Source organism: Stenotrophomonas sp. YJH_SMC_19 (assembly GCF_059367915.1).
Genome location: NZ_JCAFRI010000011.1, coordinates 1 through 56,174, shown reverse-complemented (window position 1 = coordinate 56,174; position 56,174 = coordinate 1). Strand labels below are relative to the sequence as shown.

The 56,174-nt window shown below is 67.1% G+C and carries 50 protein-coding genes and 1 riboswitch (1 of these 51 running past the window's edge); of the genes, 20 read left to right on the top strand and 30 right to left on the bottom strand.

From position 1 onward, the window contains the following. On the bottom strand, window positions 1-24 hold the beginning of the coding sequence (birA, locus tag AC5P5R_RS12760) for a bifunctional biotin--[acetyl-CoA-carboxylase] ligase/biotin operon repressor BirA (protein ID WP_100438270.1). The gene continues 942 nt to the left of window position 1, outside the view; only the first 24 of its 966 coding nucleotides appear in the window; the start codon lies at window positions 22-24; its stop codon lies off the left edge, out of view. 144 nt (window positions 25-168) lie between these two features. On the opposite strand from birA, the gene AC5P5R_RS12755 reads away from it, so the two are divergent. Next, window positions 169-447 (top strand): hypothetical protein, encoded by a 279-nt coding sequence (locus AC5P5R_RS12755; RefSeq protein ID WP_005411956.1) that lies wholly within the window; start codon window positions 169-171, stop codon window positions 445-447. Next, window positions 414-1,205: a M90 family metallopeptidase gene (locus AC5P5R_RS12750; protein WP_164281618.1), complete on the top strand. Its 792-nt coding sequence runs from the start codon at window positions 414-416 to the stop codon at window positions 1,203-1,205. Before AC5P5R_RS12755 ends, AC5P5R_RS12750 begins: the two co-directional genes overlap by 34 nt. Window positions 1,206-1,290: 85 nt before the next feature. On the opposite strand, the gene AC5P5R_RS12745 is transcribed toward AC5P5R_RS12750, so the two are convergent. The 4 genes from AC5P5R_RS12745 to dusA all read right to left on the bottom strand — a co-directional run bounded on the left by AC5P5R_RS12745 (window position 1,291) and on the right by dusA (window position 5,117). After that, window positions 1,291-2,715 carry an ATP-binding protein gene (locus AC5P5R_RS12745; RefSeq protein WP_032953760.1) on the bottom strand — a complete coding sequence of 475 codons (1,425 nt, stop codon included), beginning with the start codon at window positions 2,713-2,715 and terminating at the stop codon, window positions 1,291-1,293. A 25-nt stretch (window positions 2,716-2,740) separates the two neighbouring features. Beyond that, complete coding sequence (locus AC5P5R_RS12740; RefSeq protein ID WP_004136763.1) at window positions 2,741-3,424, bottom strand: response regulator transcription factor; 684 nt, start codon at window positions 3,422-3,424, stop codon at window positions 2,741-2,743. A 73-nt stretch (window positions 3,425-3,497) separates the two neighbouring features. Then, a complete protein-coding gene (locus tag AC5P5R_RS12735; RefSeq protein WP_005407693.1) occupies window positions 3,498-3,872 on the bottom strand; it encodes a hypothetical protein in 375 nt (124 codons plus the stop codon). A 213-nt stretch (window positions 3,873-4,085) separates the two neighbouring features. Then, window positions 4,086-5,117, bottom strand: coding sequence for a tRNA dihydrouridine(20/20a) synthase DusA (gene dusA, locus AC5P5R_RS12730; RefSeq protein ID WP_111189349.1), 1,032 nt, complete (start codon window positions 5,115-5,117; stop codon window positions 4,086-4,088). A 220-nt stretch (window positions 5,118-5,337) separates the two neighbouring features. On the opposite strand from dusA, the gene AC5P5R_RS12725 reads away from it, so the two are divergent. Continuing rightward, on the top strand, window positions 5,338-5,757 hold the full coding sequence (locus AC5P5R_RS12725; RefSeq protein ID WP_217279065.1) for a lysozyme inhibitor LprI family protein: 420 nt from the start codon (window positions 5,338-5,340) through the stop codon (window positions 5,755-5,757). Window positions 5,758-5,799: 42 nt separating this feature from the next. Further along, complete coding sequence (locus AC5P5R_RS12720) at window positions 5,800-7,581, top strand: peptidoglycan-binding domain-containing protein (protein ID WP_100438230.1); 1,782 nt, start codon at window positions 5,800-5,802, stop codon at window positions 7,579-7,581. A gap of 293 nt (window positions 7,582-7,874) precedes the next feature. Here the strand turns inward: AC5P5R_RS12720 and AC5P5R_RS12715 are convergent, their stop codons facing one another. Further along, window positions 7,875-8,063 carry a sulfate transporter gene (locus AC5P5R_RS12715; protein ID WP_224119324.1) on the bottom strand — a complete coding sequence of 63 codons (189 nt, stop codon included), beginning with the start codon at window positions 8,061-8,063 and terminating at the stop codon, window positions 7,875-7,877. A 95-nt stretch (window positions 8,064-8,158) separates the two neighbouring features. Here AC5P5R_RS12715 and AC5P5R_RS12710 point away from each other — a divergent pair, with 95 nt between their 5' ends. Next, window positions 8,159-9,139, top strand: coding sequence for a cation diffusion facilitator family transporter (locus tag AC5P5R_RS12710; protein ID WP_005407688.1), 981 nt, complete (start codon window positions 8,159-8,161; stop codon window positions 9,137-9,139). A gap of 111 nt (window positions 9,140-9,250) precedes the next feature. After that, on the top strand, window positions 9,251-9,676 hold the full coding sequence (locus AC5P5R_RS12705) for an organic hydroperoxide resistance protein (RefSeq protein WP_014035621.1): 426 nt from the start codon (window positions 9,251-9,253) through the stop codon (window positions 9,674-9,676). A 148-nt stretch (window positions 9,677-9,824) separates the two neighbouring features. On the opposite strand, the gene mmsB is transcribed toward AC5P5R_RS12705, so the two are convergent. The 5 genes from mmsB to AC5P5R_RS12680 are packed head-to-tail and all read right to left on the bottom strand — an operon-like array spanning window position 9,825 to window position 15,364. Further along, window positions 9,825-10,715, bottom strand: coding sequence for a 3-hydroxyisobutyrate dehydrogenase (gene mmsB / locus AC5P5R_RS12700; RefSeq protein ID WP_099484571.1), 891 nt, complete (start codon window positions 10,713-10,715; stop codon window positions 9,825-9,827). Then, entirely contained in the window at window positions 10,712-11,887 is a 1,176-nt protein-coding gene (locus tag AC5P5R_RS12695; protein WP_100438229.1) for an enoyl-CoA hydratase/isomerase family protein, read from the bottom strand. Before AC5P5R_RS12695 ends, mmsB begins: the two co-directional genes overlap by 4 nt. Then, window positions 11,884-12,681: an enoyl-CoA hydratase gene (locus AC5P5R_RS12690; protein WP_100438228.1), complete on the bottom strand. Its 798-nt coding sequence runs from the start codon at window positions 12,679-12,681 to the stop codon at window positions 11,884-11,886. The genes AC5P5R_RS12695 and AC5P5R_RS12690 overlap by 4 nt, the downstream gene beginning before the upstream one ends. Next, the gene (locus AC5P5R_RS12685; RefSeq protein ID WP_033833499.1) at window positions 12,678-13,844 is read right to left on the bottom strand and encodes an acyl-CoA dehydrogenase family protein; all 1,167 of its coding nucleotides are present in this window, start codon (window positions 13,842-13,844) and stop codon (window positions 12,678-12,680) included. Before AC5P5R_RS12685 ends, AC5P5R_RS12690 begins: the two co-directional genes overlap by 4 nt. A gap of 14 nt (window positions 13,845-13,858) precedes the next feature. Then, complete coding sequence (locus tag AC5P5R_RS12680; protein WP_012478809.1) at window positions 13,859-15,364, bottom strand: CoA-acylating methylmalonate-semialdehyde dehydrogenase; 1,506 nt, start codon at window positions 15,362-15,364, stop codon at window positions 13,859-13,861. A gap of 115 nt (window positions 15,365-15,479) precedes the next feature. On the opposite strand from AC5P5R_RS12680, the gene AC5P5R_RS12675 reads away from it, so the two are divergent. Continuing rightward, window positions 15,480-16,847 carry a helix-turn-helix domain-containing protein gene (locus AC5P5R_RS12675; RefSeq protein ID WP_012478808.1) on the top strand — a complete coding sequence of 456 codons (1,368 nt, stop codon included), beginning with the start codon at window positions 15,480-15,482 and terminating at the stop codon, window positions 16,845-16,847. 335 nt (window positions 16,848-17,182) lie between these two features. On the opposite strand, the gene AC5P5R_RS12670 is transcribed toward AC5P5R_RS12675, so the two are convergent. Beyond that, a complete protein-coding gene (locus AC5P5R_RS12670; RefSeq protein WP_164281619.1) occupies window positions 17,183-19,075 on the bottom strand; it encodes a patatin-like phospholipase family protein in 1,893 nt (630 codons plus the stop codon). A 193-nt stretch (window positions 19,076-19,268) separates the two neighbouring features. On the opposite strand from AC5P5R_RS12670, the gene AC5P5R_RS12665 reads away from it, so the two are divergent. From AC5P5R_RS12665 to pncA, 4 genes are all read left to right on the top strand, one after another. Next, complete coding sequence (locus AC5P5R_RS12665; RefSeq protein ID WP_005407680.1) at window positions 19,269-20,318, top strand: bifunctional nicotinamide-nucleotide adenylyltransferase/Nudix hydroxylase; 1,050 nt, start codon at window positions 19,269-19,271, stop codon at window positions 20,316-20,318. A 64-nt stretch (window positions 20,319-20,382) separates the two neighbouring features. Then, on the top strand, window positions 20,383-21,792 hold the full coding sequence (locus AC5P5R_RS12660) for a nicotinate phosphoribosyltransferase (protein ID WP_100438227.1): 1,410 nt from the start codon (window positions 20,383-20,385) through the stop codon (window positions 21,790-21,792). A 133-nt stretch (window positions 21,793-21,925) separates the two neighbouring features. After that, window positions 21,926-22,155: riboswitch (cobalamin riboswitch) on the top strand. Between the two features lie 161 nt (window positions 22,156-22,316). Then, window positions 22,317-23,003 (top strand): epoxyqueuosine reductase QueH, encoded by a 687-nt coding sequence (locus AC5P5R_RS12655; RefSeq protein ID WP_005407678.1) that lies wholly within the window; start codon window positions 22,317-22,319, stop codon window positions 23,001-23,003. 56 nt (window positions 23,004-23,059) lie between these two features. Next, window positions 23,060-23,686 (top strand): bifunctional nicotinamidase/pyrazinamidase, encoded by a 627-nt coding sequence (gene pncA / locus AC5P5R_RS12650; protein ID WP_005407677.1) that lies wholly within the window; start codon window positions 23,060-23,062, stop codon window positions 23,684-23,686. A 287-nt stretch (window positions 23,687-23,973) separates the two neighbouring features. On the opposite strand, the gene purU is transcribed toward pncA, so the two are convergent. Beyond that, window positions 23,974-24,825 (bottom strand): formyltetrahydrofolate deformylase, encoded by an 852-nt coding sequence (purU, locus tag AC5P5R_RS12645; protein ID WP_005411937.1) that lies wholly within the window; start codon window positions 24,823-24,825, stop codon window positions 23,974-23,976. Between the two features lie 114 nt (window positions 24,826-24,939). On the opposite strand from purU, the gene AC5P5R_RS12640 reads away from it, so the two are divergent. Further along, entirely contained in the window at window positions 24,940-25,851 is a 912-nt protein-coding gene (locus AC5P5R_RS12640) for a LysR family transcriptional regulator (RefSeq protein ID WP_012478804.1), read from the top strand. A gap of 3 nt (window positions 25,852-25,854) precedes the next feature. Here AC5P5R_RS12640 and AC5P5R_RS12635 read toward each other — a convergent pair whose 3' ends face one another. The 3 genes from AC5P5R_RS12635 to AC5P5R_RS12625 form a co-directional block, all read right to left on the bottom strand. Continuing rightward, window positions 25,855-26,955: an NADH:flavin oxidoreductase/NADH oxidase gene (locus tag AC5P5R_RS12635; protein WP_100438226.1), complete on the bottom strand. Its 1,101-nt coding sequence runs from the start codon at window positions 26,953-26,955 to the stop codon at window positions 25,855-25,857. Window positions 26,956-27,076: 121 nt separating this feature from the next. Then, complete coding sequence (locus AC5P5R_RS12630) at window positions 27,077-27,892, bottom strand: NAD-dependent protein deacetylase (RefSeq protein WP_100438225.1); 816 nt, start codon at window positions 27,890-27,892, stop codon at window positions 27,077-27,079. A gap of 55 nt (window positions 27,893-27,947) precedes the next feature. Next, window positions 27,948-28,349, bottom strand: a complete 402-nt coding sequence (locus tag AC5P5R_RS12625; protein WP_005407672.1) for an acyl-CoA thioesterase — start codon at window positions 28,347-28,349, stop codon at window positions 27,948-27,950. A gap of 152 nt (window positions 28,350-28,501) precedes the next feature. Between AC5P5R_RS12625 and AC5P5R_RS12620 the strand changes: the two genes are divergently transcribed. Continuing rightward, window positions 28,502-29,137, top strand: a complete 636-nt coding sequence (locus AC5P5R_RS12620; protein ID WP_005407671.1) for a LysE family translocator — start codon at window positions 28,502-28,504, stop codon at window positions 29,135-29,137. Between the two features lie 39 nt (window positions 29,138-29,176). On the opposite strand, the gene AC5P5R_RS12615 is transcribed toward AC5P5R_RS12620, so the two are convergent. The 5 genes from AC5P5R_RS12615 to AC5P5R_RS12595 form a co-directional block, all read right to left on the bottom strand. Further along, entirely contained in the window at window positions 29,177-29,434 is a 258-nt protein-coding gene (locus AC5P5R_RS12615; RefSeq protein WP_005411932.1) for a hypothetical protein, read from the bottom strand. A 360-nt stretch (window positions 29,435-29,794) separates the two neighbouring features. Further along, entirely contained in the window at window positions 29,795-30,814 is a 1,020-nt protein-coding gene (locus tag AC5P5R_RS12610; protein ID WP_005407669.1) for a ribonucleotide-diphosphate reductase subunit beta, read from the bottom strand. A 143-nt stretch (window positions 30,815-30,957) separates the two neighbouring features. Continuing rightward, a complete protein-coding gene (locus tag AC5P5R_RS12605; RefSeq protein WP_005407668.1) occupies window positions 30,958-33,360 on the bottom strand; it encodes a ribonucleoside-diphosphate reductase subunit alpha in 2,403 nt (800 codons plus the stop codon). Window positions 33,361-33,992: 632 nt separating this feature from the next. Next, window positions 33,993-35,093 carry a cell division protein ZapE gene (zapE, locus tag AC5P5R_RS12600; RefSeq protein ID WP_049403804.1) on the bottom strand — a complete coding sequence of 367 codons (1,101 nt, stop codon included), beginning with the start codon at window positions 35,091-35,093 and terminating at the stop codon, window positions 33,993-33,995. Continuing rightward, window positions 35,090-35,761, bottom strand: coding sequence for an alpha/beta hydrolase (locus AC5P5R_RS12595; RefSeq protein WP_043035413.1), 672 nt, complete (start codon window positions 35,759-35,761; stop codon window positions 35,090-35,092). The genes zapE and AC5P5R_RS12595 overlap by 4 nt, the downstream gene beginning before the upstream one ends. A 43-nt stretch (window positions 35,762-35,804) precedes the next feature. Here AC5P5R_RS12595 and AC5P5R_RS12590 point away from each other — a divergent pair, with 43 nt between their 5' ends. After that, a complete protein-coding gene (locus AC5P5R_RS12590) occupies window positions 35,805-36,662 on the top strand; it encodes an EamA family transporter (RefSeq protein ID WP_100438224.1) in 858 nt (285 codons plus the stop codon). Between the two features lie 42 nt (window positions 36,663-36,704). Here AC5P5R_RS12590 and AC5P5R_RS12585 read toward each other — a convergent pair whose 3' ends face one another. From AC5P5R_RS12585 to AC5P5R_RS12570, 4 genes are all read right to left on the bottom strand, one after another. Then, window positions 36,705-36,845 carry a hypothetical protein gene (locus AC5P5R_RS12585; RefSeq protein WP_157803237.1) on the bottom strand — a complete coding sequence of 47 codons (141 nt, stop codon included), beginning with the start codon at window positions 36,843-36,845 and terminating at the stop codon, window positions 36,705-36,707. Window positions 36,846-36,970: 125 nt separating this feature from the next. Beyond that, on the bottom strand, window positions 36,971-38,416 hold the full coding sequence (locus AC5P5R_RS12580) for an ExeM/NucH family extracellular endonuclease (protein ID WP_100438223.1): 1,446 nt from the start codon (window positions 38,414-38,416) through the stop codon (window positions 36,971-36,973). 310 nt (window positions 38,417-38,726) lie between these two features. After that, window positions 38,727-39,245, bottom strand: coding sequence for a c-type cytochrome (locus AC5P5R_RS12575; RefSeq protein WP_005407662.1), 519 nt, complete (start codon window positions 39,243-39,245; stop codon window positions 38,727-38,729). A gap of 204 nt (window positions 39,246-39,449) precedes the next feature. Next, complete coding sequence (locus AC5P5R_RS12570; protein WP_005407661.1) at window positions 39,450-40,058, bottom strand: TetR/AcrR family transcriptional regulator; 609 nt, start codon at window positions 40,056-40,058, stop codon at window positions 39,450-39,452. 161 nt (window positions 40,059-40,219) lie between these two features. Here AC5P5R_RS12570 and AC5P5R_RS12565 point away from each other — a divergent pair, with 161 nt between their 5' ends. Genes AC5P5R_RS12565 through AC5P5R_RS12555 form a run of 3 tightly spaced genes read left to right on the top strand, consistent with a single transcriptional unit; the run spans window position 40,220 to window position 45,028 of the window. Then, window positions 40,220-41,383, top strand: coding sequence for an isovaleryl-CoA dehydrogenase (locus tag AC5P5R_RS12565; RefSeq protein ID WP_005407660.1), 1,164 nt, complete (start codon window positions 40,220-40,222; stop codon window positions 41,381-41,383). Window positions 41,384-41,393: 10 nt separating this feature from the next. Beyond that, entirely contained in the window at window positions 41,394-43,004 is a 1,611-nt protein-coding gene (locus tag AC5P5R_RS12560; protein WP_100438222.1) for a carboxyl transferase domain-containing protein, read from the top strand. 8 nt (window positions 43,005-43,012) lie between these two features. Beyond that, window positions 43,013-45,028 (top strand): acetyl-CoA carboxylase biotin carboxylase subunit, encoded by a 2,016-nt coding sequence (locus tag AC5P5R_RS12555; RefSeq protein ID WP_407073447.1) that lies wholly within the window; start codon window positions 43,013-43,015, stop codon window positions 45,026-45,028. 21 nt (window positions 45,029-45,049) lie between these two features. Here the strand turns inward: AC5P5R_RS12555 and AC5P5R_RS12550 are convergent, their stop codons facing one another. Then, on the bottom strand, window positions 45,050-46,219 hold the full coding sequence (locus AC5P5R_RS12550) for a putative peptide maturation dehydrogenase (RefSeq protein ID WP_100438220.1): 1,170 nt from the start codon (window positions 46,217-46,219) through the stop codon (window positions 45,050-45,052). Between the two features lie 143 nt (window positions 46,220-46,362). Here AC5P5R_RS12550 and AC5P5R_RS12545 point away from each other — a divergent pair, with 143 nt between their 5' ends. Beyond that, window positions 46,363-46,668: an NHLP-related RiPP peptide gene (locus tag AC5P5R_RS12545; protein WP_033833258.1), complete on the top strand. Its 306-nt coding sequence runs from the start codon at window positions 46,363-46,365 to the stop codon at window positions 46,666-46,668. On the opposite strand, the gene AC5P5R_RS12540 is transcribed toward AC5P5R_RS12545, so the two are convergent. The 4 genes from AC5P5R_RS12540 to aceB form a co-directional block, all read right to left on the bottom strand. Further along, window positions 46,641-49,178: a putative peptide modification system cyclase gene (locus AC5P5R_RS12540; protein WP_100438219.1), complete on the bottom strand. Its 2,538-nt coding sequence runs from the start codon at window positions 49,176-49,178 to the stop codon at window positions 46,641-46,643. The two genes, AC5P5R_RS12545 and AC5P5R_RS12540, sit on opposite strands and share 28 nt — an antisense overlap. 17 nt (window positions 49,179-49,195) lie before the next feature. Continuing rightward, window positions 49,196-50,236, bottom strand: coding sequence for a GGDEF domain-containing protein (locus AC5P5R_RS12535; protein ID WP_024956231.1), 1,041 nt, complete (start codon window positions 50,234-50,236; stop codon window positions 49,196-49,198). Window positions 50,237-50,654: 418 nt separating this feature from the next. Beyond that, window positions 50,655-51,956: an isocitrate lyase gene (gene aceA, locus AC5P5R_RS12530; RefSeq protein ID WP_005407653.1), complete on the bottom strand. Its 1,302-nt coding sequence runs from the start codon at window positions 51,954-51,956 to the stop codon at window positions 50,655-50,657. A gap of 64 nt (window positions 51,957-52,020) precedes the next feature. Further along, window positions 52,021-53,643, bottom strand: a complete 1,623-nt coding sequence (aceB, locus tag AC5P5R_RS12525; RefSeq protein ID WP_099561572.1) for a malate synthase A — start codon at window positions 53,641-53,643, stop codon at window positions 52,021-52,023. Window positions 53,644-53,753: 110 nt separating this feature from the next. Between aceB and AC5P5R_RS12520 the strand changes: the two genes are divergently transcribed. Both AC5P5R_RS12520 and AC5P5R_RS12515 read left to right on the top strand, forming a co-directional pair. Next, window positions 53,754-54,722, top strand: coding sequence for a LysR family transcriptional regulator (locus AC5P5R_RS12520; protein WP_005407651.1), 969 nt, complete (start codon window positions 53,754-53,756; stop codon window positions 54,720-54,722). A gap of 409 nt (window positions 54,723-55,131) precedes the next feature. Then, complete coding sequence (locus AC5P5R_RS12515; protein ID WP_062606042.1) at window positions 55,132-56,049, top strand: LysR family transcriptional regulator; 918 nt, start codon at window positions 55,132-55,134, stop codon at window positions 56,047-56,049. Window positions 56,050-56,174 lie beyond the last annotated feature (125 nt).

Below are 56,174 nucleotides of genomic sequence, written 5' to 3'. Positions count from 1 at the left end.
GGCCAGCAATTGGCGGTCGTCCACGGCAGCTTCCACGAAGTCAGGAAGGAATTATGCGGGAAAGCCGCCAGCGGCGCCCGCCACGCTGGGTTCCGCGGGGGCTTCCAACGGGGCGCCGGGTTCGGGCTAGAATCGGGAACTCACCTTCCCTTAACGTGGATGTCGTCAATGCGCCGTTATGCCCATTGCCTGATCCTGCTGACGATGCCCTTCGCGGCGTCTGCGACGGCAGCGCTGGACGACAGCCGCGGCGCCTGCGTGTCCTCCAACGGCGATGCCGCTTCGCAGCGTGCACCGACCGCGACCGCTTCGGCCGCCACCACCAAGCCGGCACCGGTCCGCCCGGCAGCCAACACCAGCACGGGCGGCGGTGGCAGCGATGACGACGTGCTGCAGCGCATCCGCGCACCGAAGTGGCACAGCTACCTGCCGGGAATGTTCCGCTGATCAAGTCGCTGCTGCAGTGGCTGCGGCCTGCGCCGCGGCCGATCGACGATGTACTGTGGAATGAGGCCTGCCGCCGCGCCGCCTGGCTGCACGGTCTGGACGACGAACGCCGCGCGCGATTGCGCCTGCTGGCCACGCGCTTCCTGCACGAGAAGACCATTACCCCGATCAGCGAGCTGCAGCTGCATGCCGGCGATGGCGTGCTGCTGGCGGCACTGTGCTGCCTGCCGCTGCTGGAGTTCGGCAAGGTGGGTCTGGAAGGCTGGTCGCAGCTGATCGTCTACCCCGATGCATTCCGCGTACATCGCAGCCACATGGATGCGGCCGGCGTACTGCATGAGTGGGATGACGAACTGATTGGCGAGTCGTGGGACAGCGGTCCGTTGATCCTGTCGTGGGCCGATGTGCAGGCCGACCTGGCGACGCCGCACGAGGGCTACTGCGTGGCGGTGCACGAGATGGTGCACAAGCTGGATGCGCTGGATGGCGCGATGGACGGCACGCCGCCACTGCCGCGCGAGTGGCAGCGCGAGTGGGCAGCCACCTTCCAGCGTTCCTACGACGCCTTCTGCGCGCAGGTGGATGCCGGCGAGGAGACGTTGATCGACCCGTACGCGGCCGAGGCGCCGGAAGAGTTCTTCGCGGTGGCCAGCGAGTATCACTTCTCGGCACCGGATCTGCTGCAGCAGGCGTTGCCGGAGGTCGCCGCGCAGCTGCGGCGGTTCTACGGCGAGCCGCCAAAGATCGAAACACGGTAGTGCCGGCCGCTGGCCGGCAACCTGGCAATGCCACCGAAGATCATGAGGGTGCCGGCCAGCGGCCGGCACTACCGATTGCGAAGGTTTACGGCCCCGGCGGCAAACGCACTTCGAAACGGGCGCCGCCCAGTTCGCTGGAACGGCCGACGGCCAGTTCGCCGCGGTAATCCTTGATCAGGTCCTGCACGATCGACAGGCCGATGCCGTGGCCCTGCACGCGCTCGTCGCCACGCACGCCACGCTGCAGCACCTTGCCGATGTCGTCCGGGGCAATGCCCGGGCCATCGTCGTCCACCGCCAGCAGCAGGCCTGCGCGGCGCGCGTTCGGTGCAGGCAGCGGCTGCGCGGTCAGCAGCACGCGGCGGTTGGCCCATTTGAAGGCGTTTTCCAGCAGGTTGCCGAGCAGTTCCTGCAGGTCGCCCGGTTCGCCGTGGAAGCGCGCGGCCGGATCGATGTCGAACTCGCACAGCACGCCCTTGGAGGCGTAGACCTTCTCCAGGCCACGTACGATTTCCTCAGCGTTGGACTCGATCGGCAGCGGCGCGGAGAACAGCTTGTGGCCCGACGACGCAGCACGTGCCAGCTGGTACGAAACCAGGTTGTTCATGCGCTGCAGCTGCACGTCCAGCTCCTCGCGCAGCGCGCCATCGCCCGCGCCGCTGTCCATCTGCGTGCGCAGCACCGCAATGGGCGTCTTCAGGCTGTGTGCCAGGTCGGCCAGGGTATTGCGCTGACGCTCGAGGTTCTCGCGCTCGCTTTCAATGAAGGCGTTGATGCTGTCGGTCAGCGGTTCCAGCTCGCGCGGGTGGCGCTCGCTCATGCGCTCGGTCTCGCCGCGCTGCACCTTGGTCAGCTCGGTGATCACCCGACGCAGCGGACGCAGGCTCCACTGCAGGATGACGGTCTGCAGCAGCAGCAGGATCAGGCCGATGCCGCCCAGGTAGAACCAGACACGGCCGCGGAACACGCGCAGCTGCGCACCCAGCGCGCGCGAGTCTTCCATCACATAGATGGTGTACGGGAATTCGGTGGCCGGGTCGGCGTCGGCGTCCCACACCAGGCCCAGGCCATAGCGGTACACCGAGCCCTGGCTGCCGTCGATCTGGATCATCGGCAGCGGGCCTTCGAACACTTCCTGGCGTGGCGCCAGCAGGCCGCCGCCGACGGTGGGCAGCATCGGGCCTTCGGCGGACATCGAATTGCCCTTGCCGTGCGGCATCACTACCTGCAGGTACAGGCCACTGCCCGGCACGTCGAAGCGCGAATCCGGCGGCTGCTCGCGGATGTACAGCGAGCGGTCGCGGGTGAAGTCGATGCCGGCCGCGTACGCGGTGGCGTAGTTCTTCAGGCGCTCACGCAGGTTCGCCTTCGCCGTATCGGCGAAGGCGGCGTCGAGTGCGTAACCGGCCAGGGCCAGGAACGCGACCAGGCCCACGGACGCGGCAAGCATCTGGCGCGCCTGCAGGGAGCGCGGCCGCCAGCGTCGGAAGAACCACAGACGGCCGGACATCATGGTCTCGCCAGGCTGAGCCGGCTCAGCCCTCGTTGCGCGGAATCGCGAAACGGTAGCCGCGGCCGCGCACGGTCTCGATCGGCTTCAGTTCGCCATCCGGGTCCAGCTTCTTGCGCAGGCGGCCGATGAACACTTCCAGCACGTTCGAGTCGCGGTCGAAGTCCTGCTGGTAGATGTGCTCGGTGAGGTCGGCCTTGGAGACCAGTTCACCGGCGTGCATCATCAGGTACTCCAGCACCTTGTATTCGTAGCTGGTCAGGTCGACATTGCTGCCGGCCACGCTGACGGTCTGCGCAGCCAGGTCCAGGGCGACCGGGCCGCATTCCAGGGTCGGCTTGCTCCAGCCGGCAGCGCGGCGCAGCAGCGCGTTGACGCGGGCCAGCAGCTCTTCGACGTGGAACGGCTTGACCAGGTAGTCGTCGGCGCCCTGCTTCAGGCCTTCGACCTTGTCCTGCCAGCTCGAACGCGCGGTCAGGATCAGCACCGGGAACTTCTTGCCTTCGTCACGCAGGGCCTTGATCAGCTCCATGCCCGACATCTTGGGCAGGCCGAGGTCGATGATGCCGACATCGAACGGAACTTCGCGCCCCATGTAGAGGCCTTCCTCGCCGTCCTGCGCAGCATCGACGGCAAAGCCTTCGCGCTTGAGCCGGGCTGCCAGGGTCTCACGCAGCGGGGCTTCGTCTTCGACCAGAAGGATACGCATGAACTCTCCCTAGTGTCCTGGGTGTGGCCCGGAGGCCTGTGGGGTACGGGTTGATAGCGACAACTATCCCTGTTCAGGGGTTATCGCCGCGTAGTGATGACATATCCGACCGCGGCGTGCGCGGCTGTGAACGCGACGGTGCGGGGTCGTCCATGTAGCGGACCCGGCCCCGGTCGTCCATGTACTTCACCCGGTTGATGTCACGCCCATCGAACGGCACGCGCTCGGCGCCGAGGATGTGGCCGCCGGTGGTGCGCTGCACGCGGCGCACGGCATCGGACAGCGAGCGCTCGTCGCCACGGCCACCGCGCTCGCCCCGCTCCATCATCTCCGCGCGCCCCTGATCGCCACGCGGCGGCTGTTGCGCCAGCGCCGAAGACAGCGGCGCAGCCGCCAGCACCACGCAGGTGGCCAGGGCAATGCGGCGATGGAAGGGAGCGGAAGACATCGATGCGATCCTAGCCGAGCACGGCGATTCGTTCAAAAGTCGTAAATCCGGGAGCCGGGTTCGGGACCCGGCGCTTTACAAATCCTTTGCAAATTCTTGGTTTGGGGCAGTGAATCCGGTCTGAACTTTTCCGGCCCTGCGCTCGCGTCGTTCATCTAGGTGAACATTCGGGACGAATCGCCGCCCCTTGTCAAGTCAGGACCGTGACCGACGTCACGCTGCGGCGCGATCAGCTTCGCGTTCGGTGACCGCCAAGGCCTGTTCGATCAGGCTCCAGCCGGCGCCCGGGCGGTGTGCGCCCTCGCTCAGCACCTGGCGAAATGCGCGACCACCGGGCTGGCCATGGAACAGGCCGAGCAGGTGGCGGGTGATGTGCTTCAGCGCCAGGCCTTCGCCCAGCCGCGCCTCGATGTAGGGGCGCATCGCGCGCAGCAGGTCACCACGTGCCTGTGGCGGGGCGCCGGTGTGCAGCGCCTCCAGCTGATGCAGCAGATAGGGGTCGTGATAGGCCGCCCGGCCCAGCATCACGCCATCGACGTGCGCGGCCTGCGCCTGTACCGCCTCGATGCTGGCCAGGCCACCGTTGATCACCACCGGCAGTGCCGGGCGCTCCTGCTTCAGGCGGTAGGCCCAGTCGTACTTCAGCGGCGGAACCTCGCGGTTCTCCTTCGGCGACAGGCCCTTCAGCCACGCGTTGCGCGCATGCACCACCACCATCGCCGCACCAGCGGCGACCTGGCGGTCGACGAAGCTGGCAAACACGTCGTAGTCGTTGTCCTCGTCCACGCCCAGGCGGCACTTCACCGTTACCGGGATGTCGACCGCATCGACCATGGCCGCCACGCACTCGGCCACCAGTACCGGCTCGCGCATCAGGCAGGCGCCGAAACGCCCGGCCTGCACGCGGTCGGACGGGCAGCCGCAGTTGAGGTTGACCTCGTCGTATCCCCACTCGGCGGCAATGCGCGCAGCCTGCGCCAGCAGGGCAGGATCGCTGCCGCCCAGCTGCAGCGCCAGCGGCTGTTCGCTGCGGTCGAAGCCGAGCAGGCGCTCGCGGTCGCCGTGGATGACCGCGTTGGCGTGCACCATCTCCGTGTACAGGCGTGCACCCGGCGCCAGCACGCGATGGAACACGCGGCAATGGCGGTCGGTCCAGTCCATCATCGGGGCAACGGACAGGCGCAGGGAATCAGCGTAACGGGCGGTGGCGGACGTCATCGGGGTGTTGATCGTGGAGACTGGCATTGCCAGTGAGATCAATAGTTTACACCGCTCGGCTGAATGGCGGCGGCTGGCGCCCGGACAGCGCTGGGGCGCCCGGGCCCGAGGGCGGTCCGCAGGCCGGGCGGCGCCACCCCACAATGACGGGCAACCGGTCACAGTTGTCGCGATTCGTTGACGACGACGAAATATTGACGCCGTTATAGTCCGTCGCTCGCAATGGATTGGACGTGTGGAGCAGATGATGCAGCACAAGCGTTTGAGCAGGACCCTCGCCACCGCGCTGGCGGTTGCCGTACTGGCCATCGGCACGGCAACCGCAGCACCGGCTGCCACCGGGCTGAGCCCGGCCTTCACCACCTGCCGTGACAAGGCACAGGGTGCGATCGAGCAGGCCGCCTGCCTGACCTCGGAAAGCGCACGCCAGGACCAGCGCCTGAACCAGGCCTACCGCCAGCTGCAGGCAAAGCTGAGTGGCGCAAAAAAGACCAAGCTGGTGAATGCCCAGCGCGCGTGGCTGCAGTCGCGCAGCCGCGATGGCGAACTGGATACCGCGCTGTACGACGATTCGCAGCCCGGCAACCTGCAGGGCGAGCTGAACGATGTGATGCGCCTGAGCGCGCGTGCCGACCAGCTGCAGAAGTATCTGCAGCTGCTGGACTGACCCTTGAGGGGCAAACCCTCTGACTGCACAAGGATGTAAGACATGCCAACCAACATCGATACCCATGATCTCGATGCCACCTCCGGCGCCGTGTATTTCGCCGTCGGCCGTGGTACCGAAGGGGGTCCCGCCTCCTACCATCTGGCCATCGCCGGCATCACCCAGGGCGTGACCGAACCGCACTGGGGCACGGTGAACAAAGTCGCGCAGAACAGCGGTTACAGCCTGGGCGCGATCCAGGTCGACTTCGGCCAGCGCGGCGAGTGGGCGCTGGGCGCCATCGACGGCCACGCACTGAAGGCAGGCGAGACGACCTATGTCGACGCCGTGATCGATCAGGCCAGCACCTATGCCAAGGCGCACAACCTGCCCTTCACCCAGGACCACGCCGACCTGCGCCGCGACCTGCTCAGCCACGGCAATGGCCTGAGCGGGCGCAGCTCGATCCAGTTCATCGATACCAACACGCGCGACAGCATCAACGCCTGGGCCGGTTCGGCCGAGGGCAAGCAGTGGATCCACGCGAACATCGACTACCCGCAGGTGCGCAACGCCACACGGATCGGCATGGCGATGGTGGACGCACACGGCAGCGGCATCGCCGAGGAAAACCGCTTCGAAGCGATCAGCCTGATCGCCAAGACCGCCAACCAGTTGCCCAGCCAGCTGCCCAAGCTGCAGAAGGTGCTGGAAGAAGGCGGTGACTACGAGGCGCTGCGCGCGAAGGCCGGGCAGATCCGCGAGACCTACCAGTACTTCGACGCGCCCAAGGCCGGCGACATCGCCGTGCGCTACGAAAATGCCTATGCCAACAACAAGGACGCAATGGACCGCGCCCATGCCAAGGTCAGCAGCCGCGACTACTCGCCCGCTGGTGAGCACAATGATGCGGACATCAAGGTGGCGCTGGACCAGATCGGCGCACCGCGCCAGCAGGCCGGTTCGCAGACGTTGAAGGAAGGGTCCAGCGGCCGTGACGTGCTGAAGCTGGAGAGCAATCTGGTCACGTTGGGCTATGCCAGTGCTGGCGGCCAGCAGACGCTGAATCCGGACCGGCGCTTCGATGCCACCACCCGCAAGGCGGTGGAAGACTTCCAGCGCGCACACAACCTGGACCCGGTGGACGGCAAGGCCGGGCCAGCCACGCTGGCCGCGATCGACCGCGACGCGCGCGAACTCCAGGGCAACCTGGCCGCGCTGGGGCTGACCGACGCCAAGGGCCAGGCCATCGGTAGCGATGGCTATCTGGGCGGTGGCAGCCGCCATGCGATCAACGCTTTCCAGCAGCAGCATGGCCTGCCTGCGACCGGCATTGCCGATGCGGAAACCCGCCAGGCGCTGGCCAATGAAGTGCAGCAGCGTGCGCAGGCGCAGGGCAACACCCCGGAACAGCAGGCAGCGGACGAGCCTGCACGCGAGACGGTGTACCCGATGTCCGACCCGCGCAGCCCGCAGAACTGGCTGTACACCGAGACCCTGGTGCAGGTGAAGTTCGCCGAGGAAGCGCGTGGCCTGCCCTCCGGCGAGCACAGCGAGAAGCTGGCTGCTGCGCTTACCGTGGAAGCTGCACGTGCCGGCCTGTACCGGGTTGATCGCGTTGAGCTGAACCAGGATGGCTCGATGGCGCGCGCGGTGCAGGCCAATGCACTGCACGACGAAAGCGCGTTGAACCGCAATACCGCGCCGGTATCGACGGCGGACGCGATGCGCCAGAGCGTGCAGGAAAACAGCGAGCGGGCATTGCAGGTGAGCGATCAGCAGCGCGAGCAGCAGAAGATCGACCAGCAGACCCAGCAGCACGGCCCGCGGGCCATGATGGCGTAAGAGAGCGGGCCCACGGGCCTGCGAGTGCCATTGCCTTGCTCACCCCTCGTCGGCTTGAGGCCGACGAGGGCGTTGGTTGAGGTGCGTCGAGGATTGTCGCAAATGCGAGGTCTTGCGCCCCGGAGCGTGCCCACGCTTCGAGGGAGTCGGTCTCGAGGTGTAGCCGATCCGGTTTGATCGCGTCGGCGCTTTGACGACAGATAAGTCCGTCCGTAGCTTTTCCTAAGTGATCAGTACCCGCCATCCATAGGCGGTCTGCTTCTTGAAACACTGCCGCCTCAGGCGGTCAGGTCTCACGGGTGGGCGTCGCGCAGATCAATCTGTACCTTCGGCGTCACGTGCTGGTAATCGAACACCGTACCCAGAGGGCCGGCCGAGGCAAGGAACACCTGCCCACGCACGCGGTAGACCTGCGTGTCACCGGCATCGTAGCGCTGCATATCCAGCATGCGGCCGAGGAATTCGATGACCAGGTTGGCCATGCCCTGGGCGACGCATTCGCGATCACGCTCGCTGGGCGTCTCGGCGATGTCCTCGACGTTCTGCGACGATGCCGGACAGCGGAAGGCAGCGAAGCATGCCGCCGCTCTACAATCGGGCCATGGCCACCCACCGCCCGCAGTTCTTCGACCCCGCAACCGAACAGGGCGTGCTGCGCCTGTCGATCGCCGCCTCGCTGCTGCTGGCCGCCGCCGCAGTGGTATTCGGCCTGCTGGCCAATTCCTCGCTGATCATCTTCGACGGCATCTACGGCCTGATCGATGTGGTCATGACCTGGCTGTCGCTGCTGGTGGCACGCCTGATCGCGCTGTCCACCCAGACCGATGCGTTGCAGTCGAGGCTCAACCAGCGCTTCACCATGGGCTTCTGGCACCTGGAACCGATCGTGCTGGGGGTCAGCGGCACGCTGATGATCGGTGCGGCACTGTATGCCCTGGTCAATGCGGTGGATGCGTTGATGTCCGGTGGCCGCCACATCGCACTGGGCCCGGCCATCGCCTTCGCCGGGCTGTCCATCGTCGGCGAAGGCGCACTGGCCTGGTTCATCCTGCGCGCCAACCGCCGCATCGGCTCGGAGTTCATCGCACTGGATGCGAAGAACTGGGTGATCGCGGCCAGCATGTCGGCATGCTACCTGCTGGCCTTCCTCGGCGGCGTGCTGGTGCAAGGCACGTCCTGGGCCTGGGTCGGGCCGTACATCGACCCGGCCATCCTTGCCTTCGTCTGCGTGCTGGTGATGATCGCCCCGCTCGGCACCGTGCGCCGGGCGCTGGCCGGCATCCTGCTGGTCACCCCGCCGGAGCTGCAGGCGCACGTGGATGCCGTGGCACGCGCGATCGTGGCCAAGCATGGCTTCGTCGAGCACCGCAGCTACGTGGCGCAGGTGGGGCGAGGTGAGCAGATCGAGCTGTTCTTCGTGGTGCCGGAAAACGACCCACCGCGGCCGCTGGTGGAATGGGACCAGCTGCGCGACGAGATCGGCGACGCGCTGGGCGAGGCCTCGCCGGACCGCTGGCTGACCATCATGTTCACCACCGATCGCGAGTGGACGATCTAGGCCGACAGGACGATCTATCAAGTTTTTCGTACGCCCTGCAACCCAACGTACGCGGAAAGCGGGCAAAGTAGGCTCCAACGCAACACCCACCCACCGACCAGGAGCATCCCGATGTCCATCGAAAAGGTTCTGTACACCGCCCAGGCCACCTCCACCGGCGGCCGTGAAGGCCGTTCCGTCTCCTCCGACAACGTGCTGGACATCCAGCTGTCGACCCCGCGCGAGCTGGGCGGCGCCGGTGGCCCGGGCACCAACCCGGAACAGCTGTTCGCCGCCGGCTACTCGGCCTGCTTCCTGGGCGCGCTGAAGTTCGTGGCCGGCCAGGCCAAGGTCGCGCTGCCGGCCGACACCACCGTCACCGGCAAGGTCGGCATCGGCCAGATCCCGACCGGCTTCGGCATCGAAGCCGAGCTGACCATCAGCGCTCCGGGCGTACCGCGCGAGCAGCTGGAAGAGCTGGTGCAGAAGGCGCACATCGTGTGCCCGTACTCCAACGCCACCCGCGGCAACATCGACGTGACGCTGATCGTTGCCTGATGGGGTGCTGCCGGCCAGCGGCCGGCACTACCAACGTGAAGAGCAAAAAAATGGGCGGATGCCGGTCGAAACCGAACATCCGCCCATCCCACCTTCGTTGTCCCACAGGGGGGCATGAGGTTGCCGGCCAGCGGCCGGCACTACCAGGTCACTTCTCGCTCGTGATGAGCTGCACGACGCTGGAGAAATCCAGCTTGCCGCGGCCGGCCTGGTGGTTCATCGAGTACAGGTTGCGGGCTACTTCGCCCAGCGGAATCGAGGCGCCGACACTCATCGCCGCTTCCACTGCCAGGCCCATGTCCTTCAGCATCAGATCGCTGCCGAAGCCACCGCTGTAACCGCGCGAGGCCGGCGCGTTTTCCAGCACGCCCGGCCAGGGGTTGCACACTTCGGTGGCCCAGCTGCGGCCGGTGCTGACCGCCATCATCTGCGACAGCACCTTCGGGTCCAAGCCGTGCGCCACGCCGAGTGCGATGGCTTCACCGGTCACCGCCATGATCACGCCCAGCGCCATGTTGTTGCACAGCTTGGCGACCTGGCCAGCGCCGCTGGCGCCGACGTGGAAGGTGTTCTTGCCCATCGCCTGCAGCACCGGGCGTGCGCGTTCCAGCGCGTCTTCCTCGCCGCCGACGATGAAGGTCAGGGTGCCGGCCTGGGCGCCGGCGGTACCGCCGGACACCGGTGCGTCGATCATCTGCAGGCCACGTGCGGCGGCCGCTTCCGAGACCTTGCGGGCGCTGGCCGGTGCGATCGTGCTGCAGTCGATGACCAGTGCGCCGGCCGGAATCGCGGCAAGAATGCCGTCGTCGCCCAGATACACGCCTTCGACGTGGCGGCTGGCCGGCAGCATCGAGATCACCACCTCGGCATCGGTCAGGGTGTCGCGCGCCGACGACGCAGCACTGGCACCGGCGTCAACGGCGGCCTGCACCGCGGCCGGGACCAGATCGAACACGCGCACGCTGTGGCCGTTCTTGACCAGATTGGCGGCCATCGGGCCACCCATGTTGCCCAACCCGATGAATGCAATGCGGCTCATGCAAGGCTCCTTTCAACAAGGGGAGTGCCCAGGTCGGCCAGCGGATGCGCGGCATCGGCCCAGGGGGAAGCGAAGAAGGTGTCGGCCCACGCGCCGGTGGCCTCGGCCAGGGTGGCCGGGTTCCACTGCGGATTGCGGTCCTTGTCGACCAGCAACGCGCGGATGCCTTCGGCGAAATCACCGTGGGCGGCGCAGTGCAGGGCGACGATGTACTCCAGGCGATAGATCGCGGCCAGGTCCTGGCCGGCACTGCGGCGCTGCAGTTCGTACGCCAACCGTGCCGAACCGGGTGCACCGGCGGCCAGGGTCTTCTGTGCCGCCTGCAGCCAGGCATCGTCGGTCTGCAGCGTGCTGATGCGATCGATGATCGCGGGCAGGTCATCGCCCTCGCACAGCGCCTCGACCTGCGCGGCATTGGCCAGCAGCGGGCCGGTGGCGGCATCGCTGGCATGCGACTGCAGCAGATGGGTCAGGCGTTCGTGGTTGTGTGCGGAATCACTGGACCAGGCCACCTGCAGCAGCGCATCGAACACCGCGCTGCGGCGTTCTTCGGCCACGTGCACGTCGGCCAGGCCGGCGTAGATGGCGTCGCCCGGGTTGAGCAGCGCGCCGGTCAGCGCCAGGAACAGGCCGCCCTTGCCCGGTACGCGCGGCAGCAGCCAGCTGCCACCGACATCGGGGAACAGGCCGACGGTGATTTCCGGGAATGCCAGCTTGGAGCGCTCGCTGACCACGCGGTGGCTGGCGCCGGACATCAGGCCGATGCCGCCGCCCATCACGATGCCATGGCCCCAGCACAGGATCGGCTTGGCGTAGGTGTGGATGAGATGATCGACGCGGTATTCGACGTCGAAGAACTCGGCGGCGTAGTCGTTCTCGCGGATGTCGCTGCAGCCGGCCTCGCGGAAGGCGACCATGCTCTTGTACAGGCTGTGCAGGTCGCCGCCGGCGCAGAACGCCTTCTCACCGGCACCCTGCAGCACCACCATGGCGATGCCGTCGTCATCGGCCCAGGCCTTCAGCTGCTTCAGCAGCAGGTGCGCCATCGGCAGCGAGAAACCATTGAGCGTGCGCGGCGCGTTGAGCGTGGCGATGCCGATGCGCGTGCCGTTGCCGGCCACGCGCTCCTCGAACAGCACCGGTGCGTCGTCGGCAGCGGTGTCGATGCTCATGCGTTCTTCCACTGCGCGGTGCGCTTTTCCAGGAAGGCGGTCACGCCCTCGACCTGGTCGGCGGTGTCGAACAGGTCGACGAAGGCTTCACGCTCGGCCACCAGCGCCGAGGCGTGGGTGCCGGTGCGGGTGGACTGCACCAGGGTCTTGCAGGCGGCGATGCTGGTCGGGCTCTGCTTGCCGGCCTTCTTCGCCCATTCCAGGGCCAGTGCCTTGGCTTCGCCCTTGCCGACCTTTTCTTCGGCCAGGCCAATGCGCAGTGCGGTCTCGGCATTGATGCGCTCGCCCAGCAGGATCATGCGCTTGGCCCAGCCCTCCCCGACCAGGCGCGGCAGGTTCTGGGTGCCACCGGCACACGGCAACAGGCCGACGGTGGCCTCCGGCAGCGCCACCTGGGCGTGGTCTTCGATGATGCGCAGGTCGCAGGCCAGTGCGCATTCCAGGCCACCGCCCATGGCGTAGCCGTTGATCGCGGCGATCGACACGCCGCGGAAACCGGACAGCGCTTCGAAGGCTTCACCGAAGCGGCGCGCGGCCTCGCGTGCAGCGGCCTTGTCGCCGGAGGCGAACTGGTTGAGGTCGGCACCGGCGGAGAAGAACTTCTCGCCGTCACCGGTGATCACCAGCGCGTAGATGTCGCGGTCTGCGTTGAGCGCACCCACCACGTCGCGCAGCGCCGACAGGCTGTGCACGGTCCAGGTGTGCGCCGGCGGGTTGTTCAGGGTGACCACGGCGGTGTGGCCATCCACCTCCACCTTCAGGCCCACGTGCTCCTGGGTACGCCAATCCTTCATCGCAGTTCCTCTTCGGTGTTGAGCAGGTGACGGGCAACGATCACCCGCATGATCTCGTTGGTGCCTTCCAGGATCTGGTGCACGCGGCAGTCACGCAGCAGGCGCTCGATCGGGTATTCGCGGATGTAGCCGTAGCCGCCGTGGATCTGCAGCGCTTCGTTGCAGACGTTGAAACCGGCATCGGTGGCGAAGCGCTTGGCCATCGCGCACCACACGTTGGCGTCGCTGGCACCGGCATCGAGCTTGCGCGCGGCGGTGTGCACCATCTGCCGGGCGGCGACCAGCTGGGTGACCATGTCGGCCAGCTTGAACTGCAGCGCCTGGAACTCGGCCAGCGCCTTGCCGAACTGGCGGCGCTCGCCCATGTAGCGGCGTGCGGCATCCAGCGCACCCTGCGCGGCACCCAGCGAGCAGGCGGCGATGTTGATGCGGCCGCCGTCCAGACCCTTCATCGCCAGCTTGAAGCCGCCGCCTTCCTCTCCCAGAAGGTGGCTGACCGGCACGCGGACGTTTTCGAAGGTGATGCCACGGGTGGGCTGGCTGTTCCAGCCCATCTTCTCTTCCTTGCGGCCGAAGCTGATGCCCGGCAGGTCCGACGGCACCGCAATGGCGCTGACACCGCCGGCACCGGGGCCACCGGTGCGCGCCATCACCACCAGCAGCTCGGTGGCACCGGCGCCGGAAATGAAGGCCTTGGAGCCATTCAGCACATAGAAGTCGCCATCGCGCACGGCGGTGGTCTTCAGCGACGCCGCATCGGAACCCGCACCCGGTTCGGTCAGGCAGTACGAGGCCAGCTTGCTGCCCGAGGACAGATCGGCGCCCCACGCATCGCGCAGGGCCGGCTGGCCCCACTTGGACACCATCCACGAGGCCATGTTGTGGATGCTGATGTACGCCGCGGTCGACGGATCGACGTTGGCGAGCTCCTCGATGACGACGGCGGCGTCCAGTCGGCTCAGGCCGCTGCCGCCCACTTCCGGGTCCATGTACAGGCCGCAGAAGCCCAGTTCACCGGCCTTGGCGATCGCCTCGCGCGGAAAGATGCCCTCCGCATCCCATCGCGCGGCGTGCGGCGCCAGTTCGGCCTGTGCGAAGTCGCGCGCCGCCTCGCGGTACGCCTGCTGTGCTTCTTCCAGTTCCGTCGTCATCGAGTGGCTCATGGCTGCTCCTGCCGTTACTTCAGGCTGATCGTGGTGTTGACGCCGTGGCTCAGCGTCTCGTCATCGAACCAGCGCGCGGTGACCGTCTTGGTCTGGGTATAGAACAGCACCACCTGCTTGCCGTACGGGCCCAGGTCACCCAGCTTGGAGGCGCGCGAACCGGTGAACGAGAACAGCGGCACCGGCACCGGGATCGGCACGTTGATGCCGACCTGGCCGACGTCGATGTCTTCCTGGAACTTGCGCGCGGCCGCGCCGGACTGGGTGAACAGTGCGGTGCCGTTGCCGTTCGGGTTGCTGTTGACCATCGCGATGGCGTCTTCCAGCGTTTCTGCTTCGAGGATGACCAGCACCGGCCCGAAGATTTCTTCCTGGTAGATGCGCATGTCGGTGGTGACACCGGCAAAGATGGTCGGGCCGACGAAGTTGCCCTTCTCGAAACCATCGACCTGCGGCTTGCGGCCATCCAGCACCAGCTTGGCGCCCTGCTCCACGCCCGAGGCGATCAGGCCTTCCACGCGCTCGCGGGCGCTGCAGGAAATGACCGGGCCGACGTCGGTACCGGACACGGTGCCGGCGCTGACCTTCAACGTCTTGGCCTTTTCGACCAGGTCCTGCACCCAGTTGCGCGCCTCACCGACCAGCACCAGGGTGGAAGCGGCCATGCAGCGCTGGCCCGCAGCACCAAAGGCGGCACCGACCATCGCGTTGAGGGTCTGTTCCTTGTTGGCGTCCGGCAGCACCACGGCGTGGTTCTTGGCGCCCATCATGCACTGCACGCGCTTGCCGGCCAGCGAGGCACGATTGTAGACGTGGGTGCCGACGCGGGTGGAACCGACGAACGACACGGCCTTGATGTCCGGGTGGTCGCAGATCGCGTTGACCACTTCCTCGCCGCCGTGGACGACGTTCAGAACGCCCTTCGGAATGCCGGCTTCCAGGGCAAGCTCGACCAGGCGCATGGTGACCATCGGGTCCTGCTCGGACGGCTTGAGGATGAAGGTGTTGCCCGTTGCAATCGCCATCGGGAACATCCACAGCGGGATCATCGCCGGGAAGTTGAACGGGGTGATGCCAGCGCACACGCCCAGCGGCTGCATGATCGTGTAGGTGTCCACGCCATTGGCCACGTTGTTGGCCAGCTCGCCCAGCTGCAGGTTGCCGATGGCGGCAGCGTGCTCGACCACTTCCAGGCCACGGAACACATCACCTTCGGCGTCCGGCAGGGTCTTGCCCTGTTCGGCGGTGAGGATGTGGGCCAGCTCGCTCATGTTCTCGCGGATCAGCTGCTGGTACTTCAGGAAGATGCGCGCGCGGGTACCGATCGGGGTCTTGCGCCAGGTCTTGAAGGCTTCCTTGGCGGCGGCGACGGCGGCGTCCACTTCGCCGGTGGTGGCGAACGGCACCTTGGCCAGCACGTCCTGGGTGGCCGGATTGATCACGTCCTGCCAGTGGGAGGTGGCCGATTCAACGAACTGGCCATCGATCAGCATGCGGATACGGGGCGCTGCAACAGTCATGACGACAATCCCACGGGGTGCGAAAGATGCTTGGCATTATTCACAGCACCCGTCTCGATTTCCGGGCTGAATCCGCTTAATCTGGCCAACACGCCAGACGATTCATGTTAATTTTGTGAATTATTCAGCCACCCAGCGGCAGCTTGGCCTGCGCTTGCTACGGCTGCGCGAGCAGCGCGGCTACAGCCAGGTGGACCTGGCCCGCGCCTTGGGCCTGTCGGCCAGTTACCTGAACCAGATCGAGCGCAACAAACGCCCACTCACCCCGGCCGTGCAGAAGAAGCTGGGCGAGGTATTGGGCGATGTTTCCTCACTGTTCGACGAAGATGAGCCCGCTGCCCTGCAGGAAGCGCTGGGCGAGACCCTGCGCGATCTGGGCCTGGCCGAAGTCAGTGCCACTGAACTGCGCGCCCTGGCGGGCAACCTGCCGCAGGTCAGCCGCGCACTGCTGGACCTGCACCGCCGCCACCTGGCGCTGCGCGAGCATGCCGCCGCGCTGGAGTTCCAGCTGGGCGAGCCCGGTGCCGGCAGCACCCTGCCCGCCGGCGACCAGGTGCGCGAGTTCTTCAACCGCATGCACAACCACATCCCCGAACTGGACGAGCTGGCCGAGCAGCTATTCGCCGAATGGGGGCTGTCGCCCGGGCATGTGGCACCGCGGCTGCGCCAGCTGCTGGCCGACCGCCATGGCGTGCTGGTGGAAGTGGCCGCACTGCAGGCCGGGCGCGAGAAACGGCAATACGATGCCGGTGCGCGGCGGCTGTGGCTGCCCGATTACCTTGAGCCCGGCCAGCAGGCGTTCCAGATGGCGGCCGAGCTGGCCCTTCACGGCTACCTGCCGCAGATCGATGCGGTGGTGGCGCGCGCTGGCTTTACCGATGAGGCACGCATCGCGCAGGCGCGGATTGGCTTGTCGAATTACTTCGCCGGTGCGTTGGTGATGCCGTACATGCGTTTCCTGCGTGCGGCCGAGGCCAGCAGTTACGACATCGAGCTGCTGGCGCACCAGTTCGGCGTGGGCTTTGAAGCGGTCTGTCATCGGCTGAGCACGTTGGCGCGGCGCAGCGCGCCCGGGCTGCCGTTCTTCTTCATCCGCGTGGACCGTGCCGGCAACGTGTCCAAACGCCATTCGGCCACCGATTTCCATTTCTCGCAGGTGGGAGGGTCGTGCCCGCTGTGGATCGTCTACGAGGCGTTCAACCAGCCCGGCCGCATCCTCACCCAGACCGCGCGCATGCCCGATGGGCGGCGCCACTTCTGGCTGGCGCGGCAGGTCAGCAGCGGGCCGGTGGGCCATGGCCAGCCACGCAAGACGTTCGCGGTGGCGTTGGGCTGCGACCTGCAGCATGCCGAACGCCTGGTGTATTCGCTGGGGCTGGATGTACAGAGCCCGGGGAACTCGGTGTCGATCGGGCCGGGTTGCCGGGTGTGCCCGCGCGAGGACTGCATGCAGCGCGCGTTCGCGCAGTTGCCGGGGCGGTAGGGGGTTCTGCAGGGCTGCGCCCTGCACCTGCGGTAGTGCCGGCCGCTGGCCGGCAACCTCAAAAGCAACAGCGGGCTTTCCGTGGGATGGCGGGGCGGTGTCGGATTGCGGGGACGCCGTGAACCCGTCCCTGAAGTGACCCCCGGCATCCATGCCGCGGACACCCCGCAATCCGACACCACCCCGCCTTCGACAGTTTCCTCCTGCTGCTGGAACCTGATGCTGATGCTGATGGTGATGCTGATGCTGATGCTGATGGTGGGTGCCGACCGTTGGTCGGCACGCTCTGGCCCTGCGCGAAATGCATCCACGCATGGCGTGGATCTACTACCGGCTCAGTAGATCGGGGTCACCTTCATCTGCGGCAACGGACGCGGTGCGCCGTCAGTGAGGTCCGGGCCAAGGTCTTCCCAGGTACGTCCCTGCTCGACCATCAACCCCCACAGCTGCTGCGAGGCCAGCCGCTTGTCTTCCGAGCCCAGCTTGTACGACGGCGGTGCCGGTTCCCCGCGGGCAACCATCGAATAGGCCGCGCGGTAGGCCAGTACCTGCTGCGCCGGATCATCGGTGCGTGCCACTTCCAGCGTGTAGCGCTGGTAGGCCGAGGCCAGGTTGCGCCAGCGGATCCAGTAGTGGTTCTCGAACGAGAACGAACAGAAGCGCGCACCGGCGAGGCTGCCCTTGTCGGCGATGCGGGTCAGCACCTCCTGCGGCATGTCCAGGTTCATGCCGCCTTCGTCGCCCTGCAGGCTGACGTGCACGATGCGGTCGCGGTAGCCCGGCGCGCGCGCCTGCAGCAGATCGCGCCAGTTCTGCATGGTCGCCACCACCGCGAACAGGAAGCGGCCCAGCTCGGCGGCCGCCAGCGGTGTGGCGATCGACTGGTAGGTGCGCTGCCAGCCGTGCCGGTTCTCGGTGGGCAGGAACACCGCGTGCTCCAGCGACTGGCGGCCACTGCTGCCGTGGTTCACCTCTTCGGCGTGCTGCGGGTAGACCAGATTGATGGCGAAGGTCGGCCAGCGCGGCAACGCGGCATCGAACAGATGGATCGGGAAATTGCTGCTGATGCCACCATCGGAGAACCAGCAGATGCGGAAGGCGGTGATCACCGGGCCGCAAGCCTGCCCGGCGCTGGTCAGCCCTTCCATGCTGTCGGCCACGTTGTGCTCGGGGTCGGCCGCCGGCGCGGTCGGCTCGCAGCGTCGTTCGCGGCGTGAGGGTTCATGCAGCGGCACCGCGCTGATCAGCAGCGGGAAGCTCAGGCTCATGCGCGTGGCCACCAGCACCGGCAGCTTCGGGCCCGGCGGCAGGTGGTAGTACTGTCGCCCTTCCACCTCCAGCGGCGGGCCGGCCTGCGTCACCAGCCACTGCACCACGCTGGCCGGGAACAGCTGCTCGAATTCCTCGCGCAGGAACCAGAACTGCGCGCCGCCCAGCGGCAGCGTGCGCGGCTCGTTGTGCGACACGCAGGTGGTGATCATCTGCAGGCTGATCGCATGCGGGCTGTCCGGTTCGCCGGCATAGCGCGGCGCGTCGTGCAGGTCGGCGAAGGTGAGCGGTGCATCCAGCGGCTTGCCGGACAACTGCTGCAGGCATTCGTGCAGCCACTCGGTCAGTGCCGGTGTGCGTGCATCGCGGCCGAGGCCGCTGCACAGGCCCAGCAGATTGCGTCGCGCCGCGCGTGCCACACGAAGCGCGGCACCGGCCACACCTGCACCGTACGCACACAGCAGCGACGGCAGCAGCGTGGCCGCCACGCCGCTCCAACCACCGCCCCACCAGCCCAGGCCGAGCAGCAGCGCCAGCGACACCAGCACTTCCAGCGGCGCGATCTCGAACACGGCAACGGCCAGGCACAGCAGCTTGTGCGGCAGGCTGGCATTGCCGGTCAGCACCACCAGCAGGCGATAGGCCGCGCGTGCGCCGCGTGCGGGCTGGAACAGGCTGTAGATGAAGCCGCGCCGCGACAGCTGCGCCGACACCGCCGACAACCCGCCATAGCCTGCATCGCCGGGCAGGTGCTCGCCGGCCTGCTGGCGACGATCACCGCAGGCCGCCGCAGCCGCCACGGCGGCGGCGATGGCGCCGGCCGAAGTGCCGCCGATGCTCTTGAAGCGATACTCGCGCGCCAGCGCCAGTACCGCATTGGGGTACACGATGCCGCTGGTGATGCCGCCTTTCATGACCAGATCGCAGTACTTGTCCGCCACTGTCTTGCCCCCGAGCATGCCGTCCGCCGCGTGGGTGCCAGTATGGCGCAGAGGCTTCTCAGGGCCTGAGAACAACGGCGCAGTCCGCGCACGCGATGCGCCGTTCAGCAGAAAGCACGGCTGCAGGCTTGACCCGCCCCGCCATCGGCGTAGCATCTGCAGCAAGCCAAGGGACAGACCCGCGGCTGCCACAACGACATGAGGGATTCTCATGGAATTCGACTATCTCGTCTTCATCGGGCGATTCGAGCCCTTCCACAACGGCCACGCCGCCGTTGCCCGCCTGGCCCTGAGCCGGGCCCGCAAGCTGATCTTCCTGGTCGGCTCTGCCGATACCCCCCGCAGCCTGCGCAATCCCTGGACCGTGGCCGAACGCGCCGTGATGATCCAGGCCGCCCTCGATGGCCACACCGACCGCCTGCTGATCCGCCCGCTGCGTGACCACCTGTACAACGAAGCGCAGTGGATCGCCAACGTGCAGCGCCAGGTGGCTGACGCCCTGCGCAACGACGGCGCCGCCGCTGATGCGAAGGTAGGCCTGATCGGCATGGACAAGGACGCGTCCAGCTACTACCTGCGCGAGTTCCCGCAGTGGCCGCTGGTGGACGTGCAGCACACCGCCACCCTGTCGGCCACCGAGCTGCGGCGCTACCTGTTCGAAGCCGGCGACGTCGACTTCCACGGCGCGCTGCTGATGCTGCGTGGCAATGTGCCGGCGCCGGTGTACGACATGCTTGAAGCGTTCCGCAAAAGCGCGCCTGCCTATGGCCAGCTGGTGGCCGAGTACCGCTTCATCGAACAGTACAAGGCCGCCTGGAAGGATGCGCCCTACGCGCCCACCTTCGTCACCACCGATGCGGTGGTGGTGCATTCAGGCCACGTGCTGCTGGTGCGTCGCCGCTCGGAACCCGGCAAGGGGCTGTGGGCGCTGCCCGGCGGCTTCGTCGGCCAGGAACAGAGCCTGCTCGACAGCTGCCTGCGCGAACTGCGCGAGGAAACCCGGCTGAAGATTCCGCTGCCGGTGCTGAAGGGTTCGCTGAAGGGCCAGCAGGTCTTCGACCATCCCGACCGCAGCCAGCGCGGCCGCACCATCACCCACGGTTTCCACTTCGAATTCCCGGCCGGTGACCTGCCGCCGGTGCGCGGCGGCGACGACGCCGACAAGGCGCGCTGGATACCGGTGAGTGAAGCCCTGGACATGGGCCCGCAGCTGTTCGAAGACCACCTGCACATCCTGGAGTATTTCCTCGGCCGCGGCTGACAGGCCCGGCCTCCCCACTGGCGGACAGACCGCTGGTGTCACTCGACGCGAAGGAGCTTCCGTCATGCACTACCTCGATAATCTTCTCCTCAACACCGACAGCTACAAGGCCAGCCATTGGCTGCAGTATCCGCCGGGTACCGATGCCACGTTCTTCTACGTCGAATCACGTGGCGGCCTGCACGATCGCACGGTGTTCTTCGGCCTGCAGGCGATCCTCAAGGACGCGCTGGCACGACCGGTCACCCACGCCGACATCGACGACGCTGCTGCGGTATTCGCCGCGCACGGCGAACCGTTCAACGAGGCCGGCTGGCGCGATATCGTCGACCGGCTTGGCGGCCACCTGCCGGTGCGCATCCGCGCCGTTCCCGAGGGCAGCGTGGTGCCCACCCACCAGGCACTGATGACCATCGAGTCGACCGATCCGGCTGCGTTCTGGGTGCCGTCGTATCTGGAAACGCTGCTGCTGCGCGTGTGGTATCCGGTCACCGTGGCCACCATCAGCTGGCACGCACGGCAGACCATCGCCGCGTTCCTGCAGCAGACCAGCGACGACCCGCAGGGGCAGCTGCCGTTCAAGCTGCACGACTTCGGCGCGCGCGGTGTATCGAGCCTGGAATCGGCCGCGTTGGGCGGTGCCGCGCACCTGGTCAACTTCCTCGGCACCGATACCGTGTCGGCGCTGTGCCTGGCACGCGCGCACTACCACGCGCCGATGGCCGGCTATTCGATTCCGGCCGCCGAGCACAGCACCATCACCAGTTGGGGCCGCGAACGCGAGGTGGACGCCTATCGCAACATGCTGCGCCAGTTCGGCAAGCCCGGTTCGATCGTGGCGGTGGTGTCGGACAGCTATGACATCTACCGCGCGATCAGCGAACACTGGGGCACCACCCTGCGCGATGACGTGATCGCGTCGGGCCCCACCCTGGTCATCCGTCCCGACTCGGGTGACCCGGTGGAGGTGGTGGCCGAAAGCCTGCGCCGGCTGGATGAAGCCTTCGGCCACAGCCTCAACGGCAAGGGCTATCGCGTGCTCAACCACGTGCGGGTGATCCAGGGCGATGGCATCAATCCGGACACCATCCGCGCGATCCTGCAGCGCACCACCGACGACGGCTACGCCGCCGACAACGTGGCCTTCGGCATGGGCGGCGCCCTGCTGCAGCGACTGGACCGCGACACGCAGAAGTTCGCGCTGAAGTGCTCGGCGGCACGGGTCGACGGTGAGTGGGTCGATGTATACAAGGATCCGGTCACCGATGCCGGCAAGACCAGCAAGCGTGGCCGCATGCGCCTGCTGCGCCGCCTGGATGACGGCAGCCTGCATACGGTGCCACTGCCGGCCAACGGCGACGACACCCTGCCGGACGGCTTCGAGGACGCAATGGTGACCGTGTGGGAGAACGGCCGCCTGCTGCACGACCAGCGGCTGGACGACATCCGCACGCGGGCGGCCGTGGGGCATTGAAGGCGCATCCCGACCGGGGTCAGAGCCCGCTGCGTGGCAGCGGGATCCGACCCCTTCCTTCCGCTGGGGTCGGATCCCGTTGCAGCGCAGCGGGTTCTGACCCCTGCGCTCTTGACCGGCGCCACCAACAGGTCCACCTTGCACACGCCGAAGGTATCCCTCCCATCGCTGCGGCGCGGGGAGGGATTTAAACGGGAATCCGGTGAAGGCGCCTCGCGCGTCCATTCCGGAGCTGCCCCGCAGCGGTGAATGGAAACGAATCCCGCCAACAGCACTGGGCTCGCGCCTGGGAAGCGGCGGGTAGTAGGTGGGCTGCGGCCCGTGTCCATCAGCCCGAATACCGGCCCCGGCCGGGGGACACGACCGTCCCCTGACTCGACCTGGAATCTCCGCGGGGAGGTTGCCGGGGCCGTCGTCGTCCTGCGCGTGCAGGCGGCGTGGCCGCGCGCGTCCTGTTCACGGTATCCGGCCAGACCCGTTCACCCACGCGCTGATGCATGGACCACCGCCGTTGCCGGCGGTCCATGCGGTACCTGACGATGACCGAGCTCCAACGCCCCACCCTGACCCTGCCCGCCGACGGCAAGCGCCTGCTGCTGCATTCGTGCTGCGCGCCCTGTTCCGGCGAAGTGATGGAGGCGATCACCGCCTCCGGGATCGACTACGCGATCTTCTTCTACAACCCCAACATCCACCCGGTGAAGGAGTATGAGCTGCGCAAGCAGGAGAACATCCGCTTCGCCGAGCAGCACGGCATTCCCTTCATCGACTGCGACTACGACACCGACAACTGGTTCAGCCGTGCACGCGGCATGGAAAACGAGCCCGAACGCGGTATCCGCTGCACGATGTGCTTCGACATGCGCTTCGAGCGCACTGCGCTGTACGCGCACGAGCACGGCTACGACACCATCAGTTCTTCGCTGGGCATCTCGCGCTGGAAGAACATGGCGCAGATCAACGACTGCGGCATCCGCGCCGCCTCGCGCTATGAAGGCCTGCAGTACTGGGACTACAACTGGCGCAAGGGCGGCGGTGCCAGCCGCATGATCGAGATCAGCAAGCGCGAGCAGTTCTACCAGCAGGAATACTGCGGCTGCGTGTACTCGCTGCGCGATGCCAACCGCCATCGCCGCGAGAATGGCCGCGAGCGGATCAAGATCGGCCTGTTGTACTACGGTCAGGACGCTGGGACGCCGCAGGACGATTGACGCGCAGGCATGGGGCGGCCACGCTGGTCGCCCCTTGAGTTCGTGCTGGATCTGCCATGACCGCCCTGCCCGCCGATGTCGCCCTGCTGGTGATCGACCTGCAGCCGGACTTCATGCCCGGTGGCGCCCTGACCTGCGACCAGGGCGATGCGCTGGTGGCACCCATTGCCGATCTGCTGGCGCAGCGCCGCTACCGCACCGTGGTGGCAACACAGGACTGGCACCCGGCCGACCATGCCTCGTTCGCCAGCCAGCACCCCGGCCAACGCCCGTTCGAGACGATCCTGCTGCACGCGCAGCCGCAGACCCTGTGGCCGGACCACTGCGTGCAGGGCAGCGCCGGTGCCGCCCTGCACCCGGGCGTGGACTGGACCGTGGCCGACCTGATCCTGCGCAAGGGCACGCGCCAACAGGTGGATTCGTACAGCGCCTTCCGCGAGAACCACGGCCCCGATGGCGAGCGCCCGGCCACCGGCCTGGCCGGCTGGCTGCATGAACGCCGCATCCGCGAAGTGCACGTATGCGGCCTGGCCCGTGACTACTGCGTGCTGTGGAGCGCGCAGGACGCGGTGAAGTCCGGCTTCCGGGTGAAGTTCCTGTGGGAGCTGACCAAGCCGGTGACCGAAGCCAATGACGCGATGGTGCGCGAGGCGCTGGGCAAGGCGGGAATCGCGATCGTCTGAGGCGTGACCGCCGGGCATGGCCCGGCGCTACCGCGCACGTCGCTTATGCCGCCTGCGCGCTCCTGCCCACAAAAACACAATCGATTCATCCAGCCCCCCAACTACGCCCCCCTACAGATCGCGGGACGGCCGAACCGGGGGCTTTTCATTGGATGAAACCAGGATTCGGTAGTGCCGGCCGCTGGCCGGCAACCTCGGGACCTCTGCAGTTACCGGCCAGCGGCCGGCACTACCGGATAGCACCCGTGGTAGCGCCGGGCCATGCCCGGCGGACGCGGGATGGGCGATTACCGGAACACCACCGTGCGATGCCCATTGAGCAGGATGCGGTGCTCCACATGGCGGCGAACCGCGCGTGCCAGCACCAGCGATTCGGTATCGCTGCCCAGCCGCACCAGTTCACGCGGTGCCATCGCATGGTCCACGCGGGCCACGTCCTGTTCGATGATCGGGCCTTCGTCCAGGTCCTCGGTGACGTAGTGCGCGGTGGCGCCGATGATCTTGACCCCACGCGCGTGTGCCTGGTGGTACGGCTGCGCGCCCTTGAAGCTGGGCAGGAAGCTGTGGTGGATGTTGATGGCACGGCCGGCCAGCGCGCGGCACAGCGTGGGTGACAGGATCTGCATGTAGCGCGCCAGCACCACCAGGTCGATGCGTTCGCGCTCGACCAGGTCGATGATCTGCTGCTCCTGCACCGCGCGTGTATCGGCGGTCACCGGCAGGTGGTGGAACGGCACCTGGTAGGACGCCGCCAGCGGCGCAAAGTCGGCGTGGTTGGACGCCACTGCTGCGATGTCCACCTTCAGCTGGCCGCTGTGGGCGCGGAACAGCAGGTCGTTGAGGCAATGCCCCTGTTTGCTGACCAGCACCAGCAGCCGCGCGCGGCGTCGGCCATCGTGCAGCTGCCAGTCCATGCCGAAGCCTTCGGCAAGCGTGGCCATGGCCGCGTGCACGGTCTCCAGCGGCAGGCCGGCATCGCGATCGAAGTGCACGCGCAGGAAGAAGCGGCCACTCTCCTCATCGCCGAACTGCTGGGCGTCGAGGATGTTGCAGCCGTGGTCGAACAGCAGGCCGGACACGCGGTAGACGATGCCGGTGCGGTCGGGGCAGGACAGGGTAAGAATGGAATCGGGGCGCATCGCTACAGTGTAGGGCAGCGCCCTGCCCAGCGGCCGGATGATCACGGGTGCAACCGACCTGCTTGGTTCAGTACCAAGCGATACTTGGACCTTCCCGTGGCAAGCTGGTCGGTCATGAACCTGTTGCAACTGATCCGCAGCTTCACCCGCACCGCAGAGACCGGCAGCATTGCCGCCGCGGCCCGCATCCTTGGCATCAGCGCCACCGCGGTCGGCCAGAACATCAACCGGCTGGAGGCCCATCTGGGCGTACGGTTGCTGAACCGGAGTACGCGGCAGCTGGCCCTCAGCGAGGCCGGCGCGCTGTACCTGGCGCAGGTGCGCCACATCGAAGCCGACCTGGCGCGCGCGCAGGCGATGGTCACCGCCGGTGACATCGAACCGGCCGGGCCGCTGCGCATCGCCAGCAGCAGCGCCTTCGGTCGCCACGTGCTTGCCCCCTTGTTGCCTTCACTGCAGCAGCGCTACCCACAACTGCAGCTGGAGCTGCGCCTGACCGACCGCGCCGTGCAGCATGGGCCGGAAGCGGTGGATGCCAGCATCCGCATCGGGGCGCAGCTGGAGGATGGGGTGGTCGCGCGGCAGCTGGCGCGTGTTCCGTTCGTGTTCTGTGCCTCGCCGGCCTACCTGAAGGCGCACGGCGTCCCGCAACAGCCTTCCGATCTGGGCGGTCATCGCGGGTTGCTGCACCGCTTCCCCACCGATGGCCGGCCATTGCGCTGGGGCCTGCTGAAGGACGGCCAGCGCGTGGACGCCGCGCTGCCACCGAGCATGGTCTGCGATGACATCGATGCGCTGGCGACGCTGGCGGCGGCCGGTGCCGGCATCACCCGGCTGGCCGCATTCGTGGCCGAGCCGTACCTGCGCGATGGCCGCCTGCAGGCGGTGTTCGGCGCCGACACCGCGTGGCGCCCGGAACCGATGGAGGTCTACTTCTGCGTCAGCGACCGCCGCGATTTCACCGCCAAGATCCGCGCGCTGTTCGAACACCTTCAGGCCGGCATCGCGCCGGCCTGGCGGGTGTGAGCCTCAGCGCGTCTTGAACACGCCGCGCGCATCGCGCGGCTCGCAGCGCAGGTACTGTGGCGCCGGTTCCACGCTGTCGCGCAGTGCGGCAGCGGCATGCCACGGCCAGCGCGGGTCGTAGAGGACGCCGCGCGCCAGGGCCACGGCATCGGCGTGGCGATGGCGCAGGATCGATTCGGCCTGCTCGGGCTCGGTGATCATGCCCACGGCGATGACCGGCATGCGCACCTTGGCCTTGATCGCTGCCGCGAACGGCACCTGGTAGCCCGGACCGACGGTGATCTTCTGGCGTTCGTCCAGGCCACCGCTGGAGACATGCAGGAAATTGCAGCCGCGCGCGTCCAGCACCTGGGCCAGCGCTTCGCTCTGCACCAGATCCCAGCCGCCATCGACCCAGTCGCTGGCGGAGATGCGCACGCCCACGGCGACCTTGTCCGATACCGCCGCACGCACGGCGTCGAACACTTCCACCAGCAGGCGCAGGCGGTTCGGCAATGAGCCACCGTAGCCATCAGTGCGACGGTTGCTCAGCGGCGACAGGAACTGGTGCAGCAGGTAGCCGTGGGCGGCATGCAGCTCGATCAGCTCGAAGCCGAGGCGCTCGGCACGCACCGCACTGGCGGCGAAGGCGGCGATGACCTCGGCGATGCCGGCCTCGTCCAGTTCCTGCGGTGCCGGATCGGCGGCGTGGAACGGCAGCGGCGACGGCGCCACGGTGGCCCAGCCACGCGCATCGTCGGCCGGCAGCTGGCCACCGCCGTCCCAAGGGCGGTTCACCGAGGCCTTGCGACCGGCATGGCCGAGCTGGATGCCCAGCGGCATCGGCGACCAGCGGCGGACGCTGGCCAGTACCTGTGCCAACGCGGCCTCGGTGCCGTCATCCCAAAGGCCCAGGTCGGCCCAGCTGATGCGGCCACGCGGCTCGACTGCGGTGGCTTCCAGGATCAGCAGGCCGGCGCCGGATTGCGCCAGGTTGCCCAGGTGCATGGCATGCCAGTCGCTGGCGCGGCCGTCTTCGGCGGAGTACTGGCACATCGGCGCGACGACGATGCGGTTGGACAGGGTCAGGGGGCCGAACGAGATCGGCGAAAACAGCTGGCTCAAGACAGTGATGGACGACGTAGGGGATGCGTATTGCACCGCCGCACGGCTCCGGGATCAACCATCTGGATGGATCGCTGTTTCGCGGCGGCGGGTGGCCTGTAGAGTCGACTGACAGTCGACTCTACCCAGCCGATGGTTCGATAACCGACGCCAGCGCCTCAGCACAATCGCGTTCATCCTTGAACTGCAGCAGGTCGTCTGCACGGGTGCGGCCACGGTTCAGCGCCGCCACCGGCAGTCCTGCTTTGGCCGCCGCCTGCACGAAGCGGAAGCCGGAATAGACCATCAGCGACGAGCCCACCACCAGCACGGCGTCGGCCTGCTGCAGGTGCTCGTGCACCGCCTCCACCCGCTCGCGGGGCACGTTTTCGCCGAAAAACACCACGTCCGGCTTCAACACCCCGCCGCAGTGCGGGCACCCGGGTACCACGAAGCTGGAGAAATCGGTCTCCAGATCGGCGTCGCCATCAGGCGCGACGCCGGCCTCCAGCGCGTCCCAGCCGGGGTTGGCGTCCAGCAGGCGCTGCTGGAAGTCCTCGCGGCCACTGCGGCGCTCGCAGCCCATGCAGCGCACCAGGTCCAGGCGGCCATGCAGGTCGATCACGTTACGGCTGCCGGCGCGCTGGTGCAGACCGTCCACGTTCTGGGTCAGCAGCACCTGCAGCTTGCCACGGCTTTCCAGTGCGGCCAGGGCCTGGTGGGTACCGTTGGGCCGGGCCAGGCCGAAGCGCGGCCAGCCCAGCAGGCTGCGCGCCCAGTAGCGCTGGCGGGTAGCCGTCTCGCTCATGAAGGCCTGGTAGGTCACCGGTGGTGTGCGTTTCCACTGGCCGTCGCTATCGCGGTAATCGGGAATGCCCGAGGCGGTGCTGCAGCCGGCGCCGGTCAGCACGAACAGGCGCTGGGCGCGGTCGATGAAGTCGGTCAGTGGCGGGGTCATGGCTGCCAGATGGGGGCGCCGCAGCGCCCCTGCAAGCGCCGGTCGGTTGTCCGGGTCAGGCCGCCGGCAGCGGCGGCACCGCGATCGGGTGGCCTTCCTCGTCCAGCGCGATCATCACGAAGTGGCCGCGGGTGCACAGCTTGCGCTCGCCGCTGTGCAGGTCTTCGGCGACCAGTTCCACCTCCACCTTCATCGAGCTGCGGCCGACTTCAACGATGCGGCCGATGGTTTCCACCATCTGGCCGATGCGGATCGGCAGTTTGAAGTCGACCTGGTCGCTGCGCGCGGTCACCACGGTACGGCGCGAGTAGCGGGCGGCGGCCAGGAATGCGGCCTTGTCCATCCACGCCAGTGCCTGGCCACCGAACAGGGTGCCAAGGTGGTTGGTATGGTTGGGGAAGACGATTTCGGCCATGCGCACTTCGATGGGCGGCACGGTCTCGGGGATCGGGGTCATGGGGGAGCTTCAGTGTGGGGTGCTGCGGATTCTAAGCGACCGGCGTGACGGCCATCGGAATGCACGTGCAACGGTCACCCGGCAGCGGTGCCTGCGCAGGTCGCGCCTGCAGCAGGCGTTACACTGCGCCACGCCCACTGCCAGGACCTCCCATGCCCGCCACTTCCGACCTGCTGGCCTTTGCGCTGGTTTCGCTGGCCATGGTGCTCACGCCCGGGCCGAACATGATCTACGTCATCTCGCGCTCGATCTGCCAGGGGCCGATGGCGGGACTGATCTCGCTGGGCGGGGTGGCACTGGGCTTCGTGTTCTACATGCTGTGCGCGGCATTGGGCATCACCGCCCTGCTGATGACCGTACCGTTCGCCTACGACGCGCTGCGCATCGGTGGCGCGCTGTACCTGCTGTACCTGGCCTGGCAGGCGCTCAAGCCCGGTGGCCGTTCGCCGTTCGCGGTGCGCGAACTGCCGCAGGACAGCCCGCGCAAGCTGTTCACGATGGGATTCCTGACCAATCTGCTGAACCCGAAAGTGGCGGTGATGTACCTGTCGCTGCTGCCGCAGTTCCTGCACCCGGACAGCGAAGGCAGCGTGCTGATGCAGTCGATCGTGCTGGGCTCCACCCAGATCCTGGTCAGCGTCAGCGTGAACGGCATGATCGCGCTGACCGCCGGCAGCATCGCCGGCTTCCTGGCCGCACGCCCCACCTGGCAGATGGTGCAGCGCTGGCTGATGGGCACGGTGCTGGCCGGACTGGCGGTGCGCATGGCGGTGGAAGGGCGGCGCTGATCGCGGCGTGCCCTCCAGGCGATACGCCCGGCCCCGTAGTCAGAACAGTTCAGCGTGGTAGAAGCTCGGTTGTGCCGACCAGGCCTTGATATCGCCACATTGCGGCACGCTGGTGTAGTACAGGCGGATGGGAATGGCAGAGACCTTCGCACTCATCAGCATCGCGTAGGTTGCCTTGCAGACCTCGGGCGGCATGCTGAAGTCGCCTTTGCTGACGATGTTGCAGACCGCGTGGATGGGCGAGACGGTGGTCGCCACGAACACCTTGCCGCTGGCATCGATGGAAACGTTGGTCACCTTGGAATCGCAGTTCGTGCCATGGGCGAGGGGCGGACAGGCGACCAGGACGGCGAACAGTCCTCCCATCCACCCACGAAACACGGTCCTGCGGGTTGCTGTTCCAGGCACTGCAGTCTCCATTGCGACCTCCAGGGTCCATTCAGTTGCGCCACCATGGCAGGACCACGCGCACGGAAACCCGGCGCTGGGATTGTCCACGCGTCATTCCTGCAGTGGCATCTTCCTCCCCGGGCCCGGCATGGATGCGAAGCACCGCCACCACTGGCGTCCAGCGAGAATAGCTCATCCTTCTGATGCGCAACGAAAAACCCCGGCATTGGCCGGGGTTCTTCGTTGCGACAGGCCGGGCCGGTTCGATCAGAAGTTCATGTCGAAGGCGACTTCGCCCTGCACGCCGACCTGGTAGGCCGAGACGCGGCGTTCGAAGAAGTTGGTCAGTTCCTGCACGTCCTGCAGTTCCATGAACGGCAGCGGGTTGCGCACGTTGTACTTCTTTTCCATGCCCAGCTTGGCGAAGTGCTGGTCGGCACAGTGCTGCAGGTACTGGCGCATGTCGCGGGTGGAGATGCCGGCCACGCCGCCGGACAGCACGTCCTCGGCGAACTGCACTTCGCATTCGATGGCTTCGGCCAGCATGTCGTAGACCTGCTGCTTCATCTCTTCGTCGAACAGGTCCGGTTCTTCCTCACGCACCACGCGCACCGACTCGAACGCGAACTCCATGTGCGCGCTCTCGTCGCGGAACACCCAGTTGGTGCCCGAGGCCAGGCCCGGCAGCAGGCCGCGCGAACGGAAGTAGTACACGTAGGCAAAGGCCGCGAAGAAGAACAGGCCTTCGATGCAGGCGGCGAAGCAGATCTGGTTGAGCAGGAACTGGCGGCGCTGCTCGCGGGTCTCGATGCGGGTCAGGCTCTGGATCGAGTCGATCCACTTGAAGCAGAAATCGGCCTTCTTCTTGATCGAGTCGATGTTCTCCACCGCCGAGAACGCCTTGGCGCGCTCTTCCGGATCCGGCAGGTAGTTGTCGAGCAGGGTCAGGTAGAACTGCACGTGCAGCGCTTCTTCATACAGCTGGCGCGACAGGTACATGCGCGCTTCCGGCGCATTGAGATGCTGGTACAGGTTCAGCACCAGGTTGTTGGACACGATCGAGTCGCCGGTGGCGAAGAACGCGACCAGGCGGTGGATCAGGTGGCGCTCGCCCGGCGACATCTTGCTGTGCAGGTCGGTGATGTCGATCTGGAAGTTGATCTCTTCCACCGTCCAGGTGTTCTTGATCGCGTTCCGGTACATGTCATAGAACTGCGGGTAGCGCATCGGGCGCAGGGTCAGTTCAAAACCGGGATCGAGCAGCATCTGCTTGGGCTTGTCGGCCATGGGTGTTTCCTTGAATTCCTGGGTGAGCCGCCGGGCGTGGCCCGGCGCTACCGTGGGTGTTTTTCGCAGCCGAGCATGGCTCGGCTCTACAGGTGCGAGGTGTTCGAGTGCCGACCAACGGTCGGCACCCACCGCGCGGTGTGTTACTGGCAGGCCTCGCAGGCTTCCGGGTTTTCCAGCGAGCAGGCGATGGCTTCGTCCGGGCTGAATACCTTGGCCGGGGCCGCAGCGCTCACCGTGGTCTTGGCGATCTTGGTGGCCGGGCGCGAACGCAGGTAGTAGGTGGTCTTGATGCCCTGCTTCCAGGCGTACATGTACATGGAGGACATCGCGCCGATGTTCGGGCTTTCCATGAACAGGTTGAGCGAGGCCGACTGGTCGATGAAGGCGCCACGCTCGGCGGCCATGTCGATCAGCGAACGCATCGGCAGTTCCCACGCGGTGCGGTAGACCTCGCGCAGCGTTTCCGGAATCTGCGCCACGCCGGCGATGGAACCTTCGGCCAGCTTGATGGCATCGCGCATTTCCGGCGTCCACAGGCCCAGCTTCTTCAGCTCGTTCACCAGGTAACGGTTGACCTGCAGGAAGTCACCGGACAGGGTCTCGCGCTTGAACAGGTTGGATACCTGCGGCTCGACGCACTCGTAGCAGCCGGCGATCGAGGCGATGGTCGCGGTCGGTGCGATCGCGATCATCAGCGAATTGCGCAGGCCGTGTTCCTTGATGCGGGCGCGCAGGGCGTCCCAGCGTGCGGTGTCTTCCGGCACCACGTTCCAGGCGTCGAACTGCAGTTCGCCGCTCGCAGCGCGGGTGTCGTTGAACGACGGGTGCTTGCCACGTTCCTGGGCCAGCTCGCAGGAGGTTTCCAGCGCGTGGAAGTAGATCGCTTCGGCAATCTTCTTCGACAGGGCGCGGGCTTCGGCGCTGTCGAACGGCAGGCGCTTGCGGAAGAACACGTCCTGCAGGCCCATGCAGCCCAGGCCGACCGGACGCCAGCGCAGGTTGGCGCGGCGGGCGGTTTCGATCGGGTAGAAGTTCAGGTCGATGACGCGGTCGAGCTGGCGCACGGCCAGGCGCACGGTCTCGGCCAGCTTCTCGAAATCGAACTCGTTGTGCTCGTCGAAGTGGTTGCCCAGGTTGATCGAACCCAGGTTGCACACCGCGGTTTCATCGTTGGAGGTGACTTCCAGGATTTCCGTGCACAGGTTGGACAGGTGGATCACGTTGCCTGGACGCAGGGTCTGGTTGCTGGCGCGGTTGCACTTGTCCTTGAAGGTCATCCAGCCGTTGCCGGTCTCGGCCAGCGTACGCATCATGCGGGCGTACAGCTTGCGGGCGGAGATGGTGCGGTTGGCCTTGCCCTGGGCTTCGGCCTGCAGGTAGGCGGCCTCGAAGGCTTCGCCGAACAGGTCGGTGAACTCCGGCACGACGCGCGGATCGAACAGCGACCATTCCTGGTCGGCTTCGACACGCTTCATGAACAGGTCCGGCACCCAGTTGGCCAGGTTCAGGTTGTGCGCGCGGCGGGCTTCGTCACCGGTGTTGTCACGCAGCTCGAGGAAGTCCTCGATGTCGGCGTGCCAGGTTTCCAGGTACACGCAGGCCGCGCCCTTGCGCTTGCCACCCTGGTTCACTGCGGCCACGGACGAATCCATGGTCTTCAGCCACGGCACGATGCCGTTGGAGTGGCCGTTGGTCGACTTGATGAGCGAACCACGCGAACGCACGCGGGTGTAGCTGACGCCGATGCCGCCGGAGAACTTCGACAGCTGGGCGATGTCGCCGTACTTGGAGTAGATCGACTCCAGCGAGTCCTGCGGCGAGTCCAGCAGGAAGCACGAGGACAGCTGCTCGTGGGTGGTGCCGGAATTGAACAGGGTCGGGCTGGACGGCAGGTAGTCCAGGTTGCCCATGCGCTTGTACAGCGCCAGGGTCTCGGACACGTCCTCACTCAGCGCGCTGGCGATGCGCAGGAAGAACTGCTGCGGGGTCTCGATCACCTTGCGGGTGTGCGGGTGGCGCAGCAGGTAACGGTCGTACAGGGTACGCAGGCCGAAGTAATCGAAGTTCAGGTCCAGCGAGATGTCGATGGCATCGTTGAGCTTGCGCGCGTTGGTCTGCACGAAGTTCAGCAGGCGGTCGTTGATCAGACCGACTTCATGGCCACGGCTGACCGACTGCGAGAAGGCGTAGATTTCCTGGCCCGAGACTTCCTTGGCAATGTAGTTGGCCAGAAGGCGCGCAGCCAGGCGGCCGTACTCGGGCTCTTCACCGATCAGCAGGGCGGCGGTGCGGATGGACAGTTCGTCCAGCTCGCGGGTGGTGGCGCCGTTGTACAGGCCGGAAATGGTGCGGGTGGCCACGCGCATCGGATCGACGGCGTGCAGGCCTTCGGAGGAACGCTGCACCGCGCGCACGATCTTGTTCAGGTCCACCAGTTCGGTCGTGCCATTGCGCTTGGTCACACTCATCGCGTTGGCCGTCGGCGGCGACGTCAACAGGAATTCGCTTTCCTTCTCGATGGTGGCGCTGGATTCGGTGGTCACGGCGTGTGTCCTCTTGGCGTGATTGGTGGGTGCTCGATGCATCGGGTGACGCAGCCCGGGACATGACAGCCCAGGATGGCAGGACGGCGTCGCAGCGGATGAGACCCTGCGCCTGCCACTGCCGTTGACGATCGCGGATGGGTACCCGGGCATCCCTGAAATTGGGGTTGCTGCGACCGACGGCCACAAGATAGTGGGGGTGATGGGGCCCGTCAACGCCAAATGTAGTGAAATTCGGCAATCCCTTGCGCCGCAAGGATCGTGCCGCCGGCGTCCGGATCAGACGCTTCAGACCTGCCGGAACGGGCTGCGCAGTCAAGCCCGAAAGGCGTCATTGCGGTGGTACAACGCACCGCGAAAACGGAACAATGACAGCTTCACATGACAGTGATGAAACTGGCTAGGGACAACCCTGTGGATAGGTGGTGGGCAGCCGGTGGGAATCCGGTGGACGCCGGGACCGCCCGCCGGGCAGCGACCCGAGGCTGCATGTGTCGGCCAGGCCGGAGCAGCGGCCGCAGGGAAACGCCGTTGCACCCTTCCCCCGATCATTGCCGGCCAGCGGCCGGCACTACCGGAATCCCAGGGGGGGCGTGCCGGCCGCTGGCCGGCAACGTACGCCCGCAGGCCCCTCACGCCCGGTGCGGGGTACCCAGGTACTCGGCGCTCTGCATTTCGATCAGGCGCGAGGCGGTGCGTTCGAAAGCGCCCTGCAGGCGCTGGCCGGTGTACAGCTCGATCGGCGAGGTGCTGGCGGTGCAGACCAGGTTGACGTGGCGGTCGTACAGCTCGTCGATCAGGTTGACGAAGCGGCGCGCGGCATCTTCGTTCAGGCGGTCGAAGGCGGGAATGCCGCCCAGCAGCACCGTGTTGAACTCGTGCGCGATCTCGATGTAATCCGAGGGCCCGCGCGGGCCTTCGCACAGCGCGGCGAAATCGAACCAGGCAATGCTCTTGCCGCGGCCACGCACCGGAATCTTGCGGCCCTCGATCTCGATGTTGCCGGGCTTGGCCGGCTGGCCGCCGCTCAGCTCGTTCCAGCGCGTGGCCAGCCACTCATCGCTGTCGGCCGCCAGCGGTGCGCGGTATACCGGCGAGCGGGTCAGCGCGCGCATGCGGTAATCCTCGGTACCTTCGGCGTACAGCTCGACGCAGAAGCGCTGCAGCAGGCCAATGGCCGGCAGGAAGCTCTCGCGCTGCAGGCCGTTGAGGTACAGGTTCTCCACTGCGGTGTTGGAGGTGGTGACCAGGGTCACGCCCTCGGCGAACAGGCGCTCCAGCAGCCGCGCCAGCAGCATCGCATCGCCGATGTCGGTGACGAAGAATTCGTCCAGCACCAGCACGCGCAGGTTGCTGCGCCATTCCTGGGCGATCTTCGCCAGCGGGTCGCTCTGGCCCTGGTGCTCGCGCAGGCGCTCGTGGACGCTGCGCATGAAGCGGTGGAAGTGGGTGCGGTACTTCTGCTTGATCGGCAGCCCGTCGTAGAACAGATCAACCAGGAAGGTCTTGCCGCGGCCGACGCCGCCCCAGAAGTACAGGCCCTTGACCGGCTCGGGCTTCTTCCAGAACGAGGACAGGCGGTCCAGCCACCCGTCCTCGGCACTGTCCAGCAGGCCCAGGTGGATGCGGTCCAGCTCGGCCAGCGCCGCATGCTGGGCCGGGTCGTTCTGCCAGTCGCCACGGGCAACCCCTTCCGCGTACCGCTGCGACGGGGTCAGTTCCACGTCGCTCATGCCGCCGCGCCCAGCCAGTGCTTGACGCCGTGGGTCAGCGCGCCGCGCAGGTCGATCAGCTTGCGGTGGAAGAAATGGCTGGTCTCGGGCATGCGCACCAGCTCATGCGGGACATCCAGCGAGTCCAGCCACTGGTAGACAGCCTGCGGGTCGACGATCTCGTCCTGCTCGCCCTGGATCACCAGCCAACGGGCCGGCGGTGCGATGCCGTCGAAGTCCCAGCGGCCGGCCGGCGGCGCGATCGAGATCAGCGCTTCCGGCTGCAACTCGGCCGCGGCCTTCAGTGAAACGAACGCGCCGAAGCTGAAACCGGCCAGCCACAGGCGGTCGTCCGGACGCTGGCTGCGCACCCAGGCGGCGACGGCCTTCAGGTCGTCCTGCTCGCCCACGCCATGGTCGAACTCACCGGCCGAACCACCCACGCTGCGGAAGTTGAAGCGCACCGTGGCGATGCCCAGCTCGCGCAGGGTGGTGGCGGTCATGGTGACCACCTTGTTGTGCAGGGTGCCGCCTTCGGTGGACAGCGGATGGCAGATGATGGCCACGATCGGCTGCACCGGCGCATCGGCCTTGGGCAGGTCGACGACCACTTCCAGCGGGCCGGCCGGGCCGTCCAGTTCGAGGCAGGCGGTTTCGCCGGGGGCGACGGGGAACGAGTGCTTGTGCATGGCACCATGATACCGTCCCCCGCCCCTGCCCTGTGCCCGTCCCATGCTCTACCTGTCTTTGGCCGTGATCTGCAGCGTGCTGGTTTCGGTGTTGTTGAAGGTGGCCGGACGCCGCCAGCTGGATGTTTCGCAGATGGTCACCTGGAACTATCTGGTGGCGGCAACGCTCACCGCCGTGGTGCTGCGGCCGCCACTGGATGCGCTGCGCGCGCCGCACGCGCCGTGGCTGTCATTGCTGGCGCTGGCGGTGGTGCTGCCCTCGATTTTCCTGGTGCTGGGCCGCGCGGTGGCGGTGGCCGGCATCGTCCGCAGCGACGTGGCGCAGCGGCTGTCGCTGCTGCTGTCATTGGCCGCCGCCTTCCTGTTCTTCGGCCAGACTGCCACGCCGTGGAAGCTGGCCGGGCTCGGCCTGGGCCTGCTGGCAATGGTGGCCATCAGCCTGCGTCCGCGCGGACCGGCGGTGGCGTCCTCGCCCGGTGGCTGGGGCTGGCTGCTGGCGGTATGGGCTGGGTTTGCGGTGGTGGACGTGCTGCTCAAGCAGGTGGCGCTGTCCGGCACGCCGTCGATGGCGGCGGTGCTGGCCAGCTTCAGCGTGGCCTTCGTGCTGATGCTGGCGTTGCAGCTGTGGCGGCACGCCAGTGGCCGCAGCCGGTTGGCCTGGCGCAACCTCGGCGCAGGTGCGCTGCTGGGCCTGCTCAATGGCGGCAACATCCTCTTCTATGTGCACGCCCACCAGTCGATGCCGGACAGCCCGGCCACCGTGTTCGCCGGCATGAACATCGGCGTGGTGGTGCTGGGCGCGCTGGTGGGCGTGTTCGCCTTCGGCGAGGCCACCACGAAGTGGAACCGCGCCGGCCTGGCGCTGGCGGTGCTGGCGATCGGACTGATCGCCTGGGGGTGAGCGTTGGTTGCGGCGGGCCATTTCCGCGCCCGCGGTGGGATGTCACTTTTCTTTTCGCGCGAAAAGAAAAGTAACCAAAAGAAACGCGCCGCCAGCCGCGAGCCGCGAGCCGGTGCTGTGCACCGGTACCCTGCGCTTCTCGATGAACCAGGGGACGGCGCCGAACTCGCTGCGCTCAAACATCGGCGCCTCTTCGCCCCTGATTCACCTGCGATGCTCGGCTCGCTTGAAGACGGACTGGAAGATCAAAAGCAACGGCAGGATCCGTGCCGATCAAGGTCCCTCCCAGAGCAGATCCCCGCCGAACCTTATCTGTCGAAACCCAACAACAGCGGGTCGTGGTCGGAGCTGCGCCACGGGCCCTGCACGTTGCGGCCCTGGTAGCCACTGGCGTCCTGTTCGTCGGCATTGCTGTGCCACTCGGCGGCACCGCGCAGGCGCTTGGCCATGCCCGGGCTCAGCAGCGCGTGGTCGAGGCGGCCGGTATAGCCGTTGTAGACGTAGCTGTAGGGATGCTCGACCTTGGCGACCTTGAACGCGTCTTGCCAGCCCAGGTCATGCAGGGTGCGGATCGGGTCTTCCATCGCGTAGGCATTGAAATCGCCGAGCAGCACCGCGTCCTTTGCACCGGTACCGGTCGGGTCGGTCTGCAGCCAGGCGTGCAGCTGCTGCGCCGAGGTCACGCGGGTGGCGTTCCAGCAGCCCTGGTTGTCGTTGTGGTCGGCGTCGGCACCGGCGGCGTCGCGGCAGCCCTTTGACTTGAAGTGGTTGGCCACCACCACGAACGGCGCGCCCTGCTTGCCCTGGAAAGCCTGCGCCAGCGGCACGCGGCTGTGCTCGACGAACGGGCCACCGGTCAGCGTAGCCGGCTTGCCCACCGGCTGCAGGCGCGCGCTGCGGTAGATGATGCCGACCCGGATCGGGTTGTCGCCGGGGCCGTTGCCGGCATCGACAAAGCGCCAGTCGCCCTGCGCGCCACGGTCGCGGTTGAGGGCATCGACCAGTTCGGCGATGGCCGACTGCGGACCGTAGCCGTCGTTCTCCAGTTCCATCAGCGCGGCGACATCGGCGCCCAGCGCGTTGACCGTGGTGACCAGCTTGGCCACCTGCGCCTTGTGTTCCTCCAGCGTGCGTGCGCCGCGCAGGGTCGGGAAGCCACCGCCCTGGCCGTCGCCGTTGAAGAAGTTCTCCAGGTTGAAGGCCGCCACGTGCAGGCTGCCCGGCACGGTCGGCACCGCCGGACGCTTCAGCTCCGGCAGCTTCAGCACGCCTTCGACCTGCAGGCGCGGATGGCCCTGTGCGTCCACGCGCACGATGCCCTGCACATCGCGCAGCTGCATGCCGGTGCGCAGCACCGGGTGGGCCGGCAGGTAGGCCACGCTGGCCGGGTCGCGGGCATCGCTGCCGTCGTCCAGCACCAGCCGGCGGCGCTGGTTGTCGGCCATCACCTGCTCGTAGCCGGCAGTACCCGGCGCGGCCACTTCGGTGGGCTGCCAGAGACGGCCATCGAAGGCCACGGTGAGCTGGCCAAAGCGCTCAAGGCCGTCGGTACCGGCCAGGGTGAGCGGTGCGGCGATGCGCACGCGCTGGCCATCCAGCACACGCCAGTCGGCCGGCGCGGCGGTCAGCACCACGGTGGCGCTGCTGCGCGCGGCCGAGGGCGACGCGACCGGTGCGGCCTGCGGCTGGGCCTGGGCAAAGGCGCCGGCCGGCAGCAGCAGGGACAGGGCAAGGGCGAGGGAACGGCGGCGCATCAACGGGCGACTCCATGGAAGAGGCGCACAGACTAACCCTGAAATGCGAAACCCCAGCGACGCGCGCGGTTTTGGCCTTGGCCGGCAAAGCCGCCGGCGGCAGACGGAGAACGACCGCGGCGATTGGGGCGACCGGCGGGTAGAGTCGACTGTTAATCGACTATCGCGCGCAGCGCGGGCTTTTTCGGTGGCGTTGGGAAGAGCAGTCGACCAACAGTCGACTCTACTCCCTTCCCGCGGTTCCGCCATCCCGTTCGGCCGTTCCATGTTTCGACGTTTCCGCCGTTTCGCGGTTTGGCCGTCCCGGCGCCTACTTCAGGTTGCCCAGCATCCAGTCCACGGTGGCGTGGATCTGTTCCTCGGTCAGCGCCGGGTTGCCACCCTTGGGCGGCATGATGCCGCCATCCGGGCCGGTGTAGCCCTCGATGGCGTGCTTGTAGAGGGTGTCCTTGCCCTGCGCGATGCGCTTGTCCCAGTGCGAATGGTCCAGCGTCGGCGCCATGCCCACGCCGGTGGTGTGGCAGGCGGTGCACAGATTGTCGAAGATGACCTTGCCGTCCTTGGTGCCACCGTAGGCCACCTGCGAGGCGGCCTTGGCCAGCGCGGCGGCCTTGGCCGCTGCCTGCGCGGCGGCGCCGGTGCTGCCGGCATAGACCGCGCCGGTGGGCGAAATGCGCTGTTCGGTGCGCTTGGCCGCCGTCGGCGACACCTCGGGCGGAATCCGGGTGTGGATGTAGGCGGCTAGGAGGATGAGGCCGAGGGTGATGGTCGCCAGCAGCGCGATCACCATGGAGAAGCGTTTCAGGAACTCCAGATCGTAATTCCGCACTCTTCGTTACCCCTGGCTGATAGTCGTTGGACCACGGCTGAGCGACTGCGTGATGGACCGAGTATAGAACGCGCTTTGCGTGCGACAACAGGCGTCACTGCTGGTGCGGCGCAACATGCCAGGGGCTGGGGTCAGATCCCTTTTGCGGCGCAGAAGGGATCTGACCCCAGCAACAGAAGCCGGCCAGCGGCCGGCTCTACCACGTTACCGGGCGCCGATCGCGCGCAGGCAGAAGCTGCAGATCGCATCCACCAGCGCGTCTTCGTCGCGGTGCGCTTCGCGGCTGGGTGCGGTCGGGCCGACCATCGCCTCGGTGAAGGCGCCGACCAGGCAGGCGGCGGCCACATGCGCGTCCTGCGCCGGCAGCTCACCGGCGGCCACGCCCTCCTCCACCAGCCGCAGGAAGACATCCCCAAAGGCACGACGGCCACGCATGCGTTCGGCTTCCACGTCCGGGTCGACCGGCTCGACGATGAAGGCATGGGCCAGCCCCGGCCCGGCCAGGGCGCGGCGAACGAAGGCGGTGATCGCCAACCGCAGGCGCTCGCTGGCCACCTCCGGACCACTGGCGATGCGCTCCATGATCGCGACCTCGTGGGCCACCGCGGCGTTGAGCACCTCCACGAACAGCTCGGCCTTGGACGGGAAATGGCGATAGATCAGGCCGGTGGACACCCCCGCCTGGGTTGCCACGGCGGTCACCGGGGCGTTGCGCCAGCCGCCGGTGGCGACCAGCTCACGGGTGGCCAGCAGGATCCGTTCACGGGCCCCGGCCAGGCGTTCTTCCATCAGTGCAGAGCGTTTGTAGGCCATGTTTTGATTCTGGTTTCAATTTTTGAATTTGTATTCACTTCTTATCCGAACCCCGCTACGCTGGGGTCCAATCGCCCGTGCGGGCAGCGGTCCTGCAGACCGCCGCCCGCTCCCCCGCCGGGTGCGTCCATTTCCTGCCATCCCGTCGTGGAGCCACCACAATGCACGTGCCATCCCTGAACTTCGACCTTGGCGAAGACATCGACCTGCTGCGCCAGAGCGTGGCCCATTTTGCCGCCGCCGAGGTCGCACCGCTGGCCGCCGAGGCCGATGCCAGCAACCAGTTCCCGCTGGCCCTGTGGCCGAAGCTGGGCGAACAGGGCCTGCTCGGCCTCACCGTGGAAGAAGCATACGGCGGCACCGGCATGGGCTACCTGGCCCATGTGGTGGCGATGGAAGAGATCTCGCGTGCCTCCGGCGGCATTGGCCTGTCCTATGGCGCGCATTCCAACCTGTGCGTGAACCAGCTGCGCAAGAACGGCAACGAAGAACAGAAGCAGCGCTTCCTGCCCGGCCTGTGCGACGGCAGCCTGGTCGGTGCGCTGGCGATGAGCGAGCCGGGTGCCGGTTCGGACGTGGTGTCGATGAAGCTGCGCGCCGACAAGCGCGGCGACCGCTACGTGCTCAACGGCAACAAGATGTGGATCACCAACGGCCCGGATGCCGACGTGCTGGTGGTCTATGCCAAGACCGACATGGACGCCGGCGCCAAGGGCATCACCGCGTTCCTGGTCGAGAAGGGCATGAAGGGCTTCTCCACCGCGCAGAAGCTGGACAAGCTGGGCATGCGCTCCTCGCCCACCTGCGAGCTGGTGTTCCAGGACTGCGAAGTGCCGGAAGAAAACGTGCTGGGCCAGGTTGGCGGTGGCGTGCGCGTGCTGATGTCCGGCCTGGACTACGAGCGCGTGGTGCTGTCCGGCGGCCCGCTGGGCCTGATGGCCGCGGCGATGGACGTGGTGATGCCGTACGTGCACGAGCGCCACCAGTTCGGTGAGGCGATCGGCAGCTTCCAGCTGATCCAGGCCAAGATCGCCGACATGTACGTCGGCCTGGGCGCCTGCCGCGCCTATGTCTATGCCGTGGCGCGCGCCTGCGACCAGGGCCGCACCACCCGCCAGGACGCCGCCGGTGCCATCCTGTACGCCGCCGAGAAGGCCACCTGGCTGACCGGCCAGGCGATCCAGATCCTGGGCGGCAACGGCTACATCAACGAATACCCGACCGGCCGCTTGTGGCGCGACGCCAAGCTGTATGAAATCGGCGCCGGCACTTCGGAGATCCGCCGCATGCTGATCGGCCGCGAACTGTTCCAGCGCACCCTGTAAGGCCACCGCGATGACCGTCCTGAACAGCCAGCTGCAACCGGGCAGCGATACCTTTGAAGCCAACCGCGCGGCCATGCAGGCCGTGGTTGACGATCTGCACGCCACCCTGGCGCGCACCGCGCTGGGTGGCAGCGAAGCCGCACGCGCCAAGCACACCGCACGCGGCAAGCTGCTGGTGCGTGACCGCATCGACGCCCTGCTCGACCCCGGTAGCGCCTTCCTCGAAATCGCGCCGCTGGCCGCGCATGGCATGTACGAAGACGCCGTGCCGGCCGCCGGCGTGGTGGCCGGCATCGGCCGGGTGAGCGGCGTGGAGTGCGTGATCGTGGCCAACGATGCCACGGTCAAGGGCGGCACCTACTATCCCATGACGGTGAAGAAGCACCTGCGCGCGCAGGAGATTGCCGAACAGAACCACCTGCCGTGCATCTACCTGGTCGATTCCGGCGGCGCGTTCCTGCCGCTGCAGGACGAAGTCTTCCCCGACCGCGACCATTTCGGCCGCATCTTCTACAACCAGGCCAACCTGTCGGCGCAGGGCATTCCGCAGATCGCCTGCGTGATGGGCAGCTGCACCGCTGGTGGCGCCTACGTGCCGGCGATGAGCGACGAGACGGTGATCGTGCGCGAGCAGGGCACGATCTTCCTCGGCGGCCCGCCGCTGGTGAAGGCGGCCACCGGTGAAGTAGTGACCGCCGAGGAACTGGGCGGCGCCGAAGTGCACACCCGCATATCCGGCGTGGCCGACCACATGGCTGACAACGATCTGCAGGCACTGGCACGGGTGCGTGCGATCATCGCGCAGCTGAACTGGCGCAAGCCGGAACCGGCGATGGCGGTGCAGGCCAGCGAAGAACCGCTGCTGCCGGCACACGAACTGTACGGTGTGATCCCGGCCGATACGCGCAAGCCCTACGACGTGCGCGAAGTGATCGCGCGCCTGGTCGATGGCTCGCGCTTCGACGAGTTCAAGCCGCGCTATGGCGCAACGTTGGTCACCGGCTTCGCCCATCTGAACGGCTACCCGATCGGCATCATCGCCAACAACGGCATCCTGTTCTCCGAGTCGGCGCTGAAGGGCGCGCACTTCATCGAGCTGTGCACCCAGCGCAACATTCCGCTGGTGTTCCTGCAGAACATCACCGGCTTCATGGTCGGCCGCAAGTACGAACAGGGCGGCATCGCCAAGGACGGCGCCAAGCTGGTGATGGCGGTGGCCTGCGCCAAGGTTCCCAAGTTCACCGTGGTGATCGGCGGTTCGTTCGGCGCCGGCAACTACGGCATGTGCGGCCGCGCGTACTCGCCGAACTTCCTGTGGATGTGGCCGAACGCACGCATCGGCGTGATGGGCGGCGAGCAGGCCGCCAGCGTGCTGGCCACGGTCAAGCGCGATGGCATCGAAGCCAAGGGCGGCCAGTGGCCGGCTGCGGAGGAAGACGCGTTCAAGGCGCCGATCCGCGACCAGTTCGAGCAGCAGGGCCACCCGTACTACGCCAGCGCGCGCCTGTGGGACGACGGCGTGATCGATCCGGCCGACACCCGCCGGGTGCTGGCCCTGGCGCTGTCGGCCAGCCTCAACGCCGCCCCGCAGCAGACGCGCTTCGGCGTGTTCCGCATGTAATCCATGCCATGACCGAGCACGCTCCCATGAAGCCCGTTGCCATGTTCACCAAAGTCCTGATCGCCAACCGTGGCGAAATCGCCTGTCGCGTCATCGCCACCTGCCGCCGCCTCGGCATCGCCACCGTGGCGGTGTATTCCGATGCCGACCGCAACGCGCGCCACGTGCGCCTGGCCGACGAAGCCATCCGCATTGGTCCGGCCGCCGCGCGTGAGAGCTACCTGCGCGGCGATGCGCTGCTCGACGCGGCACGCGCGACCGGCGCGCAGGCGATCCACCCCGGCTACGGCTTCCTGTCCGAGAATGCCGACTTCGCCGATGCCTGCGCCGCCGCCGGCATCACCTTCATCGGGCCGCCGGCCAGCGCGATCCGCGCGATGGGCGACAAGAGCGCGGCCAAGGCGCTGATGGCCAAGGCCGGTGTACCGCTGACCCCGGGCTACCACGGCGACCAGCAGGCACCGGACTTCCTGCGCACGCAGGCCGACGCCATCGGCTACCCGGTACTGATCAAGGCCAGCGCCGGTGGCGGTGGCAAGGGCATGCGCAAGGTCGAGCGCAGCGAGGACTTCGTCGATGCGCTGGCCAGCTGCCAGCGCGAGGCGGCCTCGGCGTTCGGCAACGACCACGTTCTGGTCGAGAAGTATGTCGAGCGCCCGCGCCATATCGAGATCCAGGTATTCGGCGACAGCCACGGTGACGCGGTGTACCTGTTCGAGCGCGACTGCTCGGTGCAGCGCCGCCACCAGAAGGTGCTGGAAGAAGCGCCGGCCCCGGGCATGAGCGCGGAACGTCGTGCTGCGATGGGCAAGGCGGCGGTCGATGCCGCGCGCGCGGTGGGCTATGAAGGTGCGGGCACGGTGGAGTTCATCGCCGGCCCGGACGGCGATTTCTACTTCATGGAAATGAACACCCGCCTGCAGGTCGAGCACCCGGTCACCGAGTACATCACCGGTACCGACCTGGTGGAATGGCAGCTGCGCGTGGCCTCGGGCCAGCCGCTGCCGCTGCGCCAGGAGCAGCTGGCCATCCACGGCCACGCGATCGAAGCGCGCCTGTATGCCGAAGATGCCGACCGTGGCTTCCTGCCCTCCACCGGCACTCTGCGCCGCCTGCGCCTGCCGGCCCCGTCGGCCCATGTGCGCGTGGATACCGGCGTGGAGGAAGGCGACAGCATCACCCCGTACTACGACCCGATGATTGCCAAGCTGATCGTCTGGGACGTGGACCGTGATGCCGCGCTGCGCCGCATGAGCCAGGCGCTGGCCGACTGCCAGGTGGTAGGCGTGACCACCAATGCCGGCTTCCTGCGCCGGCTGGTGAATACCGATTCGTTCGCGCACGCCAGGCTGGATACCGCGCTGATCGAACGCGAACAGGCGGCATTGAGCGCAGTGGGCGACACGGATGATGCCCTGTGGCAGCTGGCCGCCGTGGCCGCGGTTGCTGGCACTGCCGGTGCCAGCACCGACGCGCGCGACCCGCATTCGCCATGGCAGGCCCAGGATGGCTGGCGCCTCGGCGCATCGGCACCGCGCGTGCTGCCGCTGCAGCAGGGCGAACGCAAGCACACGCTCAAAGTGTGGGCACAGGCCGATGGCTGGCGCGTGCAGCGCGATGACGCCGCGCCGGTTCAGGTGATCGGCACAGCCGATGCGCAGCATCTTACCGTGCAGCTGGGCGAACGCCGCTGGTCGCTGCAGCTGCTGCGCGACGGTGACCAGCTGTACCTGTTCGGCGCCGACGGCCAGCACCGCTTCACCCTGCACGATCCGGTGGGCGAATCGGACCACGCCGTGGCGGATGCCGGCAGCCTGCTGGCGCCGATGCCGGGCAAGATCGTCGCGACACTGGTCGCGGCCGGCACCGAGGTCAAGCGCGGCACGCCGCTGGTGGTGCTGGAAGCGATGAAGATGGAGCACACCCTGCAGGCACCGGCGGATGGGACGGTGAAGGGCTATCGCGCCAAGGCCGGCGACCAGGTGGGTGATGGCGCGGTACTGGTGGACTTCGAAGCGGCGTGATGCAGCAGAGGCCGCGCGGGGTCAGCCCGCGCGGTCTTCAAGGTTCCAGATCGTGCCTGCAGGGTCCAGCTCGCTGGTCGTCATCCGTGATGCACGCCATCCGAAACCGCAGACCGCGAGTACCCCCTCGTTGATCGTGTCCAGGCCCAGGGCACGTTCGATGGGCTTTTCGTTGATCGCTGCAGTAATGAATGCTCCCAGGCCGGCATCCGTGGCCGCCAGGTACAGCGTCTGGGATAGATGTCCCGCCTCCATCGCGACAACCCGATAGCTTTTCCCATGCTGGCGATACTTCCAGTACGTCCTGTTGAAACGCGGGGCCAGGACCACCAGCACGTGCGCATCCGCGAACCAGTGCTGCTGCCCGACCATGGACATCACGAAGTCGCGATCGATGGCCACGGGGCACTCAACCGGCATCAGTCCGTGGCCCTGCGCTCGATAGAGGTACATGCCCGCGGCAAGTCCATCGACATTGCGCACCAGCACGTAGGCTTCCACAGGATGCAGTCCGCCGCCCGAAGGTACGTTCTTCTTCAGGAACACCAGATCATCGCCTTCGCGCTGGCAGCTGCTGCTGCCGAATGCCCGTTGCAGCATCTGGCTCAGCAGGGACAGCGGCAGTGATCGGGTGACATCGAAGTTCCGGCAGGTGACGCGCCGCGCCAGCAGTGCGTCGAAATCGTTGGACTGCTGAGGCGGCAGTGGTACCAACCCAGCGTCGGCAGCGGCAGCGTGCGGTGGCGGCGGTCCCAACGTCCTGCGCATCTGCGAGGCCGTTTCGATCTGTGATTCACGCATGTTGCGAACGGCGTCAACATCCTCCCAGCGTGAGAAGGCATGCATGACCGCAGCCAGGGGGTGCCAATGCGTTGCACGCAGCCGCTCGTCACGAGCGGCAACATCGTCATCCTGTCCGCGGATCAACACCAGGCCACTGGCGATCAGCAGGTCCATCGCGGGTGAACAGGCCTCCCCTGCCTCAAGCGTGGTCCATGCACTTGGGCTCAGACTTCCCAGCAGTGCCTGTGCCGCAGCGTCCAGCACCACCGGTCCATCCAGGTGGGGGGCGAGTGCCTCCCAGGCAAGCGTGCGCACCAGCCCATCACCACCGCGCAGCAGGCCCTCAAACTCAAACCGGATCTGCTCGGTGGGCTGTACCACTACGATCGCGCAGCGCCTGACATCCATCGGATCAGCCCTTCCTTCATCGTGAATCCACGTTATCGAACCGCGACCCGATTCCTTTACATCTCCCGCTCTACCCTCTCAAGAACCGCTTTGCCAAGCCGACATCACCACTGCCCCTCGACACTCCATGGATGCAGTACACAATGCCCACGTTGACGCTCTCGCTGCCGGTCGCAAGGACGCTGGTTCAGCGCCTCGCCACCGATGACACCTTCCGCCAGCTCTTCGCCACCGACACGGCTGCCGCGATACTGCTGGCTGGACACGTTCCATCCAACCCGGCTGACCTTCAGCAGTTCGTCCAGGATTGCTGCAAGAACATCTGCCTGGCGGAGAAAGACGTCATCGCACAGGCCGAAGACCAGATCATCGCCATGCTGACCAGTGGTACCGGCTACTCCGTGCCGATGCTGGAGGACGGTTACGGCTCGCCGCGCACGCTGCGCTGAGGCATCGAGGCCATGGTGTCGGCGGCCTCGATTGCCGGCGCCGCCATGAGCCTCCGCACATCCACTACGTTAAGCGCCTGCAGGCAGAAGCTGCATTGCGCTTCTGCATATGCAAATCCGGGGCGATCACGCAGCCAACGCGTCTGCTCCTGGGCAACATCCTTCAGGCCCGCCTCCAGCGCCAGGTCACGCACTGCCAGCCGCACCTGCAGGCGTGGCTGCTTCTTCAACAGCGGTACGAGCAGGTCCAGCCCGGCCTGGGGCCGGCCCTCATGCTGCATCATCCGCCCGGCCAACAGGGTGACGTACTGGCGCAACACGCTGCTGTCAGGGAGATCCTGAAGCGCGTTCATCCGGGCCTGGACCGCCTTGGCCGGTGCGGCATCGCCCAGTCTCAGTGCCAGCAAGGCTGCCGCGTGTGCTGCAACCAGGCGATCCACTACCTCCACCGCGGGTTCGCCGCTCAGCTCTGCGAACGGCGCGGTCGCGGCCACGCGCGCCACCATCAGCGCCTTCGACCTTCTGCCGGCCATCATGTAGGCGACGGCCAGGGGCATGTCGAAGTTGTACCGATCCATGCCCTGGCGCTGTCCGGCAAGCATCCTTCCCTGTTCGGCGAGCTTGATGGCGCCCTCGACATCGCCTTGGTCAAGCGCAATCGTGGTAGCGAAATTGCTAGCATGGAAGTTGCCTGGATCGATCCGCGCAAGCAGCGCATTGGCCTTCTCGAACTCGGAACGCGCTGCCGCCACCGTCGCCTGGCGCATCAATGCACCTTCCCAACCATTGCCGGCGGCACGGCTGAACGCGATGTCAGCCTCTGCATAGCGCTCGCTGGCCAGCAAGGCGCGGCCGTACTGGTCCTGCGCGATCTCAGGCAGCTCGACCCTGCTTTGTGCAACACGCCTGGAAAGCGCCAGGGCCTCGGCAAGGCGGTTCTCGTGGAAAAGATTCAGACCGGCGTTGTAGCTTGCAGGCATGTAATCCGGATACAGCTCCGCCATGCGCGCCCAGCCATCGGTGGCACGATCCGGATCACTGATCTGCAGCGCCCAGTTCTGCACGTACAGGCGCTCGCGTGGTGTAAGGTGCCCTGATCGACGGTCGGCCTCTGCCAGCAGACGCCGGGCATCGCGGTAATTCATCATGGCGAAGCGACAGCGGGCTTGGCCCAGCCATGCCAGGGCGAACTCAGGATCGACCTCGATCGCCTGTCCGAAGAACGCCATCGCGCCGTTGAAATCTCCTCGGCTGTAGCGCTTCTGGCCCAAGGCAAACGCACGCAACGCATCCATGCTGCCCGTGGTCACCTCCGGCAGGGATTGGCTGTCGCGCTGGATCAATGCGGGCTCTTCGCCCAGGCGATCGCGCAGCTGGCGCGAAACATCGTCCACCGCCGCCAGTACCGCACCCGCCTTCGCATCGGCGGATACCACGGCCAGGGTGCGCAGCGTCGACGGCTCGACCACCTCCACGCTGAAGCGGGTTCGGCCGCCGACATCGGTCGCCGATGGCACGAACACCAGGCGGGCGCCCGTGCGCACCGCCACAGCGGCGGCATCGCCACGTTCGCGGACGCCGCGATCCGGCGGTTTCCGCATCATCTCAAGGGTGCGGCCGACGCGGTCGTCACTGACGACGTTGACGTAGCGGGACTGCTCGAGACTGATCCGGAACGCCTGGTCCAGGGCGTCATCGAGCAGTCGATTGCCGGTGAGGTTATGCAGCCCGCCGAGCACCACCCAGTCGCGTTCGGCGAACGCGATGGCCGGCTGTGGCCGGGTCAGCAACCAGACGCCAAGCACCGCGGCCAGCAGTACGGCGGCCTGCGCCGCCATCGCCAGCGGACGGCGCCACAACGGAAGATCACGCCGGGCCTTGGCCGTGTGCCGCAGCCGCCCCGGCGTGGGCATGCCCGCCGCCTGCACGCCGTAGACTTCGGCTGGCTGGCTCACGCCCTTGAAGCGCCATCGCCCGAACGATCGCCATTGCAGGCCTTCAGCCATCGCGCCCAGCGACCCACTGGAGCGACGCACGATGGATTCGGCCACCGCCGAAAGCAGGATCTGGCCCGGACGTGCCAACTGCATCAGGCGCGCCGCCGTCGGCTTGGCCAGGCCTTCGACTTCAATCGCCTTGGCGCCAGCCCGCACTGCCTCGGCGCTGTTCTCCCAGGTCAGCACATCGCCCACATGCAGACCGGCCCGCGCCTGCAGATGGATCTCGTGTCTCTGCCCCAGCGGCTGCAGCCCACGCTGGTAATCCAATGCGAAGCCAAGCGCGTCGATCGGGCGCTCGAACAGCATGAACAGCCCGTCGGAGCGATCGATCAGCTGGCCGTTCCAGCGCTGCTGCAGCGCCAGCACCAGCCGGTCGTGTTCCTGGAACAGTTCGGCGGCAGCGACATCGCCGATGCGTTCGACCAGCAGCAGCGAGTCACACAGGTCGGTGAACAGCAGGGCGCGCAGTTGCTGGTTGTGCGGCGCCGACGTTCCGTTGTCGCCATTCATCGCCTCTGTCTCCCGATCTAGGGTGAGTCCACTGCGTCTGCCCAACGCAGGCAGTTGCCACCATCACGCTTGGCCTGGTACAGCGCACGATCCGCGCTGGCGTACCACTCGCTCCAGCCCGCATCCGGGTCCAGCAGGCTGGCACCGATGCTGACCAGGCTGACGTGCGGCGTGCCGTGGCTGCGCTCGAGCAGGCCGTGTACCGCGCTGAGGATGAACTCTGCCGCGTGCTGCACGATCTCGTGGTTGCCACGACGCAGGATCAGGCAGAACTCGTCACCGCCGAGCCGGCAGGCCAGGTCCTGCTCGCCGGCCATCGAGCGCAGGATGTTGCCCATGCTCTGCAGCACGCGATCGCCGGCCTGGTGGCCATGGCGGTCATTGATCTGCTTGAAGCGGTCGCAGTCGATGAGCAGCAGCGCCTGCGGCAGCCCACTGCCATCGGCGCGGCATTCCTGCAGGTACAGGGTGAGGCCACGGCGGTTGTGCAGCCCGGTCAGTTCATCGGTACGCACCAGTTCACGGGTGTGGGTCAGCTGGTGGGTAGTGATGTACAGATTGTCCAGCGCGGTTTCCAGATCATGGTTGCGCCGGCGCAGCTGGCTGATCAGGGCCTGTTCGTTGGTCAGCACGCGCATGATCGTGCGGCGCAGGAAGTAGGCGACCAGGCCCGGATCGGATTCCACCAGACGATGGAAGTCGGCGGGCCCCAGCTCAAGCACCTCGCAGTCCACCAGGGCGCGCGCACTGGCGCTGCGCGGGTGGTCACCCACCAGCAGGCCCAGCTCACCGAAGAACTCCTGCTGCCCGAGGGTCTTGATCACCAGGTCCTCGCCGAAATCCAGTTCGATCTGGCCTTCCAGGATCACGTACATGCGCTCGCCACGGTGGCCACGCTGGAACAGCCACTGCCCGGCATGAAGCTTGCGTGGACGGGCAAATCTGGCGAACAATGCGACCTCGGCATCGGACAGCAGCGCATGCACGATCTCGGCCATCGCCACCCGGGCGATACCTGACGTCACATCACTGTTCTCGGCCGCACCCCTGCCGGTCATTCCCTGCACCCGCCGCCAGCGTCCCCTGGTGAGCCGCGGAGCATAGCACCGCTTTAAAATGTGCGCCCTATCTCATTTTGAGCCTTGTGGTCCGCTTTCCCGATGTGAAGGCGCACGGTGGCCGTTCTGCCCGCCACGGTCCAGGGAAAAGTCGTTCCGGATCAATCTGATGGCCACCTTCACAGGGTTTCGGCCAAGTTGCCGGACTGTGGGGTGCGCTGGATTGACGCTGCATGCGTTCATCGTGTTTCCATCGATACAACAACGCCGGCAGGTCCCCCGACCGGCCGGCGTTGCCTGGCCCTTCCCTGGCCACCCTGATCGGATTCGCGACCCCGGTAGAGCCGGCCGCTGGCCGGCTTCTCCGTAGTGCCCGAAGGCGCACGTGGGTGCCGGCCAGCGGCCGGGCACTACCGCATCACGCAGCGCGTTCGCTGCGCCCGCCGTGGAACTGCTCTTCTTCGGTCGAGCCGGTCAACGCGGTGGTCGAGGACTGGCCCTGCTGGATCGCCTGGGTCACGGCATCGAAGTAGCCGGTGCCAACCTCGCGCTGGTGCTTGACCGCGGTGAAGCCGCGCTCGGCGGCTTCGAACTCGGCTTCCTGCAGTTCCACGAACGCGCTCATCTGGCGGCGTGCGTAGCCGTGGGCCAGATTGAACATGCCGTAGTTCAGCGCGTGGAAGCCGGCCAGGGTGATGAACTGGAACTTGTAGCCATAGCTGCCCAGCTCACGCTGGAACTTGGCGATGGTGGCGTCGTCCAGGTTCTTCTTCCAGTTGAAGCTGGGCGAGCAGTTGTAGGCCAGCAGCTTGCCCGGGAACTTCGCATGGATCGCCTCGGCGAACCTGCGTGCGAATTCCAGGTCCGGCTTGCCGGTCTCGCACCACACCAGGTCGGCGTAGGGCGCGTAGGCCAGGCCACGGCTGATCGCCTGGTCCAGGCCATTGCGGGTCTTGTAGAAGCCCTCGACGGTGCGCTCGCCGGTGGTGAACGGGCGGTCGTTGCCGTCGATGTCACTGGTCAGCAGATCCGCGGCCTCGGCATCGGTGCGCGCGACCAGCAGGGTCGGCACGCCCAGCACGTCGGCGGCCAGGCGTGCGGCGTTGAGCTTCTCGATGGCCTCGCGGGTCGGCACCAGCACCTTGCCGCCCATGTGGCCGCACTTCTTCACCGACGCCAGCTGGTCTTCGAAATGCACGCCGGCGGCGCCGGCCTCGATCATCGCCTTCATCAGTTCGAAGGCGTTGAGTACGCCCCCGAAACCGGCTTCGGCGTCGGCCACGATCGGCTGCAGGAAGTCGATGTCATCCTTGCCTTCGGCGTGGTGCAGCTGGTCGGCACGCAGCAGCGTGTTGTTGATGCGCTTGACCACCGCCGGCACCGAATCGGCCGGGTACAGCGACTGGTCCGGATACATCTGGCCGGCCAGGTTGGCGTCGGCCGCCACCTGCCAGCCGGACAGGTAGATCGCCTTCAGCCCGGCCTTGACCTGCTGCATGGCCTGGTTGCCGGTCAGTGCACCCAGCGCGTTGACGAACTCGCGCTCATGCAGCGATGCCCACAGCTTCTCCGCACCCAGGCGGGCCAGCGAATGCTCGATGTGGACGGTGCCGCGCAGGCGCACCACGTCGGCGGCGCTGTAGTTGCGCTGGATGCCTTCCCAACGCGGGTTGGTATCCCAGTCGTGCTGGATCTGTTCGGCAGTGGGCAGCTTGCTCATGTCTTTCTCCAGTTCGGTTCGTGCGTGCAGCGGGGAGGGAAACGGCGGGTTTGCGGGCAGTCGGTCAGTCGATACGCGCGTAGGCCGGCAGGGTCAGGAAATCGGTCAGTTCGTCGCTGCGGCTCAGTTCGCCGAGCAGGGCGATGGCCTCGCCGATGCGTGCGCCACCGGGCAGCGCGGCGGTATCGCCCAGCCGTGCCGGCAGCTGCGAGAGGGTGGAATCCAGCAGCGCGAGGTCGATCGCGGTGCCGTCGTCCAGCTGCTGGCCCGGCGTGTGCAGCCACTGCCACAGCTGGCTGCGACTGATCTCGGCGGTGGCCGCATCCTCCATCAGGTGGTGGATCGGCACGCAGCCGTTGCCATCCAGCCAAGCGGCCAGGTAGCGCACGCAGACTTCCACGTTGCCTTCGAAACCGGCGCGGGTGATGGTGCCCGGCGGCCGTGCGATCAGTTCGTCGCGGCCGACGCGCACGTCCTGGCGCAGCACGCTGTGCTGGTTCGCACCGGGCATGTGTTCGTCGAAGATCGCCATCGCCACCGGAATCAGCGCCGGGTGCGCAACCCAGGTGCCGTCATGGCCGGCGGTGACTTCGCGCAGCTTGTCGGCGCGCACGCGGGCCATCGCCTGTTCGTTGGCGGCGGCATCGTTGTTGATCGGAATCTGCGCGGCCATGCCGCCCATCGCATGCGCACCGCGGCGGTGGCAGGTCTGGATCAGCAGTTCCGAATAGGCCTTCAGGAACGGCTGGGTCATGGTCACCTGGCCGCGCTCGGGCAGCACGCGATCGGCGTGGCGGCGGAAGGTCTTCAGGTACGAAAAGATGTAGTCCCAGCGCCCGCAGTTCAGGCCGACGATGCGGTCACGCAGCGCGTGCAGGATCTCGTCCATCTCGAACACCGCCGGCAGCGTTTCGATCAGCACCGTCACCTTGATCTGGCCATGCGGCAGGCCGAGCATGCCTTCGATGTGCGACAGCGCGGTCTCCCACAGCGCCGCCTCTTCCATGCTCTGCAGCTTGGGCAGGTAGAAGTACGGGCCGCGGTCCTTCGCCTGCAGGGTGCGGGCGTTGTGGAAGGCGAACACCGCCGCGTCGAACAGGCCACCGGCCAGCGGCTGGCCGTCGATGGCCACGTGCTTTTCGTCCAGGTGCCAGCCGCGCGGGCGCACGATCAGCACCGCCTGCTCGTCGTACGGGCGCAGGCTGTAGTGCTTGCCATTTGCAGCGGTGAATTGCAGATCACCGCGCACCGCCGCCGCCAGCGACTGCTGGCCGGCCAGCAGGTTGCGCCAGGTCGGCGAGGTCGAATCCTCGAAGTCGGCCATGAACACCTTGGCGCCGGAGTTCAGCGCGTTGATGACCATCTTCGGGTCGGTCGGGCCGGTGATCTCGACGCGGCGGTCCTGCAGCGCGGCCGGCAGCGGGGCAACGCGCCAGTCGCCGTTGCGGATCGCGGTGGTGTCTTCGCGGAAGTCCGGCAGGCCGCCCTGGTCGAAGAACGCCTGGCGCTCGCGGCGGGCCTGCAGCCGTGCCTGCCGGCCCGGTTCCACCGCACGGTGCAGCGACACCAGCAGGGCCAGCAGCGGCGCCGGCAGCACGGTGTCCTGGCCGGCCACGCGGGTCGCCAGAGCGATTCCGGGGGTAGCCTTGGCGGCGGGGGTGGGAACAGCGGAAGCGACGGCGGACATGGGGCGACTCCAGCGGTGGGGGAACGACTCCACGGTGCCGCTGGGCCGGAGTATTTGGCAAAACAGTTTTTGCAATGTTCTACATAAGTTGTGCTAATACTCGTGACACGATGAGCACACGCACCCCGCCAAGTCCGCGTTTTTCCTACAAATCCGACCGGCTGAAGCCGCTGCGCGCGTTCTGCCAGACCGTGCGCCTGGGCTCGGTCTCACGGGCGGCTGAGGCACTTTTCGTCAGCCAGCCGGCGATCAGCCTGCAGTTGCAGGCGCTGGAACGGGAGCTGGGGGTGCCGCTGTTCGAGCGCAGCGGGCGCCGCCTGGTGCCCAGCCGCGAGGGCCAGCTGCTGTATGAAATGGCGCAACCACTGGTGGAAAACCTGGACGGGCTGGAGGCGCGCTTCCGCGACAAGGTGCGCGGCCTGGATGCGGGCGAACTGAACATCGCCGCCAACAGTTCCACCATCCTCTACCTGCTGCCGAAGATCGTCGAACGCTTCCGCCTGCATCACCCGGACGTGCGTCTGACCCTGCACAACGCGATCAGCGCCGACGGCACCGACCTGCTGCGCGAGGATGCCGCCGACCTGGCGATCGGTTCGATGACCGATGTGCCGGCCGACCTGAGCTACGCCCCGGCCTACCGCTTCGAGCAGGTGCTGATCGCACCGCACGATCATCCGCTGGCCAGTGGCGGCGAGCTGGAGCTGGCCGACATCGCGCGCTATCCGCTGGTACTGCCGCCGAAGCGGCAGATCACCTACCGCCTGGTGGACCAGGTGTTCCAGCGCCACCGCATCGCCTACACCGTGGCACTGGAGGTCGGCGGCTGGGAGGTGATCAAGCAGTACGTGGCGATGGGCATGGGCATTTCGATCGTGCCGGCGCTGTGCCTGAACGAGGCCGACCGCGAGCGGTTGGCGGCGCGGTCGATGAAGCGCTGGTTCCCGGAACGCAGTTACGGGGTGATCGTGCGCCGGGGCAAGGCGCTGTCGGCGCAGGCGCGGGCGTTCATCGAGCTGATCCAGCCGGAGTTGTTCAGCCCGCGCGATTACGACCAGAGCGGGCATTCGGAGCGGTGAGGGGTGTTCTGGTTTGCAGGGCTGCCGCCCTGCACCTGCAGAGGCCGAAGCAACGGCAACGTCAACGGCAACAGCGGGCATTCCGTGGGATGGCGGGGTGGGTCCGGTTGCGGGGGACGCCGTAAACCCCGCTCCGCGGTCCGGCCCAGCCGCTGGCGGCTGTGCGTTCGGGCGCTTGCGAAGCAATGCTTCGCAAGCAAAGCGCCCTCACCCTTGGGGGCTTGGTCGCGGCATCCATGCCGCTCACACCCCCGCAACCGGACCCACCCCGCCTTCGACAGTTGGTTGCTGCTGTTGGTGCCAGCTGCTGTTGGTGCCAGCTGCTGTTGGTGGGTGCCGACCGTTGGTCGGCACGGGATCGGATCCCATCTCTGATTCATTTCCGGCTGACGATGAATAAACTGGCCCCATGTCCATCGAACTCCGCCACCTGCGTTACTTCCTCGCTGTTGCCGATACGCTGCACTTCGGCCAGGCGGCGGAGCGGCTGGGCATGTCGCAGCCGCCGCTCAGCCAGCAGATCCGCCAGCTGGAGGACCTGATCGGTGCGCGCCTGTTCGTGCGCAGCCATCGTCGTGTGCAGCTGACGCCTGCGGGCGAGCTGCTGCAGGAACGTGCACGCGCCATCGTGCAGCAGGTGGAAACGGCGGTGGACGAGGTACAGCGCGCGCAGCGCGGTGAGCAGGGTGAACTGCACATCGGCCTGACCCGCGCCACGCCGCTGTCGCCGCAGATTCCGCGTTCGATCCTGCATTACCGCCAGCAGTATCCGCAGGTGCGGCTGCAGCTGAGCGAGATGAACACCCTGCAGCAGATCGACGCGCTGCTCGACGGCTCACTGGACGTGGGCATCATCCGCAAGCGTGCGCTGCCGCCGGAACTGGTGGCGCACAGCCTGTTCGTCGATCCGCTGGCGTTGATCGTGCATGCCGACCATCCTGCCCTGCGCAGACTGTCGAAGCAGGGCACGCTGTCGCTGCGCGACTTCGCGCAGGAGCCATTCGTGGCGTTCCGCCGCAGTGCCGGTGCCGGCATCCATGACCACATGATCGCGTTGTGCGCGGCTGCCGGATTCACGCCGCGCATCGTGCAGGAGGCGGGTGAAGCCTCGACGCTGATCAGCCTGGCCGCCGCAGGCCTGGGCGCCGCGATCCTGCCGTCTTCGTGCGATCACATCCGGGTGGAAGGATCGCGCTTCGTGGCGCTGGCCGATGCCGGTGCCCATTCGGAAGTGCAGCTGGCGTGGCATCGCGAACGGGTAACCCCGTTGATCCGCAATTTCGCCACGCTGCTGCGCGGGGCATTCGCCGATAGAGTCGACTGTTAGTTGTGATCTCTCTGTACGTTGTTCATCCGGGACATCTTTGGAAAATGGTGGTTACCACACCTCTCCAGACCCCAAAGAGCCCGGATGAACCACCATAAAAATGCCCGTTTGACCGTCCATAGTCG

Excerpts from the sequence above, each read along its gene's own strand:
- AC5P5R_RS12545 (WP_033833258.1), top strand. The coding sequence starts at position 46,363 with ATGCCCACGTTGACGCTCTCGCTGCCGGTCGCAAGGACGCTGGTTCAG.
- dusA (WP_111189349.1), bottom strand. The coding sequence starts at position 5,117 with ATGCCAGTCTCCACGATCAACACCCCGATGACGTCCGCCACCGCCCGT.
- purU (WP_005411937.1), bottom strand. The coding sequence starts at position 24,825 with ATGCGCCCCGATTCCATTCTTACCCTGTCCTGCCCCGACCGCACCGGC.
- AC5P5R_RS12610 (WP_005407669.1), bottom strand. The coding sequence starts at position 30,814 with ATGGCCGACAAGCCCAAGCAGATGCTGCTCGATCCCGGTTTTGAACTG.
- AC5P5R_RS12725 (WP_217279065.1), top strand. The coding sequence starts at position 5,338 with ATGCAGCACAAGCGTTTGAGCAGGACCCTCGCCACCGCGCTGGCGGTT.
- AC5P5R_RS12580 (WP_100438223.1), bottom strand. The coding sequence starts at position 38,416 with ATGCGCCGCCGTTCCCTCGCCCTTGCCCTGTCCCTGCTGCTGCCGGCC.
- AC5P5R_RS12630 (WP_100438225.1), bottom strand. The coding sequence starts at position 27,892 with ATGACCCCGCCACTGACCGACTTCATCGACCGCGCCCAGCGCCTGTTC.
- AC5P5R_RS12680 (WP_012478809.1), bottom strand. The coding sequence starts at position 15,364 with ATGACTGTTGCAGCGCCCCGTATCCGCATGCTGATCGATGGCCAGTTC.
- AC5P5R_RS12660 (WP_100438227.1), top strand. The coding sequence starts at position 20,383 with ATGCACTACCTCGATAATCTTCTCCTCAACACCGACAGCTACAAGGCC.
- AC5P5R_RS12590 (WP_100438224.1), top strand. The coding sequence starts at position 35,805 with ATGCTCTACCTGTCTTTGGCCGTGATCTGCAGCGTGCTGGTTTCGGTG.
- AC5P5R_RS12550 (WP_100438220.1), bottom strand. The coding sequence starts at position 46,219 with ATGGATGTCAGGCGCTGCGCGATCGTAGTGGTACAGCCCACCGAGCAG.
- AC5P5R_RS12665 (WP_005407680.1), top strand. The coding sequence starts at position 19,269 with ATGGAATTCGACTATCTCGTCTTCATCGGGCGATTCGAGCCCTTCCAC.
- AC5P5R_RS12715 (WP_224119324.1), bottom strand. The coding sequence starts at position 8,063 with ATGGCCAACCTGGTCATCGAATTCCTCGGCCGCATGCTGGATATGCAG.
- AC5P5R_RS12720 (WP_100438230.1), top strand. The coding sequence starts at position 5,800 with ATGCCAACCAACATCGATACCCATGATCTCGATGCCACCTCCGGCGCC.
- AC5P5R_RS12745 (WP_032953760.1), bottom strand. The coding sequence starts at position 2,715 with ATGTCCGGCCGTCTGTGGTTCTTCCGACGCTGGCGGCCGCGCTCCCTG.
- AC5P5R_RS12740 (WP_004136763.1), bottom strand. The coding sequence starts at position 3,424 with ATGCGTATCCTTCTGGTCGAAGACGAAGCCCCGCTGCGTGAGACCCTG.
- AC5P5R_RS12570 (WP_005407661.1), bottom strand. The coding sequence starts at position 40,058 with ATGGCCTACAAACGCTCTGCACTGATGGAAGAACGCCTGGCCGGGGCC.
- AC5P5R_RS12705 (WP_014035621.1), top strand. The coding sequence starts at position 9,251 with ATGTCCATCGAAAAGGTTCTGTACACCGCCCAGGCCACCTCCACCGGC.
- zapE (WP_049403804.1), bottom strand. The coding sequence starts at position 35,093 with ATGAGCGACGTGGAACTGACCCCGTCGCAGCGGTACGCGGAAGGGGTT.
- AC5P5R_RS12540 (WP_100438219.1), bottom strand. The coding sequence starts at position 49,178 with ATGAATGGCGACAACGGAACGTCGGCGCCGCACAACCAGCAACTGCGC.
- AC5P5R_RS12560 (WP_100438222.1), top strand. The coding sequence starts at position 41,394 with ATGACCGTCCTGAACAGCCAGCTGCAACCGGGCAGCGATACCTTTGAA.
- AC5P5R_RS12515 (WP_062606042.1), top strand. The coding sequence starts at position 55,132 with ATGTCCATCGAACTCCGCCACCTGCGTTACTTCCTCGCTGTTGCCGAT.
- pncA (WP_005407677.1), top strand. The coding sequence starts at position 23,060 with ATGACCGCCCTGCCCGCCGATGTCGCCCTGCTGGTGATCGACCTGCAG.
- AC5P5R_RS12655 (WP_005407678.1), top strand. The coding sequence starts at position 22,317 with ATGCGGTACCTGACGATGACCGAGCTCCAACGCCCCACCCTGACCCTG.
- AC5P5R_RS12535 (WP_024956231.1), bottom strand. The coding sequence starts at position 50,236 with ATGACCGGCAGGGGTGCGGCCGAGAACAGTGATGTGACGTCAGGTATC.
- AC5P5R_RS12695 (WP_100438229.1), bottom strand. The coding sequence starts at position 11,887 with ATGAGCATCGACACCGCTGCCGACGACGCACCGGTGCTGTTCGAGGAG.
- AC5P5R_RS12690 (WP_100438228.1), bottom strand. The coding sequence starts at position 12,681 with ATGAAGGATTGGCGTACCCAGGAGCACGTGGGCCTGAAGGTGGAGGTG.
- AC5P5R_RS12555 (WP_407073447.1), top strand. The coding sequence starts at position 43,013 with ATGACCGAGCACGCTCCCATGAAGCCCGTTGCCATGTTCACCAAAGTC.
- AC5P5R_RS12625 (WP_005407672.1), bottom strand. The coding sequence starts at position 28,349 with ATGACCCCGATCCCCGAGACCGTGCCGCCCATCGAAGTGCGCATGGCC.
- AC5P5R_RS12670 (WP_164281619.1), bottom strand. The coding sequence starts at position 19,075 with ATGCTCGGGGGCAAGACAGTGGCGGACAAGTACTGCGATCTGGTCATG.
- AC5P5R_RS12640 (WP_012478804.1), top strand. The coding sequence starts at position 24,940 with ATGAACCTGTTGCAACTGATCCGCAGCTTCACCCGCACCGCAGAGACC.
- AC5P5R_RS12735 (WP_005407693.1), bottom strand. The coding sequence starts at position 3,872 with ATGTCTTCCGCTCCCTTCCATCGCCGCATTGCCCTGGCCACCTGCGTG.
- AC5P5R_RS12565 (WP_005407660.1), top strand. The coding sequence starts at position 40,220 with ATGCACGTGCCATCCCTGAACTTCGACCTTGGCGAAGACATCGACCTG.
- aceB (WP_099561572.1), bottom strand. The coding sequence starts at position 53,643 with ATGTCCGCCGTCGCTTCCGCTGTTCCCACCCCCGCCGCCAAGGCTACC.
- AC5P5R_RS12755 (WP_005411956.1), top strand. The coding sequence starts at position 169 with ATGCGCCGTTATGCCCATTGCCTGATCCTGCTGACGATGCCCTTCGCG.
- AC5P5R_RS12595 (WP_043035413.1), bottom strand. The coding sequence starts at position 35,761 with ATGCACAAGCACTCGTTCCCCGTCGCCCCCGGCGAAACCGCCTGCCTC.
- AC5P5R_RS12685 (WP_033833499.1), bottom strand. The coding sequence starts at position 13,844 with ATGAGCCACTCGATGACGACGGAACTGGAAGAAGCACAGCAGGCGTAC.
- AC5P5R_RS12520 (WP_005407651.1), top strand. The coding sequence starts at position 53,754 with ATGAGCACACGCACCCCGCCAAGTCCGCGTTTTTCCTACAAATCCGAC.
- AC5P5R_RS12620 (WP_005407671.1), top strand. The coding sequence starts at position 28,502 with ATGCCCGCCACTTCCGACCTGCTGGCCTTTGCGCTGGTTTCGCTGGCC.
- aceA (WP_005407653.1), bottom strand. The coding sequence starts at position 51,956 with ATGAGCAAGCTGCCCACTGCCGAACAGATCCAGCACGACTGGGATACC.
- AC5P5R_RS12710 (WP_005407688.1), top strand. The coding sequence starts at position 8,159 with ATGCCGCCGCTCTACAATCGGGCCATGGCCACCCACCGCCCGCAGTTC.
- mmsB (WP_099484571.1), bottom strand. The coding sequence starts at position 10,715 with ATGAGCCGCATTGCATTCATCGGGTTGGGCAACATGGGTGGCCCGATG.
- AC5P5R_RS12585 (WP_157803237.1), bottom strand. The coding sequence starts at position 36,845 with ATGTTTGAGCGCAGCGAGTTCGGCGCCGTCCCCTGGTTCATCGAGAAG.